This window comes from Streptomyces sp. NPDC006879 (assembly GCF_042869595.1).
In the GTDB taxonomy this organism is placed as follows: Bacteria; Actinomycetota; Actinomycetes; order Streptomycetales; family Streptomycetaceae; genus Streptomyces.
Map to the genome: position 1 here is coordinate 228,880 of NZ_JBIAGC010000003.1, position 47,402 is coordinate 276,281.

General features: G+C 70.1%; 42 protein-coding genes, 1 tRNA gene and 1 pseudogene. 17 read left to right on the forward strand and 27 right to left on the reverse strand.

Going from position 1 to position 47,402, the window contains the following annotated elements; translation table 11 throughout:
* Positions 1-280: 280 nt before the first annotated feature.
* Together ACFYMC_RS04215 and ACFYMC_RS04220 are read right to left on the reverse strand one after the other, a co-directional pair.
* Positions 281-353: transfer RNA gene (locus ACFYMC_RS04215), tRNA-His, on the reverse strand.
* A gap of 251 nt (positions 354-604) precedes the next feature.
* Positions 605-1,396 (reverse strand): hypothetical protein, encoded by a 792-nt coding sequence (locus tag ACFYMC_RS04220; RefSeq protein WP_388518519.1) that lies wholly within the window; start codon positions 1,394-1,396, stop codon positions 605-607.
* 93 nt (positions 1,397-1,489) lie between these two features.
* Here ACFYMC_RS04220 and ACFYMC_RS04225 point away from each other — a divergent pair, with 93 nt between their 5' ends.
* Positions 1,490-2,383 (forward strand): LysR family transcriptional regulator, encoded by an 894-nt coding sequence (locus ACFYMC_RS04225; protein WP_388518522.1) that lies wholly within the window; start codon positions 1,490-1,492, stop codon positions 2,381-2,383.
* A gap of 180 nt (positions 2,384-2,563) precedes the next feature.
* Here ACFYMC_RS04225 and treZ read toward each other — a convergent pair whose 3' ends face one another.
* A complete protein-coding gene (gene treZ, locus ACFYMC_RS04230; RefSeq protein ID WP_388518525.1) occupies positions 2,564-4,339 on the reverse strand; it encodes a malto-oligosyltrehalose trehalohydrolase in 1,776 nt (591 codons plus the stop codon).
* A gap of 115 nt (positions 4,340-4,454) precedes the next feature.
* On the opposite strand from treZ, the gene ACFYMC_RS04235 reads away from it, so the two are divergent.
* Entirely contained in the window at positions 4,455-5,003 is a 549-nt protein-coding gene (locus ACFYMC_RS04235; RefSeq protein WP_388518528.1) for an FHA domain-containing protein, read from the forward strand.
* Positions 5,004-5,095: 92 nt separating this feature from the next.
* Here ACFYMC_RS04235 and ACFYMC_RS04240 read toward each other — a convergent pair whose 3' ends face one another.
* The 3 genes from ACFYMC_RS04240 to glgX form a co-directional block, all read right to left on the reverse strand.
* Entirely contained in the window at positions 5,096-6,364 is a 1,269-nt protein-coding gene (locus tag ACFYMC_RS04240) for a M14 family zinc carboxypeptidase (RefSeq protein WP_388518531.1), read from the reverse strand.
* Positions 6,365-6,498: 134 nt separating this feature from the next.
* The gene (gene treY, locus ACFYMC_RS04245; protein WP_388518533.1) at positions 6,499-8,949 is read right to left on the reverse strand and encodes a malto-oligosyltrehalose synthase; all 2,451 of its coding nucleotides are present in this window, start codon (positions 8,947-8,949) and stop codon (positions 6,499-6,501) included.
* A gap of 590 nt (positions 8,950-9,539) precedes the next feature.
* Positions 9,540-11,657 (reverse strand): glycogen debranching protein GlgX, encoded by a 2,118-nt coding sequence (glgX, locus tag ACFYMC_RS04250; protein ID WP_388518535.1) that lies wholly within the window; start codon positions 11,655-11,657, stop codon positions 9,540-9,542.
* 138 nt (positions 11,658-11,795) lie between these two features.
* On the opposite strand from glgX, the gene ACFYMC_RS04255 reads away from it, so the two are divergent.
* The 4 genes from ACFYMC_RS04255 to ACFYMC_RS04270 all read left to right on the forward strand — a co-directional run bounded on the left by ACFYMC_RS04255 (position 11,796) and on the right by ACFYMC_RS04270 (position 16,229).
* The gene (locus ACFYMC_RS04255) at positions 11,796-12,605 is read left to right on the forward strand and encodes a Tat pathway signal sequence domain protein (protein WP_388518538.1); all 810 of its coding nucleotides are present in this window, start codon (positions 11,796-11,798) and stop codon (positions 12,603-12,605) included.
* Positions 12,606-12,676: 71 nt separating this feature from the next.
* On the forward strand, positions 12,677-14,023 hold the full coding sequence (locus tag ACFYMC_RS04260) for a copper amine oxidase (protein ID WP_388518541.1): 1,347 nt from the start codon (positions 12,677-12,679) through the stop codon (positions 14,021-14,023).
* Positions 14,024-14,116: 93 nt separating this feature from the next.
* On the forward strand, positions 14,117-15,358 hold the full coding sequence (locus tag ACFYMC_RS04265; protein ID WP_388518544.1) for an SAV2148 family HEPN domain-containing protein: 1,242 nt from the start codon (positions 14,117-14,119) through the stop codon (positions 15,356-15,358).
* Positions 15,359-15,515: 157 nt separating this feature from the next.
* Positions 15,516-16,229 (forward strand): 3'-5' exonuclease, encoded by a 714-nt coding sequence (locus ACFYMC_RS04270; RefSeq protein WP_388518546.1) that lies wholly within the window; start codon positions 15,516-15,518, stop codon positions 16,227-16,229.
* Positions 16,230-16,343: 114 nt separating this feature from the next.
* Here the strand turns inward: ACFYMC_RS04270 and ACFYMC_RS04275 are convergent, their stop codons facing one another.
* Positions 16,344-17,198, reverse strand: coding sequence for a phosphotransferase enzyme family protein (locus ACFYMC_RS04275; protein ID WP_388518549.1), 855 nt, complete (start codon positions 17,196-17,198; stop codon positions 16,344-16,346).
* 264 nt (positions 17,199-17,462) lie between these two features.
* Here ACFYMC_RS04275 and ACFYMC_RS04280 point away from each other — a divergent pair, with 264 nt between their 5' ends.
* A complete protein-coding gene (locus tag ACFYMC_RS04280; protein WP_388518552.1) occupies positions 17,463-18,026 on the forward strand; it encodes a DUF1697 domain-containing protein in 564 nt (187 codons plus the stop codon).
* Positions 18,027-18,158: 132 nt separating this feature from the next.
* Positions 18,159-19,169 carry a ketopantoate reductase family protein gene (locus ACFYMC_RS04285; protein ID WP_388518554.1) on the forward strand — a complete coding sequence of 337 codons (1,011 nt, stop codon included), beginning with the start codon at positions 18,159-18,161 and terminating at the stop codon, positions 19,167-19,169.
* 2 nt (positions 19,170-19,171) lie between these two features.
* Here the strand turns inward: ACFYMC_RS04285 and ACFYMC_RS04290 are convergent, their stop codons facing one another.
* From ACFYMC_RS04290 to ACFYMC_RS04355, 14 genes are all read right to left on the reverse strand, one after another.
* A complete protein-coding gene (locus ACFYMC_RS04290) occupies positions 19,172-19,939 on the reverse strand; it encodes a sirohydrochlorin chelatase (protein ID WP_388518557.1) in 768 nt (255 codons plus the stop codon).
* Between the two features lie 14 nt (positions 19,940-19,953).
* Positions 19,954-20,844, reverse strand: a complete 891-nt coding sequence (locus tag ACFYMC_RS04295) for an ABC transporter permease (protein ID WP_388518560.1) — start codon at positions 20,842-20,844, stop codon at positions 19,954-19,956.
* Entirely contained in the window at positions 20,831-21,622 is a 792-nt protein-coding gene (locus ACFYMC_RS04300) for an ABC transporter ATP-binding protein (protein ID WP_388518564.1), read from the reverse strand. The genes ACFYMC_RS04295 and ACFYMC_RS04300 overlap by 14 nt, the downstream gene beginning before the upstream one ends.
* Positions 21,623-21,658: 36 nt before the next feature.
* Complete coding sequence (locus tag ACFYMC_RS04305; protein ID WP_388518567.1) at positions 21,659-22,792, reverse strand: aliphatic sulfonate ABC transporter substrate-binding protein; 1,134 nt, start codon at positions 22,790-22,792, stop codon at positions 21,659-21,661.
* Between the two features lie 255 nt (positions 22,793-23,047).
* On the reverse strand, positions 23,048-24,382 hold the full coding sequence (locus ACFYMC_RS04310) for a sulfate adenylyltransferase subunit 1 (protein WP_388518570.1): 1,335 nt from the start codon (positions 24,380-24,382) through the stop codon (positions 23,048-23,050).
* A gap of 2 nt (positions 24,383-24,384) precedes the next feature.
* Positions 24,385-25,323, reverse strand: a complete 939-nt coding sequence (cysD, locus tag ACFYMC_RS04315; RefSeq protein ID WP_388518573.1) for a sulfate adenylyltransferase subunit CysD — start codon at positions 25,321-25,323, stop codon at positions 24,385-24,387.
* A complete protein-coding gene (gene cysC / locus ACFYMC_RS04320) occupies positions 25,320-25,865 on the reverse strand; it encodes an adenylyl-sulfate kinase (RefSeq protein ID WP_388518576.1) in 546 nt (181 codons plus the stop codon). Before cysC ends, cysD begins: the two co-directional genes overlap by 4 nt.
* Positions 25,866-25,888: 23 nt before the next feature.
* Positions 25,889-26,596 carry a phosphoadenylyl-sulfate reductase gene (locus ACFYMC_RS04325; RefSeq protein WP_388518579.1) on the reverse strand — a complete coding sequence of 236 codons (708 nt, stop codon included), beginning with the start codon at positions 26,594-26,596 and terminating at the stop codon, positions 25,889-25,891.
* The gene (locus ACFYMC_RS04330; protein WP_388518581.1) at positions 26,593-26,772 is read right to left on the reverse strand and encodes a hypothetical protein; all 180 of its coding nucleotides are present in this window, start codon (positions 26,770-26,772) and stop codon (positions 26,593-26,595) included. The genes ACFYMC_RS04325 and ACFYMC_RS04330 overlap by 4 nt, the downstream gene beginning before the upstream one ends.
* Positions 26,769-28,463 (reverse strand): nitrite/sulfite reductase, encoded by a 1,695-nt coding sequence (locus tag ACFYMC_RS04335; RefSeq protein WP_388518583.1) that lies wholly within the window; start codon positions 28,461-28,463, stop codon positions 26,769-26,771. Before ACFYMC_RS04335 ends, ACFYMC_RS04330 begins: the two co-directional genes overlap by 4 nt.
* Before the next feature lie 205 nt (positions 28,464-28,668).
* Positions 28,669-28,752 carry a putative leader peptide gene (locus ACFYMC_RS04340; RefSeq protein WP_315877410.1) on the reverse strand — a complete coding sequence of 28 codons (84 nt, stop codon included), beginning with the start codon at positions 28,750-28,752 and terminating at the stop codon, positions 28,669-28,671.
* Positions 28,753-28,962: 210 nt separating this feature from the next.
* Complete coding sequence (locus tag ACFYMC_RS04345) at positions 28,963-29,526, reverse strand: GNAT family N-acetyltransferase (RefSeq protein ID WP_388518586.1); 564 nt, start codon at positions 29,524-29,526, stop codon at positions 28,963-28,965.
* Positions 29,527-29,539: 13 nt separating this feature from the next.
* A complete protein-coding gene (locus tag ACFYMC_RS04350; protein WP_388518640.1) occupies positions 29,540-30,796 on the reverse strand; it encodes a GAF domain-containing protein in 1,257 nt (418 codons plus the stop codon).
* A gap of 223 nt (positions 30,797-31,019) precedes the next feature.
* Positions 31,020-32,660: an acyl-CoA dehydrogenase family protein gene (locus tag ACFYMC_RS04355; protein WP_388518589.1), complete on the reverse strand. Its 1,641-nt coding sequence runs from the start codon at positions 32,658-32,660 to the stop codon at positions 31,020-31,022.
* Positions 32,661-32,677: 17 nt separating this feature from the next.
* Here ACFYMC_RS04355 and ACFYMC_RS04360 point away from each other — a divergent pair, with 17 nt between their 5' ends.
* Positions 32,678-33,808: a YihY/virulence factor BrkB family protein gene (locus tag ACFYMC_RS04360; protein WP_388518591.1), complete on the forward strand. Its 1,131-nt coding sequence runs from the start codon at positions 32,678-32,680 to the stop codon at positions 33,806-33,808.
* A gap of 70 nt (positions 33,809-33,878) precedes the next feature.
* Positions 33,879-34,346 carry a VOC family protein gene (locus tag ACFYMC_RS04365; RefSeq protein WP_388518594.1) on the forward strand — a complete coding sequence of 156 codons (468 nt, stop codon included), beginning with the start codon at positions 33,879-33,881 and terminating at the stop codon, positions 34,344-34,346.
* On the opposite strand, the gene ACFYMC_RS04370 is transcribed toward ACFYMC_RS04365, so the two are convergent.
* A complete protein-coding gene (locus ACFYMC_RS04370; RefSeq protein ID WP_388518596.1) occupies positions 34,232-35,035 on the reverse strand; it encodes a helix-turn-helix domain-containing protein in 804 nt (267 codons plus the stop codon). The two genes, ACFYMC_RS04365 and ACFYMC_RS04370, sit on opposite strands and share 115 nt — an antisense overlap.
* A 387-nt stretch (positions 35,036-35,422) precedes the next feature.
* Here ACFYMC_RS04370 and rsgA point away from each other — a divergent pair, with 387 nt between their 5' ends.
* The 3 genes from rsgA to ACFYMC_RS04385 all read left to right on the forward strand — a co-directional run bounded on the left by rsgA (position 35,423) and on the right by ACFYMC_RS04385 (position 38,620).
* Positions 35,423-36,499, forward strand: a complete 1,077-nt coding sequence (gene rsgA / locus ACFYMC_RS04375; RefSeq protein ID WP_388518599.1) for a ribosome small subunit-dependent GTPase A — start codon at positions 35,423-35,425, stop codon at positions 36,497-36,499.
* A gap of 153 nt (positions 36,500-36,652) precedes the next feature.
* Complete coding sequence (locus tag ACFYMC_RS04380) at positions 36,653-38,053, forward strand: DNA-3-methyladenine glycosylase 2 family protein (RefSeq protein WP_388518602.1); 1,401 nt, start codon at positions 36,653-36,655, stop codon at positions 38,051-38,053.
* 96 nt (positions 38,054-38,149) lie between these two features.
* The gene (locus tag ACFYMC_RS04385) at positions 38,150-38,620 is read left to right on the forward strand and encodes a methylated-DNA--[protein]-cysteine S-methyltransferase (protein WP_388518643.1); all 471 of its coding nucleotides are present in this window, start codon (positions 38,150-38,152) and stop codon (positions 38,618-38,620) included.
* On the opposite strand, the gene ACFYMC_RS04390 is transcribed toward ACFYMC_RS04385, so the two are convergent.
* Entirely contained in the window at positions 38,586-39,125 is a 540-nt protein-coding gene (locus ACFYMC_RS04390; protein WP_388518605.1) for a MarR family winged helix-turn-helix transcriptional regulator, read from the reverse strand. The genes ACFYMC_RS04385 and ACFYMC_RS04390 overlap by 35 nt on opposite strands.
* A 120-nt stretch (positions 39,126-39,245) precedes the next feature.
* Between ACFYMC_RS04390 and ACFYMC_RS04395 the strand changes: the two genes are divergently transcribed.
* On the forward strand, positions 39,246-39,809 hold the full coding sequence (locus ACFYMC_RS04395; RefSeq protein ID WP_388518608.1) for an NADPH-dependent FMN reductase: 564 nt from the start codon (positions 39,246-39,248) through the stop codon (positions 39,807-39,809).
* 546 nt (positions 39,810-40,355) lie between these two features.
* Here the strand turns inward: ACFYMC_RS04395 and ACFYMC_RS04400 are convergent.
* Positions 40,356-40,841 (reverse strand): DUF456 domain-containing protein, encoded by a 486-nt coding sequence (locus ACFYMC_RS04400; protein ID WP_388518611.1) that lies wholly within the window; start codon positions 40,839-40,841, stop codon positions 40,356-40,358.
* Positions 40,842-40,880: 39 nt separating this feature from the next.
* Positions 40,881-41,870: a helix-turn-helix domain-containing protein gene (locus tag ACFYMC_RS04405; protein WP_388518613.1), complete on the reverse strand. Its 990-nt coding sequence runs from the start codon at positions 41,868-41,870 to the stop codon at positions 40,881-40,883.
* 450 nt (positions 41,871-42,320) lie between these two features.
* Here ACFYMC_RS04405 and ACFYMC_RS04410 point away from each other — a divergent pair, with 450 nt between their 5' ends.
* On the forward strand, positions 42,321-43,802 hold the full coding sequence (locus ACFYMC_RS04410; protein ID WP_388518615.1) for a protein phosphatase 2C domain-containing protein: 1,482 nt from the start codon (positions 42,321-42,323) through the stop codon (positions 43,800-43,802).
* Between the two features lie 38 nt (positions 43,803-43,840).
* Positions 43,841-44,134, forward strand: coding sequence for a hypothetical protein (locus ACFYMC_RS04415; RefSeq protein WP_388518617.1), 294 nt, complete (start codon positions 43,841-43,843; stop codon positions 44,132-44,134).
* Positions 44,135-44,148: 14 nt separating this feature from the next.
* On the opposite strand, the pseudogene ACFYMC_RS04420 reads toward ACFYMC_RS04415, so the two are convergent.
* Positions 44,149-44,720, reverse strand: a pseudogene (locus ACFYMC_RS04420) (IS5 family transposase); the annotation flags it as partial.
* A gap of 871 nt (positions 44,721-45,591) precedes the next feature.
* Here ACFYMC_RS04420 and ACFYMC_RS04425 point away from each other — a divergent pair.
* Positions 45,592-45,981: an ATP-binding protein gene (locus tag ACFYMC_RS04425; protein WP_388518619.1), complete on the forward strand. Its 390-nt coding sequence runs from the start codon at positions 45,592-45,594 to the stop codon at positions 45,979-45,981.
* Between the two features lie 41 nt (positions 45,982-46,022).
* On the opposite strand, the gene ACFYMC_RS04430 is transcribed toward ACFYMC_RS04425, so the two are convergent.
* Positions 46,023-47,066, reverse strand: a complete 1,044-nt coding sequence (locus tag ACFYMC_RS04430; RefSeq protein ID WP_388518621.1) for a DUF2637 domain-containing protein — start codon at positions 47,064-47,066, stop codon at positions 46,023-46,025.
* Positions 47,067-47,402: the final 336 nt, after the last annotated feature.

A 47,402-nucleotide genomic window follows, 5' to 3' on the forward strand; every position in this document is an offset into this window, starting at 1 on the left:
GAATGCTGTGATGCGTGACATTGCGGCGTACCGCGCGACCTCACTCACAGCCATTGCGCAAGTCGGGTTCGCGCCGTTGCTCTGGTCCTAGCCCACTCATGGAGGTGGGGTGGCAGATACCCGCCCGTGAGCGGTGGTCGCGACTCGAAGTCCGCCCCGGAGCCCCCTTCGCCCCCGCGGCAGACCAGTGTGATGGGCCTCGTGCGACGGGCACCGCGGAACGGCCGGGTGGGTACGACTTGGGGGCACGAGAAGGATCTCGTGCCCCCAAGGGAGAAAGGGTGAGTGACGGGACTTGAACCCGCGGCCACCTGGACCACAACCAGGTGCTCTACCAACTGAGCTACACCCACCACGAAGGGCGGCGGGCCGCCCGTTCGATGTGCACGCACAGCATAGCGGATCAGCCCGGATGCCCGGTTCGCCGCCAGCCTGCCCCACCCGGAACAGCCCGCGGGCGCTGCGACCGGAAGGGTTCACCGGCCCCGGTGTTCGGCAGGGCGCCTCGCCGCGTTGTCGCACCGACCGCGCGCCTGGGACTCGGGGCGGTGCTGCGCCGCGTCAGGCACCGCGACGCACGCCGCGAACCCTCCCGGTGGCGGCGCTAGCGAGCCGCGTGCGCCACGGCAGCCGCCGCCAGTGCGCGTACCAGAGGGTGCGGGGTGCTGCCGTCCCCGTACAACTCGGGCTGGAAGAGGCTGGCGAGGAAGAAGGGGTGGCCGGGGAGTTCGGCCACCCGCGGTTGTCCGTCTTCGTCCTGACCGCTGAAGCGAAGGCCGTGCTCGCGCAGGGTCGCCAGGTGCCGCGGGTGCGGCCCGTAGGAGCAGTGGTAGCGCTCGACGCTGCGCGGGGCGCCCAGTATTCGTTCCGCCAACGAACCCGCTTCCAGCAGGACGACGCCCTCGTGGCCCACCAGTGAGCAGGCCAGCGGTGCGATGAGGAGGTCCTCGGCCTCCGGATCGTTCTCGGCGTGGGCCACCTGCGGCAGCCCGCTCGCATGCCGCGCGTACTCCAGCAAGGTGTGCTGGAAACCCCCACAGGTACCGAGGAAGGGGATGCCCTGCTCGCGCGCCGTGCGGATGGCCGCGAGGGCTCCCGCCTCGCTCGCGTACGGGCTGCCGGGGAGCAACCAGACGGCGTCGAATGACTCAAGGCCGCAGGCCGCGGGATCGGCTGCTGCCTCGGTCGAGATCCAGTACCCGTCCAGTACCAGCCGGTCGCGTTCGGCGAGCGCATCAAGCAGGGCGGGGATCCGGGAATGGGCGGTCACATGCGGTGAGCGGTCACCCACCAGGGCGACGCGTGCCGTCGTGGCCCGAGGCACAATCGTCAGGTGTGGTTCGGTTGGCAAGCTCCGGGGAGCGGATTGCACCTCGGTCGTGGTGTCGTCGGTCATGCAGATCATCCTGGATCAGGCAGCTGGTTCAGCGCCAACGATTGATCGTGCTTGATCCATCAGGTGACCTTATGGCGCACTCATACTGGAGTCATGGACCCCCACCTGCTGCGCACCTTCGTCACCGTTGCACGGTGCGCCTCCTTCTCCGCTGCCGCACGAGAGCTCGGCTATACCCAGTCGGCGGTGTCCCAGCAGATCGCTGCCCTGGAGAGCGACCTGCGTACGCCCCTGCTCGGCCGTCGCCCCGTCGCCCCCACTCCTGCCGGAGAAAGGCTGCTCGAACACGCCCGCCCCCTCCTGCTGCGGCTGGATGCGGCCCGGGCGGACCTGCTGCGCCTGACCGCGTCCCCGCCGGAGCGGCTCACCGTTACGGCTTCGCCGCTGGCCCTCGGTGCGGGAGCCGTCGCAGCACTCCCCAACACGGGAGTCACCCTGCGCGTGGTGGACCGCGAGACCGTCCCCCTCGCGGTGGCCAGCGGTGATGGTGACCTCGGGCTCGTCGACGGCGTGGCGGCTCCTAGCGATCCCCTTCGGCTGCCCGACCTCGCGCCCCTCACCGTCACCGGAGTCGCGGAGGAGCCTTTGGCTGTGCTGTTGCCAGCGGGGCATCCACTCGCCCGATGTCCTGCGCTCGACCTCGCCGACCTCGCGGACGCCCGCTGGCTTGACGCACCAGGTACGGCCCTGCCCCTGGAAGGCCTGCGATCGACGTTGTCCGGTGCGCGGTTTCGTCAGTCCTTGCGGTACGACGGCACGGACGTGAGCACCCTGTGCCGTCTGGCTGCCGCCGGGCACGGGTTGGCGCTGTTGCCGCGGTCAGTGGCGGGGGCGGCCGGCGTGGGGGTAGCGGTGCCGCTGGCCTCGCCGGCCCTGGTGCACCGCACGGAGGTCCTGGTGCCCAAGGTGCCCACGGCCGCGGCTGCCGTGGCGGCCGGCCGGCTGTTGGCCCATGCCGGTCCGGTCCCGACCGCCCGGGGGCAGTGACGCATGGCATATGAGTTCCTCGTGTGACATGTGAGCTTGCAGTGATATCCCCGACTCCACACTGCCACTTGCTCCCGACTCAGCGCCCCGACGAACCCACCGGTCACCCGTGCGCAGCCTCCCTCATGGGCTCAGGGCAGTCCCGTGGGGATGCTCGCCGGTGCCGACGGGGGCAACGGATCAGGGGCCCAGGATCACCGCGCACTCGCCGGGCATGGTCAGCCGCCCGTCCTGCCCGGGGTGTTCGACGGGGAGCCAGGACGCCAGAACCCTGACGCCGTTGCGCCCTAGTGCCACGGTGGTCGCCTCTGGGCTCAGGTTCACCGCCACGCGGACCTCGCCACGGCGGAAGGTGAACCAGCGCCGCTGTTCGTCGAACGCCACCCGCACCGAGGCGAGATCGGGGTCGCGAAGGTCGGGCAGGTGGTGGCGCAGCGTGATCAGGCGTCGGTGCCAGTCGAGCAACTTTCTGGGTCCGGTTTGCTCCAACTCGGCCCAGTTGAGGCAGGAGCGGTCCCGAGTGCGTGGGTCCTGGGGGTCGGGAATCTCCTCGGTCTGCCACCCGTGCGCCGCGAACTCACGGCGCCGACCCGTACGCACGGCCTCGGCCAACTCCGGATCGGTGTGATCGGTGAAAAACTGCCAGGGGGTACGCGCTCCCCACTCCTCGCCCATGAAGAGCATCGGGACGAACGGCCCGGTCAGCGTCAGGGCAGCGGCACAGGCCAGCAGGCCGTCCGAGACGTTGGCGGAAAGCCGGTCGCCGAGCGCTCGGTTGCCGATCTGGTCATGGGTCTGGGCGTAGCCGAGGAACCGGTGTGCGGCAGTGGTGCGGCGGTCGACGGGACGACCGTGGCTGCGACCGCGGAAGCTGGAGTAGGTGCCGTCATGGAAGAACACTCGCGTCAAGGTCTTGGCTAGGGCCGCCAGGGGGGCCTTGGCGAAGTCGGCGTAGTAGCCCTGGGACTCGCCCGTGAGCGAGGTGTGCAGGGCATGGTGGAAGTCGTCGTTCCACTGGGCCTGCAAGCCGAGGCCGCCGTCCTCGCGCGAAGTGGTGGTGCGCGGGTCGGCCAGGTCCGACTCGGCGATCAGCAGAAGAGAGCGCCCCGACTCGCCGGCCAGCGCGTCCACCTGCGCGGACAGCTCCTCCAGGAAGCCCAGTGCGCGGTTGTCGGCGAGCGTGTGCACGGCGTCCAGACGGAGTCCGTCCACGCGGTAGTCGCGCAACCAGGCCAGCGCACTGCCGATCAGGTAGGCCCGGACTTCGTCGGAGCAGGGCGCGTCGAGGTTCACGGCCGCGCCCCACGGCGTGTGGTGGGTGTCGGTGAAGTAGGGCCCGAAGGCGGGGAGGTGGTTGCCGGAGGGGCCGAGGTGGTTGTGGACCACGTCCAAGAGGACCGCGAGACCGTGTCCGTGGGCGGCATCCACGAAGCGTTTGAGGCCTTCGGGGCCGCCGTAGGGCTCGTGTACGGCCCATGGGGAGACCCCGTCGTATCCCCAGCCGTGTCTGCCCGGGAACGGGCAGACCGGTAGGAGCTCGATGTGGGTGATCCCGAGTCCGGCGAGATGGTCGAGGTGCTCGGACGCGGCGTCGAAGGTGCCTTCGGGGGTGTAGGTTCCGATGTGCAACTCGTAGATGACAGCATCCTGCAATACGTTCACCGGTGACGTTGCACGCCAGGAGTACGCCTCGTGGTCGACGACGGCGCTGAGCCCGTCCGGCCCCAGCGGCTGCCTGCGCGAGCGCGGATCAGGGCGCAGTGTCGGATCCTCGTCCAACTGGAACCCGTACAGGTCGCCAGCCTCGGCCGGAGCCTCGGCGGACCACCACCCGGGCAGCCCCGGCTCCGCCGACATCGGATGGGCGCCGAGCGGACCGTCGCCATCCCGATCACCACCTTGGCTCAGCCGCAGCGTCACCCGCTCCGCCCGCGGCGCCCACACCTCGAACCTCATCCGGCAGATCACCTCGATTCCCTGGGGTCGGTCGCTCTTCTCACTCGCCTCATCATGGGCCGCAGGAGCCGGACCTTCTGGACACCCGGGCACTGACGGGCCGACAATCACCACTGTGACGTCCAGCTCCGAGTCCCACACCTACCCCGCTCGGCCCTCCGATGCCGAGCGGGAGCGTGTTCTTGGCCGGCTGCGCGATGGAGCCGCAGAGGGCAAGTTGTCCCATGACACCTTCCTGCGCCGGATGGAACTCGCACTCGTCGCCAGGCGCCGGGAAGAACTTGCCGTACTCACCGCCGACCTGGGCACGGAGAGCGTCCTCTCACGCAGACTGTTCGGCTGGGTCGGCCGGGCTTCTGCCTTCTGGGTGGGCCTGCGCCGCGCCTGGCAGGTGGAGAAGCTTCCGAGACTTCTCTTGCCGCAGCCTGGACCGTTCCCCCTCACCATAGGCCGCGATCCCGGCAGCGGGCTGCGACTGAGCCACGACACGGTTTCCCGGCGGCATGCCGAACTGGGCATGCAAGAAGGCACCTGGGTGCTGCGGGACCTCGGCTCGACGAACGGCACCACGGTCAACGGCCGCCGAGTGACCGGCTCGGCGGTGGTGCGCGAGGGTGACCAGGTGAGTTTCGGGCACATGTGTTTCCGTCTTGCCGCACGTTGAGACGTCCTCGATGGTGCGCGGCAGCCGGGCTGCACACTGCGGCGACATCCTCGGTGGGTCCGCAACTGCCGCGTTCGACTTGGGAGGAGGAGTCAACCCGCGAGGGCGGGCAGCCGCTCGTACGCCGCCAGAGCGGTACGGGACTGATGCTCCACTTGTACGGCCACGGGCACCCAGCGCGCCTGGAAGCGCGTCGCGAAGGTGGCGCACCAATGTGCTACGAGCCCCTCCAAGGTGGTGGCGGCAGTTCCAGGACGGTCGGATGATCGCAGGACCCGCAGGAGCATGGCCGCAGCGCGTAGCACCAGACGTCTACCGAAGGCGTCGATGCTCGCGATGCAGGCCGAGCTCGCTTGTTCTGGAGGTTGGTCGAGCCAACCGGTGGCTATGTGAGGGATCAAACCCAAGGTCCACTCGACAGCGCGCAGGAGGGGGTCGCCCTCGTGCGGTAGCACGCCGCGCGTGGCCCGCAGTACGGCGGCCACCCGCCCGGCTTCGGCCAGCAGCCGGTCTGCGAACCGGTGCAGGGACTGTTCGGGATCGGGGTGTGGGGCCGGGTCGTCGACGAGATCGCTCGCCCACATCGGAACCTCGATGATGGCGGTGGTCCCGGCGTAGCGGTGAGCGCGGCACCAGGTGCTCAGCCGGGCGTCTTCGGCAGGCGCCCGGCCCGGGTCCAACGCGCCCGACGGAGGCATCACGAAGATTCCCGGCCCCGACGAGGGCCAGCCGGCGGCGTCGGAGGCACTGGTCTCCAACGGGATGCGCAGTTCAGCGGCTGACTTCGTGAACGGCTCGGCGAGCCCCGGGATGTCGCGGGTGAGCTGCACCCAGCTGCCACCGAGGTCGGTCGCGTGGAGGGAGACCTGGAGTACCGGCCGCAACTCGTCGATGAGGCCGATGAGCGCGCGGGTTTCCGGTGGCAGTCGATCCGCGGGAAGGAGCGAGGGTGCCCACTCGGGCTGCTCCGGCCCGGGAGGCCGGTAGAAGTAGCGGTGGTAGTCCAGCAGGTCCCGCGGCTGCGGGGTGCGGTGCAGGGCGGCGCCGTCTGGGTCCGCACACAGCAGGAAGTGCCAGGTGCAGCGTGAGCGTAGCGTCCTTTGCTCCAACACCCGATGGGCGAGGGCAAGAGCGGTCAGCCCGCCCACCGGCTCGTTGGGGTGAGCGCCGGCGACCACCAGGACGTTGTGCTCCGCCGAGAGGCTCGGTCGACCGGCACGCAGCACCCACAAGGGGTGCCCGCCGCGGGAGATGCCCGCCTGGTCCAGACGTGCGAGTCCGGGATGGTGGTGGACCAGGGCGCCGGCGGCGCGGGCGAGTTCCTCGGCGGTGGGGTAGCGCACTTCACTCAGTAGTGTCACCCCGTTGCCATGCCCACGCCGCACCCGCCGCACTACATCAGACGGGGCGCCTTTACCTGCCACCTGTGCCGGGGGCGACGGGATACGTCAAAGGGCCCACAGGGGATCGCCACGGACCGGGTCCGAATCTCGGCTCACCCGTCTACGCGGACCAGCAGGGCAACCGGGCCGTCGGTGAGCAGGTCCGCGAGCGTCAGCCGGTCTTGGCCCCAGAGACGGTCACTGGCGGGGAACACCTTCCGCCACCGGCCCGCCGGAAGCGAGAGCCGAGTGTCCCGCCAGCCCCCCGATTCCGCCAGCCGCAGGGACAGCCGGGTCACCACCGTCACCACCCGCTCCCCCCTTGCGTAGGCCACGCAGTGCTCCGCCGACGGTCCTTCGGCGCTCAAGGGAAGGTACGAGCCGGGGCCCGCACCGAACGCCTCGGGACGGGCCCTACGCAGCCGCAGAACCTGCCGGGTCAGGGCCAGCTTGCGCGTCCCAAGGCCCGCCGTGACCTGTTCGCCGGTGCACAAGCGGGCGGGGGAGCGGTTGTCGGGGTCGACCAGGGCGAGGTACTCCGACTCGGTGTCCTGGTAGATCTCGGGCACCCCCGGCATGGTCAGGTGGACCAGCGTGGCGCCGAGGACGTCCGCCTCGGTATGGGGAGCGAGTTCAGCGGAGAGTTCTTCGACGAGCGCGGCGGCCGGGCCCCCCAGGCCCACCGCGGCAAACCGCTGGAGGGCGCGTTCGTACCCCTCCTGCGGGTCGAGCCAGTCGGTGTGGAGCGCGGCCTCCCGGGCTGCCTTGAGCAGTGCACCCGCCACCCGGCCTTCCTCGTCCTGCGCGCCCAGACCGAACAGGGTCTGCCAGGCGACCCAAGCCAGATGGGCGTCGGGCGCTTGCGCCGCTGTGTGGGCGCTCGCTTTCGCGACGAGCTCGCGCCACCGCCCGGGGCACTGGGACAGCACCCTGATCCGGGCCCGGACGTCGCCACTGCGCTTGGTGTCATGCGTACTCAACACCGTTCCGCCCAGCGGCCAGTGACGGACGAGATGGTCGCAGTAGGCATGGAACTGCGGCGGAGATACGGCTGGAGCCCCGGGGGCGCCGCCGACCTCGGTCGCGGACAGCAGGGGGGCGTAGCGGTAGAAGGCCCGATCCTCAAGCGACTTGGCGCGTAGAGCCGAGGAGACCTGGGCGAAGCGGGTACGAAACGCCCGCTGCTTGGAGCCGGACCCGCACCGGCCGAGCACCAGGTCCTTGACGAACTCGACCGCGCGTGTGAAGTCAGGTGTCGCGGCGCCTGAGTCCGGTGTTGTTCCGGCGCTGACGCGCTCGTCGAGTGCTTGTCGGGCTGCCGTCTCCACCGCGGCCGTCCCGGCGGCTGACTCGGTGGCTCCGCCCGTGCCGTAGGGTCGGTAGACGGGCATGGCCTGGAGTACCGCGCGCAACGCGCGCGGGAGTTCCGCGCAGTGTGGTCCGCCGGCGTCGGCGTGCTGCCCCCGAGCATCGTCGATGGCGCGGGCCATCCGCACCAGTGCACCGATCTCGGCCGCCAGATCGTGTTGGGCCACCTCCTGGGCGGCTCGGGCGGCCGTCGCTCTCCAGTTGCTTCCCCGGGCCTCCTCGGCGGCAGTGAACTCGCGGTAGTGATCGGTGATTTCGGTAATCCCCTGCGGATCGGTGAACAGGCCGTCGATGCGGTACAGGGCGTCGTAGCCGGTGGTGCCAGCCACTGGCCATTGCGGTGGCAGGACCTCGTCGGTGGCCAGGATCTTCTCCACGACGGTCCAGGCGCCGCCGCTTGCGGTGTGGAGCGTGCGCAGATAGGCCTCGGGGTCGGCCAGTCCGTCGGGATGGTCGATGCGCAGCCCGTCGAGCACGCCGTCGTGAAGGAGTTCGAGAACCTTGCGGTGGGTACTCCGGAAGACCTCCGGGTCCTCGACCCGGAGGCCGATGAGCTCGGAGATGGTGAAGAACCGGCGGTAGTTGAGCTCGGTGCGTGCGGTGCGCCACCAAGCCAGTCGGTACCACTGGGCGTCGACGAGCTCGCGAAGCGGTAGTCCGGACGTACCCGCCCGCAGCGGAAACTCCTGGGTTCCGTACCTCAGGACCGCTTCCCCGTCGTTCGCCTCTACATGGAGGCGGGGGAGCTCCTTGGTCAGACGGTCGGCGAGCACCGGGAGGAGGAGCCGCCCGCCTCCCGCCGCCCAGTCGATGTCAAACCACCTTGAGTACGGTGACACTTCACCGTGTTTCAGTACGTCCCACAGTGCACGGTTGAGTCGAAGCGGTGTCGGCACCGCCATGTGGTTCGGCACGATGTCCAGCACCAAGCCCATCCCGTGGGACCGCGCTCGGTCCGCCAACGACCTCAGCCCATCCTCACCCCCGAGTTCCTCGCGCACCTTGCCGTGGTCCACCACGTCGTAGCCGTGGCTGGAGCCCGCTGCGGCCTCCAGCGCCGGCGACAGGTGGAGGTGGGACACACCGAGGTCGGCGAGGTACGGCACGGACCGCTCCGCCGCCGCGAAGGGGAAGCGCGGTTGGATCTGGAGTCGATAGGTGGCGGTCGGAATCTTCCGTGCGGGCTCCTGGGTCATGGGAACGTACGTACCCAAGGATCCGGCTTCTGTGTCATTGCCCTGTGCATCCGAGTGAACGCACGTGGTTACCCTCGGTAGCGGTAAGGGCCCAGGCGGCGCACCGTCCGGTCATCGCCCCGATCGGGTCCCTTCGCCTCCGTCCTTCCCTTCCTGGCAAGACGTCCCGTGGCGATGTCGCAGTTGGGCGTCGTTGGGCTGGTCGTCCCCACCACCGGGCCGGGCGCGGTGACCGTGGATCGGGCCGCTGACAGATCGCCTGAACAGCGGCCCGTCATCCGGACGGCGACCAGGGCTGACGCGCTCGCCATCGGATCCCTGGACGCCGGACAGGCTCTGTCGTCGGCGCTCGCGGGGTAGTTGGCGGATCGCCGCGGGCCCGCTGACGCTCTTGCGGTGACGGTGGTCGCGGCGGCCTTGGCGCTGACGTCCCGGTTTCCGGCGCGGCTTCCGCTCCCCGCCGCTCCCCGAGGAGAGGGGCGGGGAGCGGCGGCCGGCGGAGCCGACCGCGGACCTGGCCAATGGTGTCGCCGGGGCCCGTCGTCAGGCGGGCTCGCGGGGGCGGCCGGCCCGAACCGTGCGGGTGGCCCTCAGGCGGGCCGTTGCAGGACCACCAGGCTCCTGCCGATCAGTGTCAACTGGTCGCCCGCGGCCAAGGGAGGAGCGGGGCGCGGCGGGGCGCCGTCGTCGAAGGCGGTGTCCACCACGACACGCCACTGCTTTCCGTGTCCCGGCGGTACGACGAACTCCAGGAGGTCCGCGCCGGTGTTGAACATCAGCAGGAAGGCGTCATCGGCGATGCGTTCCCCGCGTGGGCCCGGCTCCGAGATCGCCTCGCCGTTGAGGAACACCGTCAGGGCCCTTGCGTGTTGCGACTGCCAGTCCCTGGCCGTCATCTCCTCGCCCTCGGGGGTGAACCAGGCGATGTCGGAGAGCTCGTCGTGGGTCCCCTCCACCGGACGGCCGTGGAAGAAGCGGCGGCGCCGAAAGACCGGGTGGTTGCGTCGTAGCCACACCATCCTGCGGGTGAACCCCAGCAGGGGTGTGCCGGGTTCTCCTTCCTTCGGCCAGGTGATCCAGGACACCTCATTGTCCTGGCAGTAGGCGTTGTTGTTGCCGCCCTGGGTGCGGGCGAACTCGTCGCCGTGGCTGAGCATGGGCACACCCTGCGAGAGCATCAGGGTCGCGACGAAGTTGCGCATCTGGCGTGCGCGCAGCTCCAGTACACCCGGATCGTCGGTGGGACCCTCCGCTCCGCAGTTCCAGGACCGGTTGTGGCTCTCACCGTCCCGATTGCCCTCTCGGTTGGCCTCGTTGTGCTTGTCATTGTATGACACGAGATCGTGCAATGTGAAACCGTCATGGCAGGTCGCAAAGTTGATGGAGGCCAGCGGGCGGCGCCCGTCGTCCTGGTACAGGTCGGAGGAGCCGGTCAGTCGCCCGGCGAACTCCGCCAAAGTGCGCGGCTGACCGCGCCAGAGATCCCGGACGGTATCGCGGTACTTGCCGTTCCATTCGGTCCACAGCGGGGGGAAGTTCCCCACCTGGTAGCCGCCTTCACCCACGTCCCAGGGCTCGGCGATCAACTTGACCCGGCTCACCACCGGATCTTGTTGCACCAGGTCGAAGAAGGAGGAGAGGCGGTCGACCTCGTGGAACTGGCGGGCCAGGGTCGCGGCGAGGTCGAAGCGGAAGCCGTCCACATGCATCTCGGTGACCCAGTAGCGCAGCGAGTCCATGATCAGCTGAAGCACGTGCGGCGAACGCATCAGGAGCGAGTTCCCCGTCCCCGTGGTGTCCGTGTAGTACCTGGCGTCCTGTGAGAGGCGGTAGTACGAAGCGTTGTCCAGCCCGCGGAAGGACAGGGTGGGTCCCAGGTGGTTGCCCTCGGCCGTGTGGTTGTAGACCACGTCCAAGATGACCTCGATACCCGCCTCGTGCAGTGCCCGGACGGCCGATTTGAACTCCAGCACCTGTTGGCCGCGGTCTCCCCAGGAGGCGTAGGCGTTGTGGGGCGCGAAGAATCCGATGGTGTTGTAGCCCCAGTAGTTCGCCAGGCCGTCGTTGACCAACCGGTGATCGTTGACGAACTGGTGTACGGGCATCAGTTCGAGTGCGGTGACTCCGAGTTTGACCAGGTGCTCGATCACCGCGGGGTGGGCGAGCGCCGCGTAGGTGCCGCGCAGTTCCTCGGGCAGCGCCGGATGTCGCATCGTCAGGCCCTTGACGTGGGCCTCGTAGAGGACGGTGTGGTGGTATTCGGTGCGCGGTGGACGGTCGTTCCCCCAGTCGAAGTACGGGTTGACGACCACCGAGCTCATGGTGTGCGGGGCCGAGTCGAGGTCGTTGCGTGAGTCGGGCTTGCCGAAGTGGTAGCCGTAGACCGCCTCGCCCCAGTTGATGGAGCCGCTGATCGCCCGGGCATATGGGTCGAGCAGAAGCTTGGCGCTGTTGCAGCGCTGGCCGCGTTCGGGCGCGTAGGGCCCGTGAACGCGGAAGCCGTACCGTTGGCCGGGCATGATCCCCGGTAGGTAGGCGTGCCTGACGAAGGCATCGGTCTCGCGCAGTTCGACAGCCGTCTCGGAGCCGTCGTCGTGCAACAGGCACAGCTCGATCCGTCTGGCGGCCTCCGAGAAGACCGCGAAGTTGGTGCCGGCGCCGTCGTACGTGGCGCCGAGTGGGTACCGCTGTCCCGGCCAGACCTGCATATGGATGGCTCTTCCGCTCCCGACGGGCATTCGCTCTTATCTCGGCCAGATCTTCCCTGAAAGAAGGGCAACCTGCGGGGACTTGCGGCCGTCCTACCGGGTGACCATGCATACTTCGTATGCTTAAAAGGGGTAAAAGTGTACATAACAGTACGCCGCCATCTGGGGAAAATGCTGGCAGGGGCGGCCATCGCGGTCACTGGAACGGCCTTCATGGTCGGTGTCACCCTGCCGGGCGCGGCGGGTGCGGATGACGGCGGCTCGGGCGGGTCAGCAGCCGGCGTGGCGTCGCGGGGGGCCGCGGCCGTACCGATCGCACAGCCCGGGGTGGCGGAGCCGCCGCCCGTCGAGCGGGAGAACGGCAGCGGCCGGGACCCGCTGACGGAGGCCGAACGGGACAAGGTGAGGCGTCTGGCGCTCGGCCCCGACGCCACGGAGGGGCGGAACGCCGTCGGTGGCCGGGGCCCGCAGTGGATCACCAGCAACCTGGCGGAACTCACTCCCCAGGAGGTCGCGCGGGGAGGCCGGGTCGACCGGCGGGCACACGTCTCCTTCTACGACTACCAGCGCGACGCGCTCGTCACGAAGACCGTGAACCTCAGGACCGGCGAGGTGGTCAAGACCGACACCCAGCGGGAGACCCAGCCTCCGGTGGTGGTTGAAGAGGCGGTCGAAGCCGCCAAGCTGATGATCGCATCACCGGCGGGGGAGGGGCTGCGCAAGGACTACCGGGATGCCACCAGCAGGAAGCTGACCGGCCCGTCCCAACTGTCCCTACAGAACGCGCTGGTCTACCGCGTGAGTGCGCAGAATCCAGGTCCCGACGAGCTCAAGCAGTGCGGAAAGCAGCGCTGCGTCCGGCTCTTCCTCAAGGTGAAGAACGGCCCGTGGATCGACGTCCGCAGCTTGGTCGTCAACCTCAGCGCCCGGACCGTCCACCAGCTCTGAACTTCCGTGGCCTCCTCGGCCGCGTCCATTGATCACATGTTTGTCTCCACCTGCCTCAGGAGTCATCCCATATGCACGTGAACGGACTTCGTCGTGCCGGTACGGGGGTCTTGGCGGCCCTCGCGCTGGCGGTTCCGCTCGGCGCCGCCGGTACGGCCTCCGCCGTCCCGCAGGCCACGGGCAGGGCCCCGGTGGCCCTCAAGGTCGCGCAGAAGGCGCCGGCGGCTCCCGCGCCGGACTGCTCCGCCGCCTACCGCATCGAGCAGACCCTCACCGGCGGTACCACCTGGCGAATGTGCTGGCACTACGAGAGCGAGGCCGGCCTGGTGCTGGACAAGATCTCGTACCAGCCCAGAGGGGAGGCCACGCCCATCCAGGTCCTCACCAGCGCCAAGCTCGGGCAGATCCACGTCCCCTACGACGACGGCAAGGCCGAGTACGACGACCTCACCGGCGCCGGCTTCGGCCAGGGGTTGCAGGGCATGGTCCCCGGGGAGTGTCCCGGGGGCAGCATCAAGACCGTGAAGAACCCGGACGCCTGGGACCCCTCGCAGCGTGAGGTCAAGGGACTGTGCGCCACCACCCGGGCCCGTGGCCACGCCTATCGGATGGCGGGGGACACCAGTGGCCAGGTCTGGCAGGCGCAGGCCAAGGACCTGCTGGTCTACGCCGTCAACAAGGTCGGTTGGTACGAGTACATCACCGAATGGCGCTTCCAGGCCGACGGCACGATCCAGGCCAACGTCGGGGCCACCGGCAGCCTCTCCCCGGGGGACTACGACGCCGGTGACGGCCGTGGATGGCCCATAGGCAAGGGAGCGAAGGGATATGCCACGAGCCACAGCCACAACATCTTCTGGCGGCTGAACTTCTCCATCGACGGCTCCCCGAACGGCCGGGTCGAGCAGTATGACTCGGTACTCACTCCGCAGGCGAACGGCTCGACCCCGAAGATCAAGACCACCCGCACCAAGATCACCAAGGAACTCGCCGGTGATGCCAGGAGCATGCGTTGGTGGCGGATGGTCAGTGCGACGGGCAAGAACAAGGACGGCCACGAACGCAGTTACGAGTTCGTGCCCGGTGCGACGGTGAAGTACGCGGGCCGCCCCTTCACCAAGCACGACATCTACTTCACCGAGTACAACGCCTGTGAGCAGTTCGCCAGTTCCAATCTGCGGAACTGTGGTCCCGACGCACCCAGGAACGTGGACCAATGGGTCAACGGGCAGAAGCTCAAGCACCCCATCGCCTGGGTCAACATCGGGTTCCACCACATCGCACGAGACGAGGACCAGCAACCCATGCCGGTGCACTGGCAGGGATTCCAGCTCGTTCCGCGTGACGTGACGGCGATGAGCCCGCTCACGCCCCCGGGCCTCGCCGATCAGAACGGGCCTTTGACCGCAGGGCGTTGAGCGACTGCCTCCGTCATCCGGCTGCACTGCCTCCCGCTCCCGGAGTACCCTTCCTTGATCGTTGGAGAAGGGGGAACGGAAGGCGGTGCACGGGTGAGCTCGGGAGGGCTGGAGCTGCCCCCTGGTGACGGCGGTCACGAGGGCGGCCCCACAGACGTCCCGTCCGGAGCGGTCTCCCTGGCACAGCCGATGGAGACCGCCGTGGAACTCGACTGGGGTGCGGACGCCTGGAGCGAGGTGCGTACCCGCGCCCAGCGAGCCGGACGGGCCTACATCTGGCTGAACCTGGTGGAACAGCGACTGCGCGCCGTCGTCTCGGCCGTGCTGCGGCCCGTGTACGAGCCGGTGCACGGCCAGGACGACTGGGTGGTCGCGGCAGCCGGCCCGGCAGGCCAGGAATGGGTGCAACGGGCCGTTGCCGTACGCGAGGTGAGCCGACGCAAGGGCTACCTCCTCGATCCGGCGGACGACAACGTGGTCAGCTTCCTGACGCTGCCGCAGCTACGCGAACTGATGGTGCAGCACTGGCCCTGTTTCGAACCGTACTTCGACGACCGGCGTGATGTGGAGCTGGCGCTGGACGAGTTGGAGGTCACGCGCAACGTCGTCTCGCGCAACCGGGCACTGTCCGAGACCGTGCTCGCCCAAGCCGAACGGGCCTCGGCCCGGCTGCTGGAGATCCTCGGTGGCGGCGCCGGAAGCCCCGCCGCCGATCGACTGCCCATCGACGCGGTGGAAGACCTCGTGGGTGACCGGTACGGGGACGTCGTCTCCGTGCACCCGGACCGGGTGCGCCTCCAGCGGCAGTTGCCGGCCGAGGACCTGTTCGGCGGGGCGCGCCGCCTCGACGCCATCGGCATAGGGCTCAACCTGTTGGTGCAGAACTACTCGGGGCGGCGCCTGGTGCGGCTGGCGGAATCCGGATGTCGGGTGCGGCTGCTGTTCCTGAACCCGGCGAGCAGTGCGGTCAAACGCCGCGAGCGCGAGCTCGGCATCAAGAAGGGCGAACTCAGTCGCTCGGTCGAGATGAACATCCTGCACGTGCGGCGGGTCCGCTCGTTGCTCAAGGACCCCGGAGCCTTCGAGATCCACGTCTTCGACGAGACGCCCCGGTTCACCGCGTACGTGGTGGACGGGGACAGCGGAGGGCCCGGCAGCATAGCCGTGGTGCAGACCTACCTCCGGCGGGCCCGGGGCATGGAGGCGCCGGTCCTGGTGCTGCGCGGCGGTGGCCGAGGGGTGGTGCGTCCGGGGCAGGAGAACGATCACGGCCTCTTCATGACCTACCGGGAGGAATTCGAATCGGTCTGGCAGGACTCCCGCCCGGTCTCCTGAATGTCACAGGCCCGTGCGAGGCTTTTCGGACAACGGGGGAGTTCCACGGAGGGGACGCCATGCACTGGCACGAGCACACACTGACCGTCATCGACCCGACGGCGACCGGGGCGGTACACCGCCGGCCGGTCACCGCCACCGGAACGGGGGCTTCGCGATGAGCTGGATCAGCGGACCCCTGGTCGCCTTCGACCTGGAGACCACGGGAACCGACGTCGAGGCGGACCGGATCGTCACGGCGGCCGTCATCCGGCTGGATGCGGACGGTGCGGTCTCGGCCGGGCGGACCTGGCTGATCGATCCGGGGGTGGCGATACCCGAGTCCGCGTCCGCCATTCACGGCATCTCCTCGGAGCACGCCCGCGCGCACGGGGCGCCGGCCGCTTCCGCGATCGAGGAGATCACCCGTGTGGTGGCGGGAGAACTGAGCTCCGGGGCGCCCCTGGTGGTGATGAACGCACGCTACGACCTGTCGTTGCTCGACCGGGAATGCGCGCGGTACGGCGTGCGGTCCGTGAGTGAGCGGCTGGGGGCCGTGCCCTTTCCCGTCATCGATCCCCTGGTGATCGACAAGCACGTCGACAAGTACCGCAAGGGCACACGGGCCCTGCACGCCCTGTGTGCCCACTACGAGGTGGCTCTTGAGGAAGCGCACGACGCCCGGGCGGACGCGGTGGCCGCCGCCCGCGTGGTGCGTCGCATGGGCCAGCGACACCGGCCCATCGGTGCCATGCCACTGGCTGACCTGCAGGCGCTCCAGATACGGGCCGCAGCCGAACAATCGGCTTCCTTGCAGTCCTATCTGCGTCGCACCTCAGACGCCAAGGCGGTGGTGGAGCCGGCCTGGCCGCTCGTTCCCCGCCAGCGGTGACCGCCAGCCCAGCCGTCCCCGCACGCCCGTAGCCGCAGCTCTCCAGGGGTGCCGCAAGGCGGGTCCCACCAGCCTTCGGAGGGGAAGACGCGAAATCGGACGCCGAGCTGGTGCTCAGAAGGAGTGCCAGCGGACTTCGGGATCGTCCCCGCGCAGGGAGGTGACGCGGCGCCGGAACTCGGCGAGCGCCCCGGGGTTGACCGGGGCGTGCTGGGCCACCCAGGCACAACTGGCCGTCTCCCGGGCGCCCCGCAGGACGGCGTAGCCCGACCACTGGCGCACGTCCCAGCCGTAACCTTCGGTGAACGCCCGGTACTCCTGCGGGCCCAGCCCGTAGCGGTCCTTGGCCAGAACCATTACCACCAGATCGTGCTCGCGCAGATCGGTGGCGAAGGTCTCCAGGTCCAACAGGACCGGACCGTCTCCGGTGACGTGCACGTTGCGGGGCAGGGCATCACCGTGGATCGGCCCCAGCGGTAGCCGGGGCACCAGCGCGGCCGTCTGCGCCGCGAAGGCATCGCGGCGCTCGCGCAGGAAATCCGCGTCGGCCGGATCGATGGCCAAGCCCGCTGCCCGTAGCCACCGCTCCACCCCGCCGAGCAGGTCCCGGCCGGGCAGTTCGAAGGGTGGCGCCGCGAGGGCGTGGACCAGGCGCAAGAGCTCCGCCAGGTCGCGCGGCCTCGCGGGGCGCACCGCCGGGGGTAGCCGGTGCCAGACGGTCACCGGGTGCCCCTGAACCGACCGGGCGGCGGGTTCGGCGGCCCGCACCGCGGGCACCCCCTGGGTGGCCAGCCAGTCGGCGACCAGGAGTTCGCGTCGGGCCCGTTCCAGCAAGGACGCGTCCCGGCCCACCTTGACCACGCGGTCACCCGCTGCGAAGACGGCGTTCTCCCCCAGGGCCAGCAACCGGGCTTGCGTACCGTCCACGCCGGCCCGGTCCAAGACCTCGCGCGCCCGTGCTTCGTCCATGCCCGCTCCCGACGACTGCCGTCCGCGCGAAGGGCAGCGTCCCCCTCACCTCGGTCCTCTCTGTCCGGCCAGTCTCGCACTCCGGCTCCCGTAGCCGGGTATCGCGGGACAGCCCTCGGTGTCAGCCTGCGCAGCGCAGGTATGGCCGGCATCCGCGCCCGCACGCGGCGAAGCAGGGGTCCATCCGAAGTCTCCTGCACGGCCCGTGTGGGAGCAGGGGGAAAATCCTGGCCATCAAGCCGGGGCGAATGTCACATTGCTGGTATGACCACTACCGCGAAGAAGAGGACGTACGTGGCCCTGCTGCGGGGCATCAACGTGGGCGGCGGCAAGAAGGTGCCGATGGCGCAGCTGCGGGCACTGATGGAGGGACTCGGGCACACCCGGGTGCGTACCTACCTCCAGAGCGGGAACGTCGTGTTCGACAGCGAGGGGGCGGACACCGGGGCTCTGGCGAAGGCCATGGAGGAGGCGATCCGGTCCCACTTCGGTTTTCCGGTGGCCTGTCTTGTCGTGGACGGACCGCGCCTGCGCACGGTCGTCGAGGGTTGCCCCTTCCCGGCCGAGGAACTGGAAGGCAAGCAGTTGCACGCCGTCTTCCTGTCCGCCCCCGCCAGTGCGAAGCGCTACGCCACCATTGACCCGCAGGCCTTCCTCCCGGAGGAGTTCCGTCTCGGCGACCACGTCGTCTACCTCTACACACCGAACGGTCTGGGCCGTTCCAAACTCGCTGAAGAGCTGGTCCGTCCCGCTCGCACCAAGGGGTTGGACGTCACCACCCGCAACTGGAACACCGTCAGCAAACTGATGGAGTTGGTGGCTGAGTAGACCGGCCCCCGCGGGCAGGGGACGCTCGCCGAGGCGCCGCGCACGGCCCCCCTGCCACACCGCCCCGGTCCCTCACCATGGCACCGGGGCCCAGGCCGCGTCCTCGACACCGGCCTGTGGCAGGCTTCGGGGATGCGTTACGTCATCATCGGGGCAGGGGCGGTCGGAGCCACCATCGGAGGACGGCTGTCCGAGGCGGGCCGCGAGGTGGTCCTCGTCGCGCGGGGTGAGCACGATCGCGCCCTGCGGTCGCAGGGCCTGAGCCTGACCACCGCTGAGGGGCATCGCACCCTCCGCCTTCCCGTCGTGCAAGACCCCGCCGAACTCGGCGAACTGCGACCTGACGACGTGCTGCTGCTCTCCGTCAAGACGCAGGACGCCATCGCGGCGCTGGACACCTGGGCCGTGGCGCCGGTCGCCGGCGGCGGTACGGCGGCCCAGCGGCTGCCGGTGCTCTGCGCACAGAACGGAGTGGAGGCCGAGCGGCTCGCGTTGCGTCGCTTCGATCGCGTCTACGGCATATGCGTCTGGTTGCCGTCGACGTTCCTCCAGCCCGGCGTGGTCTCGGCCCGCTGCGCGCCGATGACCGGCGTGCTCCACCTGGGCCGGTTCCCGCAGGGCAGCGACGACTTCCTGAGCGAGGTCCGCGCAGACCTGGAGGAGGCCCGCTTCTCGGCGCCCGTGGTCCCCGACATCGGTCGGTGGAAGTACGCGAAACTACTGGGCAACCTCGGCAACGCGATCCAGGCGTCCTGCGGCCCCACCCCGCACCCCGCGAAAGCCGCGCTGCTGCGCCGTGCCATCGCCGAGGGGAAGACGGTGTTGGCGGCTGCGGGCATCGAGAGCGCCACCGAGGAGGAGCAGGCGCGGGCCCGGGACGGGAAGGTCGAGGACACCGGCCCGGTGCGAGGCGGGTCCTCGTGGCAGAGCCTGGCCCGCGGCACGGGGAACATCGAAGCCGACTACCTCAACGGTGAGATCGCCCTGTTGGGCCGGCTGCACTGCGTGCCGACACCGGTCAACGACGTCCTGCGCAACGTCGCCAACCTCTTCGCCCGCCAGGGGTGGGAGCCGGGGTCCCTCGACATCGCGGAGCTCACCGAGCTGGTGGACCAGGCAGTGGCCCGGTCGGCGCGCGGTTGACCTCAGGCGCTCAGGGCCACCGGCCTGGTGCGGGCCGAGGCCTGCTCGTAGCGGTTCAGCAGCAGTTCGGCCAACTCGGGTGCGGGACCCAGCACGCCGGCCAGGAGGTCTGCTCCGGCGGCACGGGCCCCCGCCGCGATTCGGTCCGGAAGCCGGCCGGGGGCGATCACGTAGGGTGCGACGGCGACGCGCCGTACTCCTTCGGCGCGCAGCGCCCGTACCGCGTCCTCGGTGCGGGGCAAGGCGGCGGAGGCGAACGCAGGTCGCACGGCGCACCAACCGGTGTGCCGCCACTCCCGCGCGATTTCAGCGATCACTGCGATCGCCTCCGGGTCTGAGGAGCCGGCGGACGCGAGCACCACCGCGGTGTTCGCGCGATCCGCCGGGTCGGCCCCCGCCTCGGCCAGGCGTCGCTCCAGGGCGGCCGTGAGCAGCGGGGAGGGGCCCAGGACGTCGGCCAGGCGAAGGGACAGGCGCGGTAGCCGAGCCGTGGCCTGGTCGAGGACGGCCGGGATGTCGGCCTTGGCGTGGAAGGCCCGGGTCAGCAGGAGCGGTAGGGCGATGACCTCCCGCACCCCGTCCGCCGCCAGACGTTCCAGGACCTGGGGGACGGACGGAGTGTTGAAGTCCAAGAAGGCGCTCGCCACGCCCAGCCCGGGCCGCAGCCGCGCCACCTGCCTGCTCAGGGCGTGGACGGTCGCAGCGTGTCGCGGATCGCGGCTGCCGTGGGCGATGACCAGCAGCGTCGGTCGGTTCCGGTGGTGGTGCACGAGGTGTCCGCCCGTCAGCTCTTGGCCAGCAGACCGCGGCTGCGCAGTACCCAGCGCTCCAGCGGGCTGAAGACGAGCAGGTCGATGGCGATACCGACGATCAGGATCAGCATGATGGCGAGGAAGACGCCCGGCATGTCGATGTTGTTCCGGCCGTTCTCCAGGAGTTGACCGAGGCCGAGGCCGAGGTCGGGAGAGGAGGCGATGATCTCGGCTGCCATCAGTGAGCGCCAGGAGAAGGCCCAGCCCTGTTTGAGCCCGGCGAGGTAGCCGGGCAGCGCAGCCGGCATCACCACGTGCCAGGTGCCGCGTAGACCGGTCGCCCCCAGGGTGCGTCCCGCCCTCAGGAACAGTGGCGGCACCTGGTCGACCCCGGAGACTAGGCCGTTGGCGATGGAGGGCACGGCTCCGAGCAGGATCACCGCGTACATCATCGAGTCGTTCAGCCCCAGCCAGATCACCGCGGGCGGTACCCAGGCGACCGAGGGCAGGGACTGCAATCCCGACAGGATGGGGCCGATCGCCGCGCGCACGAACTTCACGCGGGCGACCAGCAGTCCGAGGGGCGTGCCGATGGCAAGGGCGAGCAGGAAACCGGACAGTCCGCGCGAGACGCTCGTCCACACGACATCCAGCAAGGTGCCCTGGAGCCACATCTCCCGCACCCCGGCCCAGACCGATCCCGGGGAGGGCAGTTTGTCGGGGGTGGTGACCTCGGCCGTGACGAGGAGCTGCCAGCCGAGAAGGACCAGCGCGATGGCGAGCAGCGGTGGCAGGACCTTCCTCACGACCACCTCGCGCACCGGGGCGCGAGGGACCTCGACCGCGTCGAGGGCGTCGAGACCGGCTTCCAGGCCCGCGAGGTCGTCTCCCCTGGCTGCTTCCCTGGTGTCAGTGCTGGCCATGGCGGCGGATCTCCCCACGCAGTTGTTCGGTGATCTCGACGGACAACTCCGCCACGGCGGCGTCCTCGATGCGGCGCGGGTGCGCGATGTCGACGGTCCATTCGCGGGCCACCCGACCCGGTCGGGACGACAGCAGTACCACGCGCTGAGCCAGCCGGACCGCCTCGCGCACGTTGTGGGTGACGAACAGGACCGACAGGTTCGTCTCCTGCCAGATCCGGGTGAGCTCGCCGTGCAGGACGTCCCGGGTGATCGCGTCCAGCGCGGCGAACGGCTCGTCCATCAGCAGCAGTTGGCTGTCCTGCGCCAACGCCCTTGCCAGGGCGACACGTTGACGCATGCCCCCGGAGAGCTCGTGAACACGCTTTCGGTGCGCGCCGCCGAGCCGCACCAGCTCCAGCAGCCGTTCCGCTTCCGGTCGACGCTCCGCCTTGGGGACCCCGCGCAGACGCAATGCGAGTTCGATGTTCTTGCCGGCGCTCAGCCAGGGGAAGAGGGCGTGTTCCTGGAACATCAGGGCCGGCCGTCCACCCGGCGTCTCGATGGCTCCAGCGGTTGGTTTGTCCAGCCCTGCGACCAGGTTGAGGAGGGTGGACTTTCCGCAACCCGAGGCACCCAGGAGGGTGACGAACTCACCCGGAGCGACATCGAGGTTGATGTCGTCCAGGACGGCCTGGGTCCCGGCAGGGCCGGGGAAGGACTTCGAGACGTGCTCGATGCGTGCGGCGTGGGACACCGCCGTGGTGTCCTCGACGGCCGTGGCGAGCGTGGTGGCCATGGTCATCACCTCCTGGGAACGTGGGGAGTTGCGGGGCTAGCGGGTACCGAGGCCGGCGTCGGCGACCGTGGTGCGCCCGGCTGCCTTCAGTACTGTGTTGAGCGGCTTCAGGTCGTAGATGCCGGCGAGCTCCGGCTGCTCCAGCAAGCCGGTCTTCACCGCGTAGCCCGCCTGGGTGCGCAGCGTGGCCGCCAGTGGGTCGTCCGTGATCTTGATGCTCGGCCAGGCCCGGTCGATGACCGAGTCGGGAAGGGCCTTGCCCGTGAGGTCCTTGAGCGCCTCGTTGGCCGATGCCTTGGCCCGTTCGGGGTGGGCGTTGATCCAGTCGTTGGTGCGCACGGTGCCGCGCAAGAACGCCTCGACCACGTCCGGGTGTTCGGCGAGGAACTTCTGTGAGACGACGAGGTTCGTGATGACGAAGGACTTCTCCGGCCACAACGAGGCCTCGTCGAGGAGGACCCGGGCGCCCTGGGAGACCAGCTTGGAGGCGGTCGGCTCCGGCACCCAGGCACCGTCCACGGAGCCGGAGGCATAGGCGGCCGGGACCACCTTGTTGTCGGTGCGCACCACCGAGACGTCGCCCTTGCCGCTCTCCGGGTCCACCTTCCAACCCTGTTCGGCGATCCAGTTGAGGAACGCCACGTCCTGGGTGTTCCCCTTCTGAGGGGTCGCGATCCGCTTGCCCGGGAGGTCGCTCACCGAGGTGACCTTCTCCGGGTTCACGACCAGCTTGACTCCGCCGGAGGCCGAACCGGAGATGATCCGCAGATTGCGCCCCGCGGACTTGGCGTAGGCGTTCACGGACGGCAGCGGCCCGATGAAGCCGATGTCCAGGGAGCCGCCGTTCAGGGCCTCGATCTCGGAAGGCCCGGCGTTGAACACCTGCCTGCTGACCCTCGTGCCCCCCAGTTCCCCCTCGATCAGACCCTCCTGGAACCCGACGAGCGCGGTGGCGTGGGTCAGGTTCGGGAAATACCCGACGCGCACGGTGTCGGCCGAGAGCTTCCTGCCGGTGGCCGCGACCTTGGCCCGCGCGCCTTCGTCCGGCTTGGCCTGGGATCCGTATCCGCAGGAGGCGAGCGCACCGGCGAGGAGGGGCAGCACCGCGACGCTGAAGAGCGATCGGCGCAGGGAGCCGCTGAGGGTGGCGCGGGGGTGATTGGCAGGCACGGGAGGGGGTCCTCTCGTTGGCCCGGGGCTTACGTCCTTCGCAGTTCCAAGGACGCGGCCGGGAAGTCGGCAGGTCTTCGTCGCCGCGGCTGCGGCGGGTCCATCTGGGGGCGGTGGCGGGCGGGCCGATGCGGCTCCGAGGGCCGCGCGGTCATCGCGCACATCGCGACACCCCTCCCTGACCGCTGCCGAGACGTCCGCTGCCCACTCGGCCGCCCTCCTTGGCGAAGGTCGCGTAGACGTCGGCGGGCGTCATCAGAAGTCCCAGCCCTCGTCGTCCTGGACGGTCGGAGCCTCGGCGGCGAAGGAGGTGCCGGCCATGCCCGCGGCCAGCGTGGTGCCGTCGGCGGGGTCAATCAGCAGGAAGGAGCCGGTGCGACGGGAGTCCGCGTAGGCGTCGAGTGCGAGCGGCTCGGCGGTCCGCACCAGAACGCGACCGATGTCGTTGGCCACCAGTCGTCCGGGTTCCGGATGCTGGGACAGGTCGTCGAGGGTGAGGCGCGAGGGGATGGCCTTGACGATGGCCTTGACCGTGCGCGTGGTGTGTTTGAGGAGTACCCGGGCACCCACCGTCAAAGGCTGGTCGGCCACGTGGCAGACGGTGGCCTCGATGTCCTGGGTGGTTGCCGGGGCCTGGGCGGTGGGCGCGATGAGGTCGCCGCGGGAGACGTCGATGTCGTCGGCGAGACGGACCGTGACCGACTGCGGGGCCCAGGCGATGTCCACGGCACGACCGAGCGAGTCGATGCCCTCGATGACCGAGGTGCGTCCGGACGGAAGTACCGTCACCGGCTCTCCCACCCGCAGCACGCCGGAGGCGATCTGCCCCGCGTAGCCCCGGTAGTCGGGGTTCTCGACGGTCTGCGGACGGATCACGTACTGCACTGGGAAACGTGCCGGGCAGGCCGTCAGGTCGTGGCTGACGGGCACGGTCTCCAGGTGCTCCAGCACGGTGGGGCCGCCGTACCAGTCCATGTGGGCGGAGGGCTCCACGACGTTGTCGCCGGCGAGCGCGGAGATGGGGATCGCGGTGATCTCCGGGACCCCCAGGCCCAGCGCGTAGGAGGTGAACTCCTGCGCGATCCGTGCGAAGACGGCTTCCTCGTAGCCCACCAGGTCCATCTTGTTGACGGCGAGCACCACGTGCGGGACCCGCAGCAGCGCCGCGACCGCGGCGTGCCGGCGGGTCTGCTCCACCACCCCGTTGCGGGCGTCCACCAGGACCACGGCCAGCTCGGCGGTCGAGGCGCCGGTGACCATGTTCCGGGTGTACTGCACGTGGCCTGGGGTGTCCGCGAGGATGAACCGCCGGCGCGCGGTGGCGAAGTAGCGGTACGCGACGTCGATGGTGATGCCCTGTTCGCGCTCGGCGCGCAGGCCGTCGGTGAGCAGCGCGAGGTCGGGCGCCTCCTGCCCGCGCCGGGCAGAGGCGGCCTCAACGGCCTCCAACTGGTCACTGAGGACCGACTTGGAGTCGTGGAGGAGACGGCCCACCAGGGTGGACTTGCCGTCGTCGACGGAGCCGGCGGTCGCGAAACGAAGCAGCGTCGTCGCGGACAACTGCTCCGTCGCGGTGGGGGTGGTGGTCATGGTTAGAAGTACCCTTCGCGCTTGCGGTCTTCCATCGCGGCCTCGGACATCTTGTCGTCGGCGCGGGTCGCCCCCCGCTCGGTCAGCCGGGAGGCGGCGATCTCGGCGATCACCGCGTCCAGGGTGGTCGCGTCGGAGTCCACCGCCCCGGTGCAGGACATGTCCCCCACGGTGCGGTAACGGATCAGACGCCGCTCGGTGGTCTCCTCTTCCTTGGGGCCGCCCCACTCACCGGCGGTCAGCCACATGCCGCTGCGCCGGAAGACCTCGCGCTCGTGCGCGAAGTAGATGCCGGGCAGCTCGATGCCCTCGCGGGCGATGTACTGCCACACGTCCAGCTCGGTCCAGTTCGACAGCGGAAAGACCCGCACGTGCTCACCGGGGGCGTGGCGGCCGTTGTAGAGCTGCCACAGTTCGGGGCGCTGACGCCGCGGGTCCCACTGGGAGAACTCGTCGCGTAGGGAGAACACCCGCTCCTTCGCACGGGCCTTCTCCTCGTCGCGCCGTCCGCCGCCGAACACCGCGTCGAAGCGGTGGGCTTGGATCGCCTCGGTCAGCGGGATGGTCTGCAGCGGGTTGCGGGTGCCGTCGGGGCGCTCGCGCAGCTTGCCGGCATCGATGTACTCCTGCACCGAGGCAACGTGCAACCGTAGGCCGTGGCGCGCCACCGTGCGGTCGCGGTACTCCAGGACCTCGGGGAAGTTGTGCCCGGTGTCCACGTGCAAGAGGGTGAACGGAACGGGTGCCGGCGCGAACGCCTTCAACGCCAGGTGCAGCATGAGGATCGAGTCCTTGCCGCCGGAGAACAAGATCACCGGCCGTTCGAACTCTCCCGCCACCTCACGGAAGATGTGCACGGCCTCCGATTCCAAGGCGTCCAGATGCGACAGCGCGTACGGCGCGTCCGTGGCATCTGCCGGCACGTTGACGCTGGTGGTCACACCAGCCCCCTCTCGTTGAGCAGCGCGAACAGCGCCGCCGCGGACTCCTGCACGCTCTGGGTGTGCGATTCGATCCGCAGATCCGGCGACTGCGGTGCTTCATAGGGGTCGTCGACTCCCGTCAGGCCGGAGATCTCCCCTGCCGCCTGGCGGGCGTACAGACCCTTCACGTCCCGCTCCGCGCAGACCTCCACCGGAGTGGCCACGTGCACCTCCAGGTACGAGGTGGCCTGCGCGGCGTGGCGCTTGCGCACGGCGGTGCGACTGTCCTCGTAGGGTGCGATCACCGGCACGAGCGCCTTCACGCCGTTGCTGGCGAGGAGTTCGGCGACGAAGCCGATCCGCTGCACGTTGATGTGCCGGTCCTCACGGCTGAAGCCCAGCCCGGCGGAGAGGAACTCCCGGATCTCGTCACCGTCGAGCACCTCCACCCGGTGGCCCTGCGTGCGCAGGCGGTCCGCCAGTGCGTGGGCGATCGTCGTCTTGCCGGCGCTCGGCAGACCGGTCAGCCACACCGTGGCGCCCTGGTCCGTCACGCTCATCTGCTTCTCCGTAGGTTCCGTCATCAGCCGTGCAGCCCGCACTCGGTCTTGTTGCGGCCGGCCCAGCGCCCGGCCCGGGCGTCTTCACCCGCGGCCACGCGGCGGGTGCAGGGGGCGCAGCCGACCGAGGCGTAGCCGTCCATCAGCAGTGGGTTGGTGAGGACGCCGTGTTCGGCCACGTAGGCGTCCACCTCGTCCTGGCTCCAGCGGGCGATCGGTGAGACCTTGACCTTCTGGCGCTTGTCGTCCCAGCCGACGACCGGAGTGTTGGCGCGGGTCGGGGACTCCTCACGGCGCAGCCCGGTCGCCCAGGCGTCGTACCGGGTCAGGCCCTCTTCCAGCGGTCTGACCTTGCGCAGGGCGCAGCACAGGTCGGGGTCGCGATCGTGGAGCTTCGGCCCGTACTCGGCGTCCTGTTCGGCAACGGACTGACGCGGCGTCAAGGTGATGACGCGTACGTCCATCACTGCCTCCACCGCGTCCCGGGTGCCGATGGTCTCCTCGAAGTGGTAGCCGGTGTCGAGGAAGACCACGTCCACGCCGGGGAAGGCGCGCGAGGCCAGGTGGGACACCACTGCGTCCTCCATGGAGGAAGTGACGCAAAAACGTGGCCCGAAGGTCTGCGTCGCCCACGTCAGGATCTCCAGGGCGGAGGCATCCTCCAGATCCCGGCCCGCCTGCTCGGCCAGCGCTTTGAGGTGCTCCGTCTTCACTGCCTGAGTGCCTGTCATATCCCTTCCTCTTCAGCGGAGTTAGTCTGGACTCCGCGACTGAGCAGGCCGAGGAACTTCAACTGGAAGGCTCGGTTGCACGCTGCGCACTCCCAGGCCCCGTGCCCCTGCTCGTTGGGACGCAGGTCCTCGTCGCCGCAGTACGGGCAGTAGAAGGGGGCGGCGCGCTCGCTCATGACAGGGCCTCCTCGTCGGCGCGCGCGGCCCAGCTGGCGAACCGCTCGCCGTCCGACCGCTCCGCCTGGTAGCGGGTCAGCACGCGTTCGATGTAGTCGGGCAGTTCTGCCGAGGTGACCTTCAGGCCGCGGACCTTCCGGCCGAATCCGGCCTGTAGGCCCAGTGCGCCGCCGAGGTGTACCTGGAAACCCTCGACCTGGTTGCCCTGTTCGTCCAGGACCAACTGACCCTTGAGACCGATGTCCGCCACTTGGATACGGGCGCAGGCGTTCGGACAACCGTTGATGTTGATCGTCAAGGGTTCGTCGAACTCCGGAAGGCGGCGCTCCAGCTCGTCGATCAGCGAGGCGCCCCGGGCCTTGGTCTCAACGATCGCCAGCTTGCAGAATTCGATGCCGGTACAGGCCATCGTGCCGCGCCGGAACGGCGACGGGCCCACCCGGAGGTCCAGAGCCTCAAGCGCGGCGACGGCGGACTCGACCTGCGCCTGTTCGATGTCGAGGACGATCATCTTCTGCTCGGCGGTGGTGCGCAGCCGTCCCGAACCGTGCTGTTCGGCCACCTCGGCGATCTTCGTCAGCGTCGCGCCGTCGACCCGGCCGACCCGAGGGGCGAAGCCGATGTAGTACCGGCCGTCCGTCTGTCGGTGCACACCCACGTGGTCGCGCCAGCGCCCGGTGGGCTGCTCGGGCGCGGGTCCGTCGGTGAGCTTGCGGCCCAGGTACTCGTCTTCCAGCACCTGGCGGAACTTCGGCGCGCCCCAGTCCGCGACCAGGAACTTCAGGCGGGCGCGGGTGCGCAGCCGACGGTAACCGTAGTCGCGGAAGATCGAGATGACGCCCTCGTAGACGTCGGGTACCTCGTCGAGCGAGACCCAGGTCCCCAGGCGCACCCCGAGCTTGGGGTTGGTGGACAGTCCACCGCCCACCCACACGTCGAACCCCGGACCGTGCTCCGGGTGGCGCACTCCGACGAACGCGATGTCGTTGATCTCGTGCGCCACGTCGAGCAGCGGGGATCCGGAGATCGCCGACTTGAACTTGCGCGGCAGGTTCGAGAACTCCTTGTTGCCCACGATCCGCCGGTAGATCTCCTCGATGGCCGGGGTGCCGTCGAGGATCTCGTTCTCGGCGATGCCGGCGACCGGGGAGCCGAGGATCACCCTGGGGGTGTCGCCGCAGGCTTCGGTGGTGGAGAGTCCGACCTCCTCCAGGCGGCGCCAGATCTCCGGTACGTCCTCGATTCGGATCCAGTGGTACTGCACGTTCTGCCGGTCGGTGAGGTCGGCGGTGCCGCGCGCGAACTCCTCGGAGATCTCACCGATGACGCGCAGTTGCCCGGTGGTCAGCCGTCCGCCGTCGATCCGTACCCGCAACATGAAGTACGAGTCGTCGATTTCCTCCGGGGCCAGGATCGCCGTCTTGCCGCCGTCGATGCCGGGCTTGCGCTGCGTGTAAAGGCCCCACCAGCGCATCCGGCCGCGCAGGTCGTTGGGGTCGATAGAGTCAAAACCGGCCTTGGAGTAGATCGTCTCAATGCGTGTCCGCACATTGAGACCGTCGTCGTCCTTCTTGAACTGCTCGTTGCCGTTGAGGGGGGTGAAGTGGCCTCGGGCCCACTGGCCTTCGCCGCGGTGGCGGCCGGGCTTGCGGCGCGCGGCGGTGGCGGGCTGGTCGGGGGTGGCGGCCATGGTGGTTCGTCCTTCTGTGGCGGCTCAAGGCAGGGGAATGGCAGGCGACGGGCGGTCGGTCCCGGCGCGGAGGGTCCGCGGTCTCATGGGCGCAGGCGCGGCGGAGCGAAGCGGCCCCCACCGGTTGGGCGGGCAGTGCGGCCTCGGGGGACCGGCGCGTCCGCAGCGGCGGGGACGACGCGGAAATGCGGCAGTGCTGGATCTATCAGCGCGCCGGACACATGGCGCTGGACATGCGGCCGAGGTCGACGTGGCGTCGACTCACCAAGGCAATTCCAGCTCGGGACATGACGGAAGCGTGGCACGGGCCTATTGGAGGAGTCCACTAGTGTCCATCATTCGGACTTGATCGTCCTGATATGCGAGATGGCGTGACGCGGGTCACCTCGTTACCCGCCCCCGTGGTCACGCCCACGGGAACGATCACGGCCCCCTCCAGCGCGAAGCGTGAGGGGGCCGTGCGGGGCGGCCCTGTGTGGGGGCCTTCAGGGAGCGGGGTTCAGGCGCCGGGCCAGGGACCGGGGGTGGGGCCGGGCTCTTCGGTCTCCTCGACCTTGGTGTCGAAGAGCCGGAAGCCCCGGCGCTCGTAGTTGGCCATCGCGGTCGGGCCGTCCAGGCTGCACGTGTGAAGCCACACCCGTTTGGTCGGCGGCAACTGCGGCCAGCGCTCGGCCAGGTCCCAGGCGCGGGCGACCGCATGGGAGAGCAGGTGGCCGCCGATGCGTCGACCGCGGAAGTCCGGTAGGAGGCCGAAGTAGACGATCTCCACCGTCGCCTCCTCCTGGGCCTGGAGTTCGAGGTACCCGGCCGGGGTGCCGCGGTCGTAGGCGATCCAGGTCTCGGTTCCCGGCCGCTCCAGCACCTCGACCCACTCCGCGCGGGTCATGCCGAGCCGGTCCACCCAGTGGATATCCCCGCCCACCGCGGTGTAGAGGAAGCGGCTCAACTCCGGGGAGGGGACCTCGGCACGCTCGATGCGGATGCCGTCCCCCGCGGGCGCCGACGCGCGGAGGTCGCTCGGCGAGGTCTGTTCCAGTGACCAGGTGGTGAGAGTGGTGCGCATGCCAGTCAGACAATCACGGAACCGGCTCGCGGCCCAAGCGAGCGCGGATCACTGCCGGAGCCGTGGAGTGGGCCAGCAGGGTGCGGCGATCGGTCGGATAGCGGACCTCGACCTCGACGTCCTCGTGAAATCGGTAGGGGCGGTGCCGCAGAACACCGGCAAGGTGACGCCGTACGCGTGACATCTCGGCGCGCACCGTGACAGTGCGCGTAGGGTCCCCGAAGATCTCCTGTGCGAGCTCCGCGGCTGACCGCCCCTCGCAAGCACCAGCGAGCAAGAACAGCAGCTCGGCGTGGCGCGGACTGAGATCCTGGGCCCAACTGCCCGCCGACCCCGAAACCGATACCGTCCACCGCCGCTCACGCCGCAGGTCCAGCACCACCCGTCCGGCCGGCCCTCCCCCCTCAGTGGCCTGGTCAACCCGTATCAGCCAGCCCCCCGGCAGCGGCTCCACCACGCAGTCGCCAAGCGCCGGCAGCCAGACCGGTCCAGGCCCGAAACCCTTGGCCGGAACCAGCCGGTCCATCGGCGGCATGCCGGCCACCGCCGCCGGCCACCCGTGCGCATCCACGACCAACCCCTTCCCGCCCAATCGCGCCAGCAGGGGTGCGGCCACCTGTCGCAACCGCTCCAGCCCGGCGAGGTGCCGCATCCGCAGTTCGCTCTCCGCGAGACGGGCCACCGCGGAAACCCAGGTGAGCGTCGCCGGGTGCATCGTGGCCAGCGGACCGCTCACATTGATGACACCGAGGAGCCGACCGTCCCGCGGATCGGTGACCGGCGCGCCCGCACAGGTCCACTCGTGGTGGCTGCTGACGAAGTGCTCCGCGGAGAACACCTGCACCGGCCGGCGGGCCACCAGTGAGGTCCCCACCCCGTTCGTGCCGACCACGCCCTCGTTCCAGTCCGCTCCCACCTCGAAACCCAACCGGTCGGCCTTGCGCAGGATCGATCTGTGCCCCTCCCGCCACAACAAACGACCCTCGGCGTCCGCCACCACCATGATGTGCAGCGCCTGGTCCAGCGTCGGCAGCAGCCCCTCGCGCAGCACCGGCAGCACTTCGCGCAGCGGCGAGGCCTGGCGCCGCGCCTCGGTCTCCTGCGCACTGAGCATCTGGGACCGGGCATCCAGTTCCGGGTCCACCCCGCGGTGCAGCATCCGACGCCAGGATTCGCCGATCTCCGGGCGCGGGTCCGCCGGCGGCCGTTGCCCGGACAGGGCGGCGGCCCGTACTCCCTTGAGCAGCCGCGCCGCCTGTGTGGCGTCCATGGCGGCCAACCGCGCCAAGTCGACGGTGATACCGCTCACCGCATCCTCCCCCGTGCCGAGTTGCAACCCCGTGCAACTCTCGTCCTCTACCGGTCAGCTGACCGAAAGTAATGCCTAACGCCGTCTGAGCGGCGGCGCAGCTCCTCCTCGGGGCGTGTGGACCGGGTGGTGCCGAGTCGGCGCGGCACCACCCGGTCCCGTCATTTGCCGCAGGCGGTGGGGCTCACGCCGCGTGCCCCACCCGGGCCCGCGCCACGATCGCCGCCAGGTCCAGGGTGTGCGGCAGCGTCCCGAAGGCGAGCCCGCCGTCTTCGCCCAGTCGGGAACCGCAGAAGGCGTCCGCGACCTCCGGCGGAGCCCATCGCACCAGCAAGGAGCCCTGGAGCACCAGGGCCATCCGTTCCACCAACCGTCTTGCGCGGGCCTCGATGCCCTCCAGGTCCGCCAGCTCCCCGAGGAGGTCCCTGATCGCCGCGTCCAGCCGATGGTCACCGCCCCTGGCCCGGCCGACCTCCACCAAGAAGGCGTTCAGCGCTTCCGGTTCCCGGCGCAGTACCCGCAGCACGTCCAGTGCCTGCACGTTGCCCGAGCCCTCCCAGATGGAGTTCAAAGGCGACTCCCGCAGCAACCGCGGCATCCCGGACTCCTCCACGTACCCGTTGCCGCCCAGGCACTCCAGAGCCTCGGCCACCATCGGCGTGCACCTGCGGGTCACCCAGTACTTCGCCACCGGCACCGAGAGCCGCAGCAGCGCGCGCTCCGCCTGCGTATCGGCGTCCGCGGCTGCCGCAAGTCGCAGCCAGAGCGCGGTCGCCGCCTCCGACTCGATCGCGAGGTCGGCCAGTACGTTGCGCATCAGCGGCTTGTCGATCAGCTTGTCGCCGAAGGCCTCCCGGTACGCGGTGTGATGCACCGCCTGGGTCAGGGCCTGCCGCATCAGCGCCGCCGAGCCGATCACGCAGTCCAGCCGGGTCGCGGCGACCATCTCGATGATGGTCCGCACCCCCGCACCCTCCTCGCCCACCCGGTGCGCCCAGGTACCGTCGAACTCGACCTCGGCCGAGGCGTTGGAACGGTTTCCCAGTTTGTCCTTCAGCCGCTGTAGTGCGAAGGCGTTGCGGGACCCGTCCGGCAACACCCGTGGTACCAGGAAGCAGGACAACCCCTGCGGGGCCTGGGCCAGGACGAGGAATCCATCGCTCATCGGCGCCGAGCAGAACCACTTGTGCCCCGTCAGCAGGTACTCGCCGGTGGCGTCCAGGGGCGCCGCGCTGGTCGTGTTCGCCCGGACGTCGCTGCCGCCCTGCTTCTCCGTCATCGCCATGCCGAGCAGCGCGCCCGGCTTCTGGGCCGGGCAACGGAGTTCCTTCTGGTAGATCCGGGAGGTCAGCAGCGGCTCCCACACGGCCGCCAGGTCCGGCTCGGCGCGTAGCGCCGGGACCGCGGCATGCGTCATCGAGATCGGACATCCGTGCCCCGCTTCCCCCTGGGAGGCGATGAAGAACCCTGCCGCACGCACAAGCTGGCCGCCCTCCCGACCCCACGCCGCAGTCAGCCCGGCACCCACGGAATGACCCAGCAGACGGTGCCAGGAAGGATGGAACTCCACCTCGTCGATCCGGTCGCCATAGCGATCGTGGGTACGCAGTCTGGGCGGATTCTCGTTGGCCGAGGCCGCCCACTCCTGGGCCTGCGCGGACCCCGCGTAGCGTCCCAGCTCGCCGAGTTCCCGGTGCGCTCCGGCGAGGAGCCCGGGGGCCAGATGCCGCTCCACGCCCTCCACGAGGGCCTGGTCGGTGCCGTAGATGTCATGTCCGACCAGGGGAGGTGCCTGGTTGGTGACGGTGTGGGTGGTGGTCGCCATGCCGATACGGTAAGGAGGTGCAGCCTGCAAATGAAACACCCGAGCGCTCACCCGGGCGGCTCCACCGGGCCCGTGCCCTCTACCGCAACGTGTCCAAACGCAAGATGGCGTGGCTGCTGCTCAAGGACACCGTCAACTCCTGCATCGAGTACCGCATCCTCGGGCTCGCCGCGGAGGCGGCCTTCTTCACCCTGCTCTCGCTGCCCCCCCTCTTCCTCGGCCTGATCGGCCTGCTCGGCTACGTGGACGGCTGGACCGACACCGCCACGGTGGCCAGCATCGAGGAGAACATCCTGGGCGCGTCCGGCACCGTACTGTCCGACCGAGGCGTCAACGACATCGCCAAACCGCTCCTCGACGACGTCACCAGCCGGGGCAGGCCGGACATCATCTCCCTCGGATTCGCCTTCGCGCTGTGGTCCGGATCCCGGGCCGTCAACGTCTTCATCGACACCATCACCGTGATGTACGGGCTCGACGGACAGCGCGGCATCGTCAAGACCCGGCTGCTCGCCTTCCTCCTCTACGTCGTCGCCCTGGTGATCGGCGCGGTGGTGTTGCCGCTGATGGTGGTGGGCCCCGACGCGGTGGTGCGGCTCGTGCCCTGGGGTACGGAACTGATCGCGGTGCTGTACTGGCCAACCGTCACACTGCTCTGCGTCGCCTTCCTCACCACGCTCTACCACGTGTCGGTTCCGGTGCGCTCGCCCTGGATCGAAGACGTGCCCGGAGCCCTGGTGGCACTGGCCATGTGGGTGTTGGGGAGTTTCCTCCTACGCATCTATCTCGCCAACACCGTGGAGGGGCCGACCATCTACGGTTCGTTGGCCGCCCCCGTGGCGGTGCTGTTGTGGATCGGCATCTCCGCCTTCGCCGTGCTGGTCGGCGCGGCCGTCAACGCCGCCATCGACCGGGTGTGGCCCTCGCTGGAGACGGCCAGCGCACGCGCTGCCAGCGAGCGCGTGAAGGCCGAGCAGGCAGCCGAACTGGTGGCCCGAGCCGCCGCCTGGCAGACCCTGGGCGAGGGCGAGTCGGAGGACGACGAGGACGACATCGAGATGCCCTCGGAGTTCCCCGAGCGATGGTCGAAGTTCCTGCCCCCGGAGGACTACACGGCTCGGCTGCGCAAGGAGAAGCACCCACAGTGAGGGGCGACACCGCGCACGGATGTCCGATTCCTTCAAGACGAGGTGGGGGCGGCGCTCCTAACGTGGGCCCATGACATCTGCGCAGCCCGATCAAGCAACGCCCCGCCTCGACCTCGTCGGCGTCGTTGTATCCGACATGGCGGCCTCCTTGGCCTTCTACCGCGCTCTCGGCCTGGAACTCCCCGCGGGTGACGACCAGCCCCATGTGGAGACCACCCTGCCCGGTGGCCTGCGACTGGCCTTCGACACCGAGGACACCGTCCGTTCCTTCGACCCGCACTGGACCCGCCCCAGCGGCGGCAACCGGGTCGAACTCGCCTTCCACTGCGGGAAGCCGGAAGCCGTCGACGCCCGATACCACGCGCTGACCGAAGCCGGCTACCAGGGGCACCTGCGGCCCTGGGACGCCTTCTGGGGGCAGCGCTACGCCGTGGTCCGGGACCCGGACGGCAACGGAGTCTCGCTCTTCGCACCCCTGGAGTCCGCCGGCGCGAGCGCTACCGGCCCGTTGGAGGGCGGCGTGGAAGGCGCCGGCTGAAGACCGGCGCGCCAGGCGCCCAGGGTCATTCCGGCCAGGGCACGCATCTCCCGGGCCAGATGCGCCTGGTCGGCACAACCCACGGCCAAGGCCACCTCGACGTCCGGGACGCCGCTCGCCGCCAGGGCCAGCGCCCGCTCCAGCCGCAGCACGCGTGCGAGCGTCTTGGGTCCGTACCCGAACGCCGCCAGGGAACGTCGGTGTAGTGACCGCTCGCCCACATCGAGCCGGTGGGCGGTGGCGGCCACCGAGTAGCCGGCCTTCAGGCACCGCACCACCTGTGCCGCCAGCGGGTCGGGGCACGCAGAGCTTGCGGCCCGCTGGGCAGCGAGGGCTTCCAGAACAGCGGCGGGGTCGGGCGCGGCTTCCACCCGCTGTTCCCAGGCCCGTACCGCCTTGTCGGGCCACAGGGCGCCCAGTTCCACGCGCCGGTCCCGCAGCTCGACCGCGGGGACGCCCAGGAGCCGGGGAGCGGTGCCCGGAGCGAAGCGCACCCCGGTGAACGAACTGCCGCCGACCTCGCCGGCCGGATGCGCCCGGGTGTCGGGGCCAGCCACCAGAAGCCGGCCCCCGGCCCAGAGCAGGTCCATGCACCCGTCCGGCAGCACGGCGGTTGCCGAACCGGCCGCCGGGGTGTGGCGCCAGATCACGGCGCCGGCCAGGATCTGGGACCTCCGCTCGGTGTACACGCTCCCCAGCGTAGGAGGCGTGCGCACCGGGCGTCGTCCCGGTCGGCGCCGGCTCCGTGCCGGCCTGGCAGGGCCGGCGGAAAAAGGGTTGGCGATGGGACCGCGGGCCCGGATAGAGTGCTCCGCAGCCGCCCGGAACCGGTGCGGCTGCGGATGAGAACGCATGTGAGCGGAGGTGTACTTCGATGACTGTCACGGTGAGGGCTGACGCCCGACTTCAGATCATCAACCACACCTGCGTGGTCTCCGGCTGACTGGCCAAGCGCTTTCGCGCGCCGACCTCCGAGCGCGCCGCCGGGACCACCCTTCGAAGGGCTCCCCTTGTCTTCCTCGGGTTCCGCATCATCCTCCCGCAACACCTCCACCCCCGACCACGCCTCTGGTCGGGTGCATCCCCTCGCGGCCTACGGCTGGGATCAGCGGTGGGCCGCCGCGTTCGCCCCGTACGCCGCTCAGGGCCTCGTGCCCGGCAGGGTGGTGCGGGTCGACCGCGGGCGGTGCGACCTCGTCACCGCCGACGGCCTGGTCCGCGCGGACACGGCCCTGGTCACTCCGAACGATCCGCTGCGGGTCATCTGCACCGGTGACTGGGCCGCGCTCGAAACCGGCGGCGAACCGCGCTACGTGCAGGCCTGTTTGACGCGTCGCACGGCCATCGTGCGCGCTACGTCCTCCCAGCGTTCCGAAGGTCAGATCCTCGCGGCCAACGTTGACTACGCCGTGATCGCGGTCTCACTCGCCGCCGAGCTCGATCTCGGCCGCATCGAACGTTTCCTCGCGCTGGCCTGGGAGTCCGGTGCCCAGCCGTTGGTGGTACTGACCAAGGCCGATCTGGTGCCTGATCCGGTGGCCCTGTCCTACCTCGTGCAGGACGTGGAGACGGCCGCGCCGGGTGTGCTGGTGTTGCCGGTCAGTTCGCGCACCGGAGACGGGCTCGACGTCCTGCGCGCCACGCTCAGCAGTGGCACCAGCGTGCTCCTCGGCGTGTCCGGAACGGGCAAGTCCACCCTCGCCAACGGCCTGCTCGGCGCGGAGGTGATGGACGTGCAGACCATCCGCGAGGTGGACGGCAAGGGCCGTCACACCACCACCACCCGCAACCTGCTCGCCCTGCCAGGCGGTGGGGTCCTCATCGACACCCCCGGACTGCGGGGAGTCGGGCTCTGGGATGCCGCAACCGGCGTCGGTCAGGCCTTCTCCGAGATCGAGGAGATCGCCACCGGGTGCCGTTTCCACGACTGCGCGCACGAATCGGAGCCCGGCTGTGAGGTGCTCCGGGCCATCGAGGCGGGTGAACTGCCCGTGCGCCGGTTGCAGAGCTACCGCAAGCTGCTGCGCGAGAACCAGCGGATCGTCGCCAAGACCGATGCCCGGCTGCGGGCGGAGATCCGTCGGGACTGGCGGCTCAAGAGCGCCGAGGGGCGGGCGCGCTGGGAAGCCAAGAGGGGCGGCCACAGCCGCTGACCCTCGCTGATCCGACCGGCCCAGGCACGGGTTCGCACCCGATGTGTCGCATGGTGAACCCGTGCCTGGGACCCGCCGCGCGTACTCGCCGGCGGGCAGCGCGGTGTCCGAAACCCGCCAGTGACGCGGCGCGGGGCAACGCACACTGGATGCGTGAGGGATGAAGCACCGCGGGACGAAGAGACCCGCTACGAGGCGGTGAGCAGCCGCGATGCACGGTTCGACGGCGAGTTCTTCTTCGCCGTCCGCACCACTGGCATCTACTGTCGGCCGAGCTGCCCGGCGGTCACCCCCAAACGGCGCAACGTCCGGTTCTTCCCGACCGCGGCGGCGGCGCAGGGGAACGGCTTCCGGGCCTGCCGGCGCTGCCGCCCCGATGCCGTTCCCGGTTCCGCGGAATGGAACGTGCGCGCCGACACCGTTGGACGTGCCATGCGCATGATCGGCGACGGGGTGGTGGACCGCGAAGGCGTCCATGGACTGGCCAGCCGGCTCGGCTACAGCACCCGGCAGGTGCAGCGCCAGCTCACCGCGGAACTCGGCGCCGGACCCATCGCCCTGGCACGTGCCCAGCGGGCCCACACCGCGAGAGTGCTCCTGCACACCACGGCGCTCCCGGTCACCGACATCGCCTTCGCGGCCGGTTTCTCCAGCGTGCGGCAGTTCAACGAGACCATGCGGCAGATCTACGCGCGGTCACCGAGCGAGCTGCGCCGCGAGCGGCAGACCGCACGCGATGCGCGGCCCACCGCCCAGACCGGTCTGCCGCTGCGGCTCGCCTACCGGCCGCCGTACGCCGCCCGCGAGATCTTCGACTTCCTGGCAGCCGAATGCCTGCCCGGGGTGGAGGAGGTGACGGACGGGCCCGGGGGCCGCACCTACCGGCGCACCCTGCGGCTCGCCCACGGCACCGCAGTCCTGCACGTGGCGGAGCGGTCAGGCCGGGACGACGGCCCCGCCGGGCCCTGGCTGGACGCTCGGCTGCACCTACGGGACCTAAGGGACCTGACCATGGCGGTGCAGCGAGTGCGTCGACTGTTCGACCTCGACGCCGACCCGCAGGCCGTGGCCGAGCGGCTGGGCACGGACCCGAGGCTGGTTCCGCTGATCGCGGCCCGGCCCGGGCTGCGCTCGCCCGGCAGCGCCGACCCGCAGGAGTACGCGCTGCGCGCGCTGGCCGGTGCAGCTGGGGCGCGGGACCTGGTACGGGCCTACGGCACCCCGCTGGAGGCCGCGGACGGCTCCTTGAACCTTCTCTTCCCGACCCCCGCCGTGCTCGTCGACCATCCCCGGCCCGAGCTGGCCGCCCTGGCCCGCGCCCTCACCGAGGGCGCGCTCCGCCTCGATGCGGGGGCGGACCGGGAGGAGGCGGCCAGAGCCCTGCGGACGCTGCCCGGTATGACTGCCCGCACCGCCGCACTGATCCGGATGCGGGCGCTCGCCGACCCCGACGTGGCTGTCGGGGACGAGAACGACGTTCCGGCTTGGCGCCCTTGGCGCTCGTACGCCCAGCACCACCTGTGGACCGCCCTCCCGGCACTGGAAGGACCCTGAGGCATGATGACCCCGAACTCCCCCTCCGTATCGACCGCACCGCCTACGAGGCGGCTGGACCAGGGCGGTGAGGTCCTTGCCGTCCGCTACGCGACGATGGCCAGCCCGCTGGGTGAGATCCTCCTCACCGGTGACGAGTCGGGCTTGAGCTCGCTTTCCCTCTCGGACCAGAAGGGCGGTCAAAGCGTGCAGAGCGGGTGGATTGCGGAGCCCGCCCTCTTCACCGAGGCGCAGCGGCAGCTCACCGCCTACTTCGCCGGTGAACTCACCCGGTTCCAGCTCGACCTGCGCCCGGCGGGAACCGAGTTCCGTCGCCGCGTCTGGGAGGTGTTGGACACCGTGCCCTACGGCGAGACCGTCACCTACGGGGAGGTTGCTGCCCGGATCGGCGCTTCCCGAGCGGCCGTTCGGGCTGTTGGGGGAGCCATCGGGGCCAACCCGCTGCTCATCGTTCGCCCTTGCCACCGGGTCCTCGGTGCGGACGGGGGATTGACCGGTTATGCGGCTGGTTTGGACCGCAAGCGCCGGTTGCTCACCTTGGAGGGTTCGTTGCCGATGCGGCCGTAGGCGTGGGTCGATCGGATCCGGGGGCTTCTTCCTGGTCGGCGGGACGCCCCTCGTCGAGGCGGGTGGCGATCGCCTCTCCGATCTCCACCACGGTGCGTAGCTGCGCGGGGGTCAGCAGGTCGATGAGGTGCCGGCGCACGGACTCCACGTGGAAGGGCGCGGCCTCCTCGATGACGCCGAGGCCTTCCTCCGTGAGGACGACCAGCGCACCGCGTCCGTCCGTCGGGCATTCCTCGCGCCGGACCAGGCCGCGCGCCTGCATCCGGGTGAGCTGGTGGGAGAGGCGGCTGCGGGACCAACGCATCCGGTCCGCCAGGTCGCTGATCCGGAAGCGGAGGTCCGGGGTCTCACTGAGCATCGAGAGCACGTCGTAGTCCGCCTCGGAGAGCCCACTGTCCTGTCCCAGGTCCCGTGCGATCTCCGCGTTGAGCAGGGGGAACATACGGCGGAAGGTGCGCCAGGCACGTTGTTCCGGGTCGCTCAGCCAGCGGGGCTCCGTGGTCATGGCGGTCACTCTAGAAGGTAGTGATTGATATGTCACCTAACCCGTTGACACGTCATATAGCCATGGGGTTAATTTGGTGACACGTCAACTAGACCTTCCCGGCCCTGGAGGCTCCCCGCCATGTCCCGCCTGCTTGTGATCTCCGCCAGCACCCGCTCCGTCTCCGCGGGCCGCCCGCTCGCCCGGTGGATGGCCCAAGCCGCTGAGCGGCACGACGGATTCGAGGTGGTCCCGGTGGACCTCGCGGAACTGGCCCTGCCCTTCCTGGACGAACCCGAACTCCCCTCCGCTGGACGCTACGTGCAGCCCAAGACCTTGGAGTGGAGCGCCCTCGCCGGTTCGGCCGACGCCTTCGTCTTCGTCATGCCGATGTACAACGCCGGCTTCACCGCGCCGCTGAAGAACGCCCTGGACCACCTGTACGCGGAGTGGAAGGACAAGCCGGTCGGTCTGGTCAGCTACAGCTCGGGTCCCACCGGAGGCGCACCCGCCATCGAGATGCTGCGGCCCGTCCTGCGCCGGCTCGGCCTGGTGGCAGCGGAGCCCGCGATGTCCCTGCCGGGCATCGCCGACCGCCTCGGCCCGGACGGCTCGTTCCTCGCCGACGAGGCCGTGGCCGAGCAGGTGTCCACCATGCTGGACTCGGTGGCCGAACTGGTCCGCGCCGTGCCGGTCACCGTCTGATCCGCCCGCCAGCCGCTGCGCCGCGCCCCGGCCTAAAGGGCGTGTTGCGAGAGTCCCGCCTGCCCCGCGGCGCCTGGCACGCACGCTCGCCGCGTTGTCGAAAGAACCCGTGGACGGCCTTGGGGGTCTGCGGTGGCCAGCCGCCCCAGGGGCTGGGACGTCAGATACGCGCGCTCGGTCTCGGTGAAGCCCTCGAATGCCCTCATGGGGGCAAGCCTGACTCCACCCCCGCCCGGTGCGCACTCTCGCGCGCCCGATCGAGGACCTGGCGCCGCGGTGAGGCGTCCCGCAACACCTGGTGGGCGCGCGACGACAGCTACAGCGCCTCGCAGCGTTGTCGGATCGCCCGAACACACCCGGGATGGAGGGTAGACCTCCGCTTTGCGGTGCACCGCGTCTGATGCCGCACGCTGATCCATCGGGTCTCGCGGGACGGCCCTTGTAGGCGAGGGCCGTCCCGCCAAGGTGCCGGCCCCCGGGACGACGCGGGCGAGTGCCGCTGTGCGGCAGCCGCCCGCGCGGTCCCAGCCGGCTGTCGGCGCCGGCTCAGGGCTGGGCGATCACGGCCCCCAGCCAGGCACCCACGATCAGCAGACAGGCGAAGAGTTCCACCAGGACACTGGTGCCCACGGCGCGCATCACCTCCCGGGTGGAGGCGACTGCCGCTCCGTGGCCGCCCAGTCGCAGGCGCTCGCTGCCGTAGATGCCGGCCACGAAGCCCGGAACCGCGCCGACCACCGGAAACAGGACGAAGCCCAGCAGCGCCCCGCCGCCCGCGAAGGCGGCGGTCCGCGGGGGGACGCCCAGACCCCGAACGCGGCGGGGTGGCAGTTGCCACTTCACGACCTGGACGCAACACAGCAAGACGGTGCCGGCCGCGAGCACCCCCCAGGCCAGGCCGGTGCGCACGTGCATCGACCACCACAGCAGCGCTGCCCAGATCAGCCAGGTGCCCGGCACGCCCGGGGCGAGTACTCCGAGCAGGCCCAACGACAGCACCCCTCCGATCAGCAGGAGCTCGGGCACTTCCATCTGCCCAGGGTGCCGGAGCCGGCGCCAAGTCGCAGCCCGTCAGGTCCGGCGTTCCCGCGCCACCCAGCCCCGCTCGTAGGCCTGCCACCCCAACTGCAGGCGGGTGGTCACCCCGGTGAGTTCCATGAGGCCCTTCACGCGGCGCTGGACGGTGCGGAGGCCCAGATCGAGCTGTTTGGCCACGCTGGCGTCAGTGAGGCCGGCCAGCAGGAGCGAGAGCACTTCCAGGTCCGTTTCGTCGGGACCGGCCAGATCCTGGGCCACCGTGCCGGAACCGGCCAGCCGCAAGGGCAACGCCTCTCGCCACACCGCTTCGAATAGCCCCAACAGGGACTGCAACAAGCCGCTGGTGTGCACCACCAGCGCCGTGGGCTCGACACCCTCGGCCGTGAGCGGTACCAGGGCCAGGCTACGGTCGGCGATCACCAGCTTCGTCGGGACCCGTTCCATCACCCGAACCTGCTCGCCCCGACCGAGGGCGACCTGCGCTTCACACACCCCCGAAGGCAGCGAGAGGACCTCTCGTTCGATCACCACCCGGAAGTCCACTCCGCGCCCGGCAGCGGCTTCCTCGGCCTCGTTGTCGGCACTGGCCACCACCATGGGCTGCGCGGTGACCAGTGCGCACACCTCCTCCGCCGCCCCCAGCTGGAGCTGTACGAAGCGGTGGGCGATCGCGCTCGCCCCGGTCACCACCTCGACCAGGTCGTGCACAGCCGGCTCCGCAGCCTCCACCCGGTACTCCTGGGCCAGCATGGCCGCCGCGAGCTCGGCCTGCTCCAGCTCGTGGCGCTGCTGGGTCAGGAGGGCACCCAGCGCCACGCCGGGCGGCGCCGCCACCCACCGGCCGGGTCGGGACGAGGACTGGGCGGCCAGCCCCTGTCGTTCCAGATGCCGAAGCGCCCGCTCGGTACGGTCTGCCGGCAGGGTCAGCCGGTGGGCGAGATCGGGTACCTCGGCGGCGCCGAGCGCGACCAACAACCGGTACGCCGACTCCTGCGCCTCGTCCAGACCAATGACACCCAACACCCCTGTCCACCCGCCCCTCAAGCCGTTCCTTCGGCGGCTCTCCCCGTTCGCGGTCCGTGGCGGAGAACGGCCACGGCGCGAAACCGCCCGGGAACATCATCGCCGCACCACCCCGGTCTCCGCCAAGGCTGTGCGGTCCCGAGGCCGAAGCCGTGGGCCAGGTGCCCGGGGGGAGGCTCCTTATGCCATCAAAGTGATGATTGGTCACCATTCACCTGGGAGAGGTGATGCGCCCGATACGGTCGAGCCCGCCGAGAGCGGCCACCCTCGCCCCCAAGACACCCGTCGGCAGGGCCGTGGGGGCTATTTCCCGTGGGGAGGATGCCGCGAGGCATGCGGTCTTCCACAGTCGGCCGAACGGGCGCGCGGTGAGGTGTCCGCGCCTCGCTCTCGGGCGGGGATTTTCCCGTTGCCCCGCTCCTGCACCGCCCGGGCGGCGATGATGGGGGAATGAGTCAGCAGGCGGATGACTGGTGGAACCGGCTGTACGAGGGCGATCCTCCCGATGCGCCCGCCTCGGCGGGCGAGTCCCTCGACGACCGCTTCCAGTCGGCCTCCGAGGCGCTGGCTCCGGACGCGGCCCGCACCACACCCGAAGGGCCTCAAGACGGCTCCTGTGAAACCCCGCCCGGCCCTCGCGGTGGGGCGGTGCCGAGGACGCCGACCGTGGCGGACCTTCCGTTGCGGCGGCCCTGGGAGCCACCCGTAGCCCCCGGGCCAGCAGCGTCCTCGCCGGCCCGGCTACCCGCGCCGCAGGCTCCGCCGGAGGGCAGCCCCGAGCCACCGGAGTCGCAAGCCCTGCCGGCGGACCCGGCGGGAGCCGTGGGGGCGCTGCCCATGCGGCGGCGCACGCCCCGCCCACCGGATGCCACCGACCCGAGGGTCGCGGAGCGGGCTGCCGAGCAGGACGGCGAGCGCGCGCCGCACACCACTGCCTCCCGCGAAACCGCAGCCCGGAAGGCCCCTCCCGCTCGGAGCGCGGCAGGAACCGAGCCGCAATCCGACGGCGTCAACGCTGCTGACCGCCCAGGCGTCCGCCATGTGGGTGACCGGCCGCCCACCTACGAGGAGGAACCCGTGGCGTTGCCGCCCGCCGAGCCGGACGCCGTCGGCGACCTGGTGCCCGACACGGTGCTGGACGGAGCGCGCTACGGCTCCTACACGCTCCGGGCGGCCTCGGTGCGCGGTGATTCGGCCCGCTACCGCGGCCAGCCCCGTCGGGACCGGATGCTCATCGCCCGCTTCGGCGCCGGCGAGGACGCCTTCGTGCTGGTCGCCGTGGCGACCGGTACCCGCGCGGCCGGCGCCGCGCAGCTTGCAGGGGCGGACGCCTGCCGTTGGATCGCGGGAGCGGTGGGCCGCAGCCGGGTGCGGTTGGCCGAGGACATCAGGGCCGGGCGACAGGCAGATCTGAAATCCGGCCTGAACCGTCTCACCGGCCGGGGACTGGGCCGGCTGCGTGCCCGGGCCGCCGAGCTCGGGCTCGAAGGGGACGAGTACACCGCCGCGTTGCGCTGCCTCTTGCTGCCTGCCGACCCCAGGTGCCGCACCCGGGTCTTCTTCGGCGTCGGAGCCGGCGGGCTGTTCCGCCTACGGGCAGGCTCCTGGCAGGACCTCGAACCGCTTCCGCCCGCTGGGGCGGCCGGCGTGAGCCTGCCGGAGCCGGAGCAGGTGGAGGGCGCCGCCGGTGGGCCGGCCGAGGAACCCTTCCGTTTCCGGGCCACCATGGCACGCCCCGGCGACACCCTGCTGTTGTGCAGCGAAGGACTCGCCGCGCCGTTCCGCGGGGAGCCCCTGTTGCCGCAGGCGCTGGCGGGCGCATGGGGCTCGCCGGGAGGGCCGCCCGGTCTTGCCGCCTTCCTCGCGGACACTCAGATGCGGGTCAAGGGCTATGCCGACGACCGGAGCGCGGCGGCCGTCTGGGAGGCTTAAGGGCTGTCCGGCGGATCACGAGGCCATAGGGTCTGACCGTGATTAACCTCCAGATCCGAGGCGAGAACCGCACGATCGAGGCCCGCGCGAAGCACGTTGTGGTCTGGGGTCCTGAGCTGGCTGGTCTTGATCAGTCAGTGTTTCCAATGCTGGGACACCTGCTGCCGTACGCGGACACCGCTTTCAACCACCGGCAGGTGTCGACCCTGTTGGAGGAAGTGCCGCGGCTGCCTGCAGGAGTGCTGAGTAATGAGTTCGCGCGCGAGTTGATCGAGCTGGGGCAGGTAGTTCTCGACGGACAGGGCCTGTACCTGTGGTTCCTCGGGGACTGAGGCTGCAGACCGGCTCAGCCCCGGAGCCATAGCCGGATAGCCGCGGTGGTGACGGTGCCGCAGAAGACGTAGGCCCTCTTGTCGTAGCGGGTGGCGACGGCCCGGGAGTTCTTGAGCCGGTTGATCGTCCGCTCGACTTCGTTGCGGCGTTTGTAGATCTCTCTGTCGAAGCCGGTGGGCCGGCCGCCCCCGCTGCCGCGGTGTTTGCGGTTGGCCCGTTGGTCCTTCGGATCGGGGATGGTGTGTTTGATCTGGCGTCTTCGCAGGTAGAGCCGATTGCAGCGTGAGCTCTATGCCTTGTCTCCGCCCAAGTGGTCCGGCCGAGTGCGGGGGCGACCGCCTTGGGGGCGGGGAACGCGGATCCGTTCGAGGACCTCGATCATCTGCGACGCGTCGCCCCACTGGCCGGGCGTGACCAGGAAGGCCATCGGTCGGCAGCCGCCTTCGCCCGCGAGGTGAATCTTGCAGGTCAGGCCGCCCCGAGACCGTCCGAGTCCTTCGTCGGGGCGGTGGTGCCGGGGCGTCGTCCTTTTTTCGGGACATGTGGCTTCTTCTTGCGGGCGCCGGCCGCGTGCTGATGGGCACGGCGGAGGGGCGACCTCGTAGCGGGTGTGTTCGGGCCATCCGACAACGCGGCGAGGCGCCGTAGTCGTCCTCGCGCGCCCGCCGGATACTGCGGGACAGGCCTTAGCTAGTAGGGTCGGGGGCTGGAAACGGAGCGGAAGCCACCGCGCCAGTCCCCGACCCTACTAGTCGGTCGCCGGTGGTCCAAGGTCAACGCGCCGCACCAGGCGATCATGGGCAAGGGCGCCGATCCTGACCGTCAGGTGATTTCCGCGTCGGGAGGGCGGCCCTTTCCCTGCTGACGCAACTCCCAGACAGCCGAGTAGTGCGAACTTCCGGTCGCAGTGGGTGCGTTCAGTAATTCTTCCTTCCTATTGGGGAAGTGGGCGGTGCTCGTTGCGGGCCTGCCCTTCTACGGTGGTCACCTACAGGAATCCGGATTTCGCGGCCGTTGCCCGGGCGGCGGGGTACTGCGGGATCGGGTGAAGAAGTCGAAACCGACCCCGAGGTCCTTCGCGGGAGGCCCTTCGGCACCTAGGACCTGCCCTGGTGGACGTGGAAGCCGACCCCAACGCCCTCTCCGGTACGCACAGGGCGAGCGCTGCAATGGTGAACGGGTTCGCTCTTTCCGCCAGCGAGGTCGTCTTGGGCGATCGGGTGGGGCGGATGCGCCAGTTGTCCCGGACGAATCTGCGAAATATGCCAGGCCGATAAGCGGACGTGCCTGGTCCGTCACGTTCAGGAGTGCCCCCGTCCCTGGCGGGCATGCATCCCGTAGACCAGTTCGATGCGAGGCGAGAAAGGGGAGGGCGGCCGTGCAGGTGGGGGTTACGACCGGAAAGCAACCGAGAAGGGGCCGGCCCGCTGCGCGCGAGCCTGCCGAGGAGATCCAGATGCGCCGAAGACTGTCGAGGTCGGATCTGGCGGTGGTCACCGACGTGCGCCGGTCCTTACGGGACTTGCTCGTGCACTGGACGGCCGAGGGGCGCCGTGACCACGCCGACACAGCGGAGCTGCTCACCAGCGAGCTCGTCACCAATGCCCTGGTGCACACCAAGGAGGGGGCTGAGGTCACGGCGACCGTCGCCGCCTCCCGACTGAGGGTGGAGGTCAAGGACTTCACCACCCGGCACCCCCGCATCCGCGTACCGCACGCCGACGACGGTACGCACGGCAGGGGGCTGGTGCTGGTGCAAGCGCTCGCCGACGCCTGGGGAGTCCATGTGCACCCGGCAGGGAAGGTGGTGTGGTTCGAGTTGGACGTCGACGGGGGGTCGCTTTGAGCGACCCCCGTGCGTCCCGGTAGCCCGGGGGCCCACCAGGTTCAGCCGAACTGCTGCTCAAGATCCTTCAGTTTGCGCTCCAAGGAGTCCAGCCGCGGAATGGTCTGGGTGTCGTCTTCGGCCGTGAGGTCCACGGTCCGCAGCCCATCAGTGGGACCGATGGCCTGGAGGGAGTGCCGGCTGCGCAGGGGCAGTTGTTCCGGCTCCGCTATGGCGGGCTCCGCGCCGACCGCGGAGCCCGTTCCGGGGGTGATGCCGGCGGCTTCCAGCTGACGCCCTCCGCGGGCCCGTCCGAAAGCACGGTGCTGGCGGCTGATGGCGCGGATGTGGGCCCTCTCCCGCTTCTGTTGCTCGCGGCGGCGGATACGGGCCTGTTCCTTCTCCCGCTTGTCCTCGCGGACTTCCTCGACGGCTTCGTCCAGAGTTCTGACGCCTTCGAGCAGCATCAACGACCAAGCGCCGAAGGTCTCCCGAGGCGCCCGCAGCCAGCGAACGATGCGGATCTGCGGCAAGGGCCGGGGAACCAGTCCCTGCTCGCGTAGCGCGGCTCGGCGCGTCTGCTTGAGCGCCCGGTCGAAGAGCACGGCTGCCGAGAGGGACATGCCGGCGAAGAACTGCGGAGCGCCGGCGTGCCCCAGACCCCGCGGGGCGTGGACCCAGTTGAACCAGGCGGCGGCGCCCGCGAACGTCCACACCAGCAGTCGCGAACCCAGCGCGGCGTCACCGTGGCTGGCCTCCCGCACCGCCAGGACAGAGCAGAACATGGCTGCCCCGTCCAGGCCGAAGGGGACCAGGTACTCCCAGCCGCCGGTGAGGTTGAGGTTCTGTCGCCCGAAGCCGACCAGGCCGTGGAAGGAGAGTGCCGCGGCGACCGCCGCGCAGCAGAACAGCAGCAGGTACGAAGCGGTTCCGTAGACGGCTTCCTTGCGCCGGCGTCGCTCCTCGCTCCGCTCCCAACTGTCCTCAGCGGCGCCCTTCTCCCCGTCGCGCTTTCCGCGCGCGAGAACCGCCACAGCCGCTAGGACGCCCAGGATCAGCAGGCTGCCGGGCAGCAGCCATTCCAGCGATATGTCGGTCAGTCTCATCCGGTGTCCCTTGCATCGCGTGAGTGCTCTCGCGTGAGCGGCGTTCCGCAGGACATGGTGTCGGATGGGATTGGGCGGACATGCGGTTTTCCGGGCAAGAGGACGCCATCGTGGTGCGGCACCCTCCGGATAGGGCGATGTGATTCGAACGCGCCATCCAATATGTGCATCTGAGTTCGATTATTTGCACTCGAAAGAGTGGCGTGATCATTTGTGCTGGGGCCCAAGGGTGTCCGGGTGACCTAAGGGCTGTCCCGTAATCCCCGGTGGATCAGCGCACGGCGTCAGATGCGGTGCATCGCAAGGCGGAGGGGCGTCCCCATACTGGGCGTATTC

Bases quoted from the DNA above. Each gene is read 5' to 3' on its own strand.
- ACFYMC_RS04350 (WP_388518640.1), bottom strand. From the start codon at position 30,796: ATGGACGCCACACAGGCGGCGCGGCTGCTCAAGGGAGTACGGGCCGCC.
- ACFYMC_RS04275 (WP_388518549.1), bottom strand. From the start codon at position 17,198: ATGGACGAAGCACGGGCGCGCGAGGTCTTGGACCGGGCCGGCGTGGAC.
- ACFYMC_RS04355 (WP_388518589.1), bottom strand. From the start codon at position 32,660: ATGGCGACCACCACCCACACCGTCACCAACCAGGCACCTCCCCTGGTC.
- ACFYMC_RS04270 (WP_388518546.1), top strand. From the start codon at position 15,516: ATGAGCTGGATCAGCGGACCCCTGGTCGCCTTCGACCTGGAGACCACG.
- ACFYMC_RS04345 (WP_388518586.1), bottom strand. From the start codon at position 29,526: ATGCGCACCACTCTCACCACCTGGTCACTGGAACAGACCTCGCCGAGC.
- ACFYMC_RS04225 (WP_388518522.1), top strand. From the start codon at position 1,490: ATGGACCCCCACCTGCTGCGCACCTTCGTCACCGTTGCACGGTGCGCC.
- glgX (WP_388518535.1), bottom strand. From the start codon at position 11,657: ATGCAGGTCTGGCCGGGACAGCGGTACCCACTCGGCGCCACGTACGAC.
- ACFYMC_RS04310 (WP_388518570.1), bottom strand. From the start codon at position 24,382: ATGACCACCACCCCCACCGCGACGGAGCAGTTGTCCGCGACGACGCTG.
- ACFYMC_RS04410 (WP_388518615.1), top strand. From the start codon at position 42,321: ATGAGTCAGCAGGCGGATGACTGGTGGAACCGGCTGTACGAGGGCGAT.
- ACFYMC_RS04400 (WP_388518611.1), bottom strand. From the start codon at position 40,841: ATGGAAGTGCCCGAGCTCCTGCTGATCGGAGGGGTGCTGTCGTTGGGC.
- cysC (WP_388518576.1), bottom strand. From the start codon at position 25,865: ATGAGCGTGACGGACCAGGGCGCCACGGTGTGGCTGACCGGTCTGCCG.
- ACFYMC_RS04340 (WP_315877410.1), bottom strand. From the start codon at position 28,752: ATGTCCCGAGCTGGAATTGCCTTGGTGAGTCGACGCCACGTCGACCTC.
- ACFYMC_RS04390 (WP_388518605.1), bottom strand. From the start codon at position 39,125: ATGACCACGGAGCCCCGCTGGCTGAGCGACCCGGAACAACGTGCCTGG.
- ACFYMC_RS04365 (WP_388518594.1), top strand. From the start codon at position 33,879: ATGACATCTGCGCAGCCCGATCAAGCAACGCCCCGCCTCGACCTCGTC.
- ACFYMC_RS04395 (WP_388518608.1), top strand. From the start codon at position 39,246: ATGTCCCGCCTGCTTGTGATCTCCGCCAGCACCCGCTCCGTCTCCGCG.
- ACFYMC_RS04285 (WP_388518554.1), top strand. From the start codon at position 18,159: ATGCGTTACGTCATCATCGGGGCAGGGGCGGTCGGAGCCACCATCGGA.
- ACFYMC_RS04325 (WP_388518579.1), bottom strand. From the start codon at position 26,596: ATGACAGGCACTCAGGCAGTGAAGACGGAGCACCTCAAAGCGCTGGCC.
- ACFYMC_RS04425 (WP_388518619.1), top strand. From the start codon at position 45,592: ATGCGCCGAAGACTGTCGAGGTCGGATCTGGCGGTGGTCACCGACGTG.
- ACFYMC_RS04430 (WP_388518621.1), bottom strand. From the start codon at position 47,066: ATGAGACTGACCGACATATCGCTGGAATGGCTGCTGCCCGGCAGCCTG.
- ACFYMC_RS04220 (WP_388518519.1), bottom strand. From the start codon at position 1,396: ATGACCGACGACACCACGACCGAGGTGCAATCCGCTCCCCGGAGCTTG.
- ACFYMC_RS04335 (WP_388518583.1), bottom strand. From the start codon at position 28,463: ATGGCCGCCACCCCCGACCAGCCCGCCACCGCCGCGCGCCGCAAGCCC.
- ACFYMC_RS04260 (WP_388518541.1), top strand. From the start codon at position 12,677: ATGCACGTGAACGGACTTCGTCGTGCCGGTACGGGGGTCTTGGCGGCC.
- ACFYMC_RS04280 (WP_388518552.1), top strand. From the start codon at position 17,463: ATGACCACTACCGCGAAGAAGAGGACGTACGTGGCCCTGCTGCGGGGC.
- ACFYMC_RS04385 (WP_388518643.1), top strand. From the start codon at position 38,150: ATGGCCAGCCCGCTGGGTGAGATCCTCCTCACCGGTGACGAGTCGGGC.
- ACFYMC_RS04300 (WP_388518564.1), bottom strand. From the start codon at position 21,622: ATGGCCACCACGCTCGCCACGGCCGTCGAGGACACCACGGCGGTGTCC.
- ACFYMC_RS04330 (WP_388518581.1), bottom strand. From the start codon at position 26,772: ATGAGCGAGCGCGCCGCCCCCTTCTACTGCCCGTACTGCGGCGACGAG.
- treZ (WP_388518525.1), bottom strand. From the start codon at position 4,339: ATGAGGTTCGAGGTGTGGGCGCCGCGGGCGGAGCGGGTGACGCTGCGG.
- treY (WP_388518533.1), bottom strand. From the start codon at position 8,949: ATGACCCAGGAGCCCGCACGGAAGATTCCGACCGCCACCTATCGACTC.
- ACFYMC_RS04295 (WP_388518560.1), bottom strand. From the start codon at position 20,844: ATGGCCAGCACTGACACCAGGGAAGCAGCCAGGGGAGACGACCTCGCG.